The sequence below is a fragment of the Sphingomonas glacialis genome (assembly GCF_014653575.1).
Taxonomy (GTDB): domain Bacteria; phylum Pseudomonadota; class Alphaproteobacteria; order Sphingomonadales; family Sphingomonadaceae; genus Sphingomonas; species Sphingomonas glacialis.
The window spans coordinates 793,296-849,190 of the sequence record NZ_BNAQ01000001.1 but is presented as its reverse complement, the minus strand read 5'-3'; the positions used below and the strand labels follow the sequence as shown (position 1 = coordinate 849,190).

Below are 55,895 nucleotides of genomic sequence, written 5' to 3'. Positions count from 1 at the left end.
CGCCGTCCATCAGGCGGGCGATCACGCGGCGTTCGCCGTCGCGGAAATGCGCTTCGCCGAATCGCTCGAAGATTTCGGACACCGCCATGCCGGCGGCGATCTCGATCTCGCTATCGGCGTCGACGAAGGGCAGGCCGAGGCGCGTGGCGAGCCTGCGCCCGACGGTCGATTTGCCGGCCCCCATCAATCCCACCAGCACGATCGGCTGGCCGGTCCAGATGGGCGGTTCGGGCGGGGAGGGGGCGGGGCTTTGCAACATCGAAGCGAGCGCTATACAGCGCACCTGCGTCTCGGGCAAAAGCTTGGTCGTTGCCCATTTTCAGTTTGTTGCAGGTTGTGAGCCCATGCCCCGTTCGATCGTCGCTCTCATCGTCGTCCTCGTGGTGGTGGTCGCTTTGCTGTTCGGCCTGTCGCGTCTGTCGCACGAAAAGCCGATGAAGCATGTCGAGAAGGCCGTCCCGCTTGCGAATCTCCAGAAGTAAGGTCGCGATCGCCGCGCTGGCCGCGGCGCTGGCGATTCCGGCGCTAGGCCAGGACAAGCCCGAATCGATCCTGCCGCCCGGCTTCGGTGATCCCACGCCGCCGCCGAGCGCACCGCGTCCGCGCGCTGCCCAGCCGAATCGGCCCGACGCCGCGCCGACTGCGGCGCGGCCGGCAGCCCCTGCGGCGGCTCCGCTCGTTCCCGCCCCGCTCGGTCTCACACCGATCGGTCCCGGAGGCCCAGATGCCGCGCCGACGCCGCTCGCAACGCCGGTGTCGACCGTCGCGCCCCCTGCGGCGACCGATTTCGCGGCGTTCGTTCGCGCCGATATGCCGGCGTACGCCCGCCGCTCGCTGGCGCAGGTCGGCGTCGTCGGCCCGGCACAGGGCGCGATGGCGACCGACGCGTTCGGTCGCGCCAATGGCCGCTATCTCGAAACGCTGATGCGGCGGCTGAACCCGCCGGTCGCGTCGCGCTGGGTGTCGATCGTGCTGCGGCGCGCCTTGCTCGCGCGCGTCGATACGCCGCGCGGCGTCAACGGCGCGGATTTTGCCGCCGAGCGCGCGTGGCTGCTGGTGCGGATGGGCGAATCGGTCGCGGCGCGGGCGATGGTGCAAGCGGTCGATACCGAAGATTATACGCCCAAGATGTTTGTCGCAGCGATGCAGGCGGCGCTGGCTGCGGGCGACCCCGCGGCGTTGTGCCCGGCGGTCGAGGCGGGTGCGACGCTCGGCGCCGAGCGGGGGTGGATCCTCGCGCGGGCGATGTGTGCGGGCCTGTCGGGAATGCCCGCGAAGGTACAGCCGTTGCTCACCCAGGCGCGGCGGACGCGGCTGGCCGGGGGTGTCGACCTGTTGCTTGCGCAGAAGGTTGCCGGCACCGGGCAAAGCGGCCGCCAGGCGGTGACGATCGAGTGGGACGATGTCTCGCAACTGACCGCATGGCGCTACGGCCTCGCCACGGCCGCTGGGGTCGAGATCCCGGCAACGCTGCTGGCGACGGGAACGCCTGCGGTCGACGGCTGGCGCGCGCTTGCGCCGACGCTCGCGCCGAACGTCCGCGCGGCGGCGGCCGAGCTTGCGGCGGCACGCGGGATCCTGTCGAGCGCGGCGCTGATCGACCTCTACAGCGCGATCGATGCCGGGGACGACCAGTCGGTCGCCGAAGCCGGCATCGCCCGCGACTTGCGCGCGTCGTATGACGCGAGCAGCGTTGCGGGGCGCGCCGATGCGCTCAAGCGGCTGTGGGACGAACCCAAGACCGATGAAGGCCGCTATGCGCGGCTCGTGCTCACCGCGGGCGCGGCGGCGCGGTTGCCGCAATCGCTCGAAAAGCCCGATATCGACCGCATCGTCGCGTCGATCCTGAGTGCGGGGCTCGATCCGCGCGCGATGCGTTGGCGCGAGAAGGCCGAGCGCGGCAGCACCGCCTGGGCGATGCTTACGCTGGTCGACCCGGCCGAGCCGGTGGCGAGCTATGACGAGGTCAGCGCCTATGCCGGCGCCAACGATTCGGACGGGCTCAAGCGGCGGATGTTCTTCGCTGGCCTGGCCGGCCTCGGCCGGATGTCGGCGAGCGAGATCGAGCGCGGCGCGCGGACGCTCGGCGTGCGCGTCGGGCGCGAGGACAGCTGGACACGCGCGCTCAAGACAGCGGTCGTCGACCGCGAGCCCGGCACGGTGGCGTTGCTGTCGGCGGTGGGGATGCAGACGCGTGCGTGGCGCGGCGTGTCGCCCGAGGCGCTCTATCATATCGTGACCGCGCTGCGTGCGGTCGGCTTGCCGGGCGAGGCCAAGATGGTCGCGGTCGAGGCGATGAGCCGGCTGTGACCGAGCCGTCGGCCGCGGGCGGTGACCGCGCGCTGATCGATCGCTTTCTCGAGATGATGGCCGCCGAATCGGGGGCGGCGAAGAATACCGTGCTCGCCTATCGCAGCGATCTCGAGCTGGCTTCGGGGTTTCTCGAGGGGCGGTTGAGTGCTGCGGGTGCCGACGAGCTCGCGCGGCTCGGTGGCGAATGGCTCGCGCTGTCGAAGGCGAGCGTGGCGCGCAAATCGGCGGCGTTGCGGCGCTTTTTCGCGTTTCTGGTCGATGAGGGGTTTCGCAGCGACGATCCGGGTGCCGCGCTGCCTCGGCCGGGCGCGACGCGCGGGCTGCCCAAGGTGCTCGACCATGCCGATATCGACCGGCTGTTTGCCGCGATCGCCGCGCGAATCGCACGCGACCCGCCCGATCCCAACGACCTGCGGCTCGCCGCGTTGGTCGAGCTGCTGTACGGATCGGGGCTGCGCGCGACCGAGCTGATGTCGCTGCCGCGCCGCGCGGTGGCGCCCGATCGGCCGTATCTCATCCTGCGCGGCAAGGGCGGCAAGGAGCGGCTCGTCCCGCTGTCCGATCGCGCGCGCGCGGCGGTGGCGGTGTGGCGGTTGCATGTTCCCGAGGAGAGCCCGTGGCTGTTCCCCTCGGGCAAGAGCCATCTCAGCCGGATTCGGCTGTACCAGTTGCTCAAGGGCCTGGCGGGCGAGGCGGGGATTCCGCCCGATCGCGTCAGTCCGCACGTGCTGCGGCATGCCTTTGCGACGCATCTGCTCGCAGGCGGGGCCGATCTGCGCGCGCTGCAATCGATGCTCGGCCATGCCGATATCGCGACGACCGAAATCTACACGCATGTCGAGGCGAGCCGGCTCGTGGAGCTCGTCAATACGCGCCATCCGCTGGCCGAGGCGACAGCGCGCGTTGACGCAAAGCGCGGCGGGCCTTAACCGCCGCTGGCTATGGCAAGTTTCCTCGATTTCGAAAAACCGATCGCTGAGCTTCAGAGCCGGATCGACGAGCTGCGCGAGACCGCGTCCGAAGGGACGGTCGATATCGGCGCGGAAGTCGGCAGGCTGCAGGCAAAGTCCGACAAGCTGCTGCGCGACACCTATTCCAGGCTAACCCCGTGGCAGAAGGCGCAAGTCGCGCGCCACGGCGAGCGGCCGCACTTCAAGAACTATGTCGCTGGCCTGTTCGAGGATTTCATGCTGCTCGCGGGCGACCGCGCGTTCGGTGACGATCAGGCGATCCTCGGCGGCTTTGCGACGTTTCGCGGGCGCCGTATCCTGGTGATCGGTCATGAGCGCGGCGACGATACCGCGAGCCGGCTCAAGCACAATTTCGGGATGGGCAAGCCTGAGGGCTATCGCAAGGCGATTCGCCTGATGCAGCTCGCCGACCGCTTCGGCCTGCCCGTCGTGACGCTGGTCGACACCAACGGCGCGTTTCCCGGCATCCAGGCCGAGGAGCGCGGGCAAGCCGAGGCGATCGCGCGCTCGACCGAGGCGTGCCTTGCGCTCGGCGTGCCGATGGTCGCGGCGGTGGTCGGCGAGGGCGGTTCGGGCGGCGCGATCGCGCTGGCGGCCGGCAATATCGTGATGATGTTCGAACATGCGATCTACGCGGTGATTACGCCCGAGGGCTGCGCGTCGATCCTGTGGCGTACCGCCGACAAGGCGCCGGAAGCGGCCGAGGCGATGAAGATCACGGCGCAGGACCTCAAGGGTCTGGGCGTCATCGACACGATCGTTCCCGAGCCGCTTGGCGGTGCGCAGCGCGATCCGGCCACGGCGATCGCTGCGCTCGGCGATGCGATCGAGGCGGCGTTGATCAAGCTCGACGGCAAGAGTCCGGCCGAACTGCGCCGCAGCCGGCGCGAGAAGTTCCTGGCGATGGGGCGGCTCTAAGCCGCTCCGCCGCTTGCCGGATCAAGCGGACTTCGCAATTCCGAAATCTTGGTGAAGGTCGTCACGCGCTGATGGCTGAACTCCTTGCATCACGGCGACGGCTATCCGCGCCGCGATGCGTGCGGATTCGGTCGCAGACGCGGCGTTTGCAGGGCGCGCACGCGAAAACGGGCGGCAAGACCATCGTCTTGCCGCCCGTCTGTCGTCACGTAAGCGCTAAAGCTTACTTGGCAGCCGAACCCAGCGTACCCGACACGTTGGTGAACGTGGTCTTGAGCGAGTTGCCCAGGCCCTGCATCGCGGCGATGGCAGCGACGGCGATCAGCGCGGCGATCAGGCCGTATTCGATTGCGGTGGCGCCCTTGGAGTTCTTGATGAAATTGCGGATCGTCTTCATGATTTCGGTCTCCGTGGATAAGTGCTTCAGTACCCGGTCGGACCGGAGTGCCGGGCCAACACAGCTTGTGTAGAAGGCCAGAGTTGATAAAAGTTTAAGGCGACCGGTGGCGTTTGCGGGTCAGTTCGCTGGGGTCGCGGCGCCCGCGCTGCTGACCTTGGTGTTGACGTTGGCCCACATGCCGATGGTGGTATTGGCGAGCTGCGTGAACGACGCGATCAGCGCGATCACGACGAGCGCGGCGATCAGCCCATATTCGATAGCGGTGCCACCCCGGCGGTCGCCAAGCAGAGATTTCAGCAGTCGGATGATCATGGCGATACTCTCCGAGCCAGGTTCCGGCGTTTTGATACCTAAGGATGATTAACGAATGTCTAAACCTTTGGGCGCGGGCGAGACGGCCCCGCTGATGCCGGTGGTTGCGGCAGCGTTGATCGATCGCGACGGGCGCGTGCTGGTGCAGCTGCGGCCGCCCGGCAAGGCGATGGCGGGGCTGTGGGAGTTTCCCGGCGGGAAGGTCGAGCCGGGCGAGACACCCGAGGCGGCGCTGGTGCGCGAGCTCGAGGAGGAATTGGGGATCGTCGTTGCGCAAGACGCGCTGGCGCCGCTGACCTTTGCCAGCGCGGCGTTGCCCGGACGCCATTTGCTGCTGCTGCTCTATGTCTGCCGCGTATGGGGCGGGGTGCCGCAAGCGCTCGATGCGACCGCGCTCGCGTGGCACGCACCAGCGGCACTGCGCGACCTGGCGATGCCGCCGGCCGACCTGCCGTTCATCGCTGCGCTCGAGGATATCGGGGACGACCGCTAGGATCGTCGCGCCTGCCGCGCCGCGGGGCAGGAAAGAATATGGAGGCCCGACCGGGAATCGAACCCGGGTGCGAGGATTTGCAGTCCTCTACGTCACCACTCCGCCATCGGGCCACGAGACGCTGTGGGGCGTTTCGGGGAGGCGCGCTGATGCAGGGGCGCACGCGCGCTGTCAACCGCGGGCGTGCAAAAATGCCGCTACGCGTCGCTTGGCGTAGCCTTTCCATCACGATAGAAGCGAGCGCAGCAAACGAGTGTATTGCACAGCTACAACAGTTGTGCAAAGCTGGTATCCGACAAGGGTGTGGTTCGATGACAGTGACGACGCAGGATTCCGAGATGGTGGCGATGCGCCACGCAATGGTGGCCAGCCAGCTGCGCACCAATGCGGTGAGCGATGCGCGCGTGGTGGCAGCGATGGACAGCGTCCCGCGCGAAGCCTTCGTCCCCGCCGACGCGCAGGCGATCGCGTATCGCGATACCGCGGTGCCGCTCGGCCATGGCCGAGCGCAGAACGTGCCGATCGCGACCGGGCGCCTGCTGACCCAGGCCGAACTGCGCGCGACCGACCGCGTGCTGCTCGTCGGCGCGGCGGGCGGCTATACCGCGGCGGTGCTGTCGCATCTCGTGGATTCGGTCGTCGCGCTCGAATGCGAGCCGGCGCTGGCGGCAGCGGCGCGCACGGCCCTGGGCGATATCACCAACGTGACCGTGGTCGAGGGTCCGCTCGAGGCGGGCCACGCTGCCGGCGCGCCGTACGACGTGCTCGTCATCGACGGCGCGGTCGAGGCAGTGTCCGACGCTTTGGTTGCGCAAGTCGCGATCGGCGGGCGGGTCGTCACGGGGATCGCCGATCGCGGCGTGACGCGGCTGACCTCGGGCCGCAAGACCGCAGGCGGCTTTGCGCTGCTCGACTTTGCCGACATCGATTGCGTTCCGCTGCCGGGCTTCTCGCGGCCGCGCTCCTTCACGTTCTGATCAGAAAGACACGCCGAGCCATGCGCGCACTCTTTTTCGTCACCGGTACAGCGCTGCTCGCTCTGGTCGCAGCACCGCTGTCGGCGGAAACGCTGCGCGAGGCCTTGGTCAAGGCGTACAACACCAACCCGACGCTCGCCGCGCAACGCGCGAGCCAGCGCGGGGTGGACGAAAACGTGCCGATCATCCGGTCGCAGGGGCTGCCCGGCGTCCAGCTGCAAAGCACCTACACCGAGAATGTCGTGAAGGCGGCGAACAGCTTCGTCTCGCCCGATCGCCAGGCCGGGGCGAGCGTGACGCTCGCGGTACCGATCTACAGCGGCGGCGCGGTCCGCAACGGCATTCGCGCCGCACAGACGCGAGTCGAGAGCGGGCAGCTGAGCTTGCGCGGGACCGAGGCGAGCTTGTTCACCACCGTGGTCGGCGCGTATATGGACGTGATCCGCGACGAGGCGATCGTCGGACTCAACACGCAGAACGTCCGTGTGCTCGAGGTCAACCTTCAAGCCAGCCGCGATCGGTTCCAGGTCGGCGACCTGACCCGCACCGACGTCGCGCAATCCGAGGCGCGTCTCGCGGTCGCCCGCAGCCAGCTGCAATCGTCGCAAGCGCAGCTGATCACCAGCCGCGAGAGCTATATCCGCTTCGTCGGCACCGAGCCTGGCCGGCTCGACACGCCGCCCGACCTGCCCAATCTGCCGGCCGAACCCGATGTCGCAGTCGATGTCGCGTTGAAGAACAATCCGACCTTGCTCGCGGCGGCCAAGGCGCGCGATGCGGCGGGCTATGACATTGGCGTTGCACGCGCCAACCGCTTGCCGACGGTCGCGGTCAATGTTGGCGGCAACTATTATAATTATCTCGGCTCGCTCGGTTCGGGCACGGGGGTTGCGGTCCGACAGAGCGGGAAGGCGGCCACCGTCGGGCTCGGGCTGACGATGCCCTTATATCAGGGCGGCCGCCCCGCCGCGCAGATTCGCCAGGCGCAAGACGCGCGCGTGCGCGCGATCGAGCAAGTGACCGAGACCGAGCGCGGCGTCATCGCGCAGGCGCGGTCGGCCTATGCGGTGTGGAAATCCTCGCTCGAGACGATCGCGTCGAGCGAAGTCGCGGTCAACGCCAACAAGCTCTCGCTCGAGGGCGTCCGCGCCGAGAACAGCGTCGGCAACCGCACGATTCTCGACATCCTCAACGCCGAGCAGGAATTGCTCAACTCGCAGGTCACGCTCGTTACGGCGCAGCGCGACGCCTATGTCGCGGGCTTCGCCTTGCTCGCGGCGATGGGGGAGGCGGAAGCGCGCAATCTCGGGCTCGACGGCGGTCCGCTCTACGATCCGGTCGCACACTATACCAGCGTGCGGCACCGGATCTGGGACTGGTCGTCGGATCCGGACCCGGCGGTCACCGGCACGCGGACCAACGCGACGCGTCCGCAGACCGCGAAGATGACGCAACCGCTCGACCCAATTCTCGAAGCGCCGGTTGACAGAAGCGCGCCGATCACTGCAGGTAATGCGACGAAGAACCGTTAACCATCGGATCTACGCACAAACTAGGAATGCGGTAATGGGTGATCTGAGCGCGGAGCCATCGATGGAAGACATCCTTTCGTCGATCAAGCGCATCATCGCCGAGGAAAACGACGCGACGCCGGGCCGCAGCAAGCGCCCGCCGCGTGCGCTGCCGCCGCGCTCCGAAGCGGAACCCTTCGATCACGACATCCTCGAGCTGAGCGAGCCCGTCCATGAGCCGGAATATGCACGCGAGCCTGCCCCCCGTCCGGCGGCGGAGCCTGTAGCGGTGGCCGCCAAGCCTGCGCCGGCGTCGGTCGCGCCCGAACCGAGCCCCGAATCGCTGCTGTCGGCGCGCACCGCCGAAGCCTCGCGCAGCCCGCTCGACGCGCTGTCGCGGCTCGTCGTCAAGCCCGAGGTGACCGGATCGGACACGCTCGAGGGCGTGGTGCGCGAGATGTTGCGACCGATGCTGCGCGACTGGCTCGACGCCAATCTCCCGACGATGGTCGAGGCGATGGTTGCGCGCGAGATCGATCGGATCACGGGGAAGTAAGACCTGTCCGCTTAGACCCGATTGCGGCGGCAGCTGCGTTCTGCTGTAACCTGCCGCCATGAAGATGCTTCTTGCCGCGACCGCCTTGAGCGCCGCTTTCGTCGCTGCTCCCGCAGCTGCCCGCCAACTCACGATCGACGACGTCGTCGCGCTGTCGCGCGTTTCGGCGCCTGCGGTTTCGCCCGACGGGCGCTGGCTCGTATGGCAGCAGCGCGAGACCGACCTGTCGATCGACGGCGGGCGCTTCGACCTGTGGCGGCTCGATCTCGCGCGTAAGGGCGCTGCGCCCGAGCGGCTTGCCGCCGAGGCCGAGGTCAATGAGACCGCACCGCAATTCTCGCACGACGGGCGGACGGTCTATTTCCAGTCGGACAAGGGCGGCGATGACGCGGTCTGGTCGATCGGCATCGCGGGCGGCACGGCGACGCGGCTGACGCAATTCAAGGGCGGGATGGGCGGCTTCAAGGTCTCGCCGCAGGACGACAAACTGCTCGTCTGGGCGGATCGCCGTCCCGGCGCGCCGAGCCTCGAGCCGGCGATGGTCAAGAAGGACGCCAACGCCGGCAACGGTCGCGTGTACGACCAGATGTTCGTGCGGCATTGGGCGAGCTGGTCAGACGGGACGCGCTCGCAGCTGTTCGTCCTGCCGCTTACGCCGAGCGGCGCTACGGGGAACGGCGTTCCGATCGAGGGCGCGCTCGTCGGCGATGCACCGTCCAAGCCGTTCGGCGGCGGCGAGGAAGTGTCGTGGAGCGCCGACGGCAAGACCGTCTTCTTCGCGCTGCGCGAGGCGGGGCGGATCGAGCCGCTGTCGACCAATCTCGATATCTTCGCGGCGCCCGCGGATGGGTCGGCCGCGCCGACCAACCTGACTGCGGCGAACACGGGGACCGACACCTTTCCGACGGTGTCGCCCGATGGCAAATCGCTCGCCTGGGTCGCGATGAAGCGCGCGGGCTATGAAGCGGACCGGCAAGTGCTGATGCTGCGCGATCTGGCGAGCGGGCAGGTCCGCGCGCTGACGCAGGATTGGGATCGCTCGATCGGGTCGATCGCGTGGTCGCCCGACAGCAAGACGATCCTCGTCACCGCCGAGGACACGCAGGAGAATCCGATCTGGTCGGTCTCGCCGGTCAGCGGCAAGGTCAAGCGGCTGACGCAGGCAGGCAACGTCACGGCGGTGCTGCCGACCGCGAGCGGCGTGGTGTTCGCGATGAATTCGCTGACCTCGCCTGATGATTTCTACCGGCTCACGGGCACCAAGGCCGCGCGGCTGACCGGGGTCAACGCGACCAAGCTCGCCGGCATCGACATGCCGAGCGTGACCAAGTTCAGCTTCACTGGTGCGAACGCCGACACGGTATGGGGCTATGCGGTCAAGCCTGCGGGCAGCACCGGGAAGGTCCCCGTCGCGTACATGGTGCATGGCGGCCCGCAGGGGTCGAGCAACAACAGCTGGTCGTATCGCTGGAACCCGGCGGTGTTCGCGGGCGCTGGCTATGGCCTCGTCGCGGTCGATTTCCATGGGTCGACTGGGTACGGCCAGGCCTTCACCGATGCGATCCGGGGAAATTGGGGCGGGTGGCCGCTCGAGGATCTGCAGAAGGGCCTTGCCGCAGCAACGTCCAAGTTCTCCTGGCTCGACGGCGACAATGCCTGCGCGCTCGGCGCCTCCTATGGCGGCTATATGATGAACTGGATCGAGGGCAATTGGCCCGATCGCTTCAAGTGCATCGTCCAGCATGACGGCGTGTTCGACGCGCGCGCGATGGCGTACGAGACCGAGGAGCTGTGGTTCGACGAGTGGGAGCATGGCGGCAAGGCCTATTACGAAGACCCCGCCGCGTTCGAGAAATGGAACCCGGTCAACCATGTAACCGCGTGGAAGACGCCGCAGCTCGTCATCACCTCGGAGGGCGATTATCGCATTCCGTACACGCAGGGCATCGCGGCGTTCACCGCGCTCCAGCGGCGCGAGATTCCGTCGCGGCTGGTGGTGTATCCAGGCGGGAGCCACTGGGTGCAGAAGCCCAATGAGAGCCGCCAATGGTATCGCGAAGTGCTGGGCTGGATGGGGAAATACACCGGCGCCGCGATCGCGCCGCGTCCGGCCGGCACATCCGGCGGGAAGGGCGGCTGACCGCCGCGCCGGCCCGGAGCTTTACCCGAAAAGCGGCGCGACGAGGATCGGCCATAGCATCATCAGCAGTCCGACCACGCTCACAAGGAAGATGAGCGTGCGGACATAGGGCGTGCCGGCGGCGTAGATCGGCAGATAGGCGATCCGCGCGCCAAGCCATACGACGGCGCCGATCGCGGTCCAGCGCGTTTCGATCCCGGTGATGCCGAGCAGCGCAATCGCTGCAACGACGAGCGGGAAGGTTTCGAAGAAATTGCGCTGCGCGCGATCGAGCCGGGCGATGAGCGGCGGCGGTGGTGGCATCGCCGCGTCGCGTGCTCCGGCGTTCCAGGCGGTGCCGTAGAGCTGCGTCTTGAGGACGACCGCGGCGAAGATGTGGACCAGCGCCAGGATACACCCCCAGGCAAGCACGGTGAGTTCGATGCGCATGGCGGCTCCTCGGTTCAATGATGCCGTCACAATGCCGCGTGGCAGCGGATTGTTTCATCTGGCGTTCAGGTTGGTGGAATAGACTTTCCGCCGTCTTCAACCAACCGAGGAAACCATCCGATGACTCCGTTTTCGAAGATCCTTCTCGCCGGGCTGGGCACGTGCGCGCTGGCCGGGAGCGCGATTGCCGCCGAGCGCGCGACGCACGTGATGAACGTCAATCTTCCCGACGGCAGCGTGGCGCAGGTCCGCTATGCCGGGGATACGCCGCCGAAGATCGCGCTGGTGCCGGTCGAGCGCGCGATCCCGGTCGCGCTGATCGAATCGCCGTTCGTCGGGTTCGACCAGATCTTCGCCGACATGGATCGCCAGGCTGCGGCGATGCTGCAGCAAGCGGCCGCGCTGCAGGCGGCGGCACCCACGGGCGGCAAGATCGACCAAGCGGCGCTCAGGGCGATGCCGACAGGGGCGAGCTATTCGTTCACCGCGTACAGCTCGAGCAATGGCGGCTGCACGCAGAGCTATCAAATGACCGCCTACGGCACTGCCGAGCCCAAGGTCGTCTCGCAGAGCAGTGGCGATTGCAGCAAGGCTGGGCAGCTGCAAGCGGCACCCAAGCCGGCCAAGGCGATCGAAGCCCCGAAGACAGTGCCTCACGACGCAGTCTGACCGGGCTGCGCTACCTTCCCCCTCCGTTCGCCCTGAGCGTGTCGACGGGCACCTCTCCACCCGGAACGCCGGACGTCGGGAGGGCAGCGCTTCGACAAGCTCAGCTCGAACGGGGTGGGGGACGACGCGGGAATCTTGTAGGGCGGTCCGTACGGGCCGCCCTTTTCTTTTGCGGCATCGCGGCTAAAGCCTGCAGGCTATGACCGAGCTCTCCAAAACCTTCGACCCCGCCGAACTCGAGCAACGCTGGTACGCGCATTGGGAAACGAACGGGCTGTTCCGCCCCGACCGCCCCGGCGCCGAGCCGTGGACGATCGTCAACCCGCCGCCCAACGTCACGGGCTCGCTGCATATCGGCCATGCGCTCGACAATACGCTGCAGGATATTCTCGCGCGGCATGCGCGGCTGCAGGGCAAGGACGCGCTGTGGGTGGTCGGCACCGACCATGCCGGCATCGCGACGCAGATGGTGGTCGAGCGCCAGATGGCCTCCGCCCAACAGAAGCGCACCGACTTCACTCGCGAAGAGTTTGTCGCGAAGGTGTGGGAATGGAAGGAAGAGAGCGGCGGCGAGATCACGCAGCAGCTCCGCCGGCTCGGCTGCTCGATGGACTGGGCGAACGAGCGCTTCACGATGGACGAGGGCTTCTCCAAGGCCGTGCTGAAGGTGTTCGTCGACCTGCATAAGGAAGGTCTGTTGTATCGCGACAAACGGCTGGTGAACTGGGATCCGGCGTTTCGCACCGCGATCAGTGACCTAGAGGTCGAAACGCGCGAAGTCGCCGGTCATATGTGGCACTTCAAATACCCGCTCGCGGGCGGGGAGACCTATACCTATGTCGAGCGCGATGCCGATGGGCAGGTGGTGGTCGAGGAAGAGCGCGACTATATCGCGATCGCCACCACGCGACCCGAGACGATGCTGGGCGACGGCGCGGTCGCAGTGAATCCGAAGGACGAGCGCTATCGTGCCATCGTCGGCAAACTGTGCGAAATCCCGGTCGGTCCCAAGGAGCATCGCCGCCTGATCCCGATCATCGCCGACGAGTATCCGGACCCTGATTTCGGTTCGGGTGCGGTCAAGATCACAGGCGCGCACGATGCCAATGACTATGGCGTTGCCCAACGCAATGGCATCCCAATGTACCGGCTGATGGACGAGATGGCGGCGATGCGCACCGACGGCGCGCCCTACGAGGAGGCCGCAGCGCGTGCGCGCGAAGTGGCCAGCGGTGCGACCGCCAGCGCAGCCGAGATCGACGCATTGAATTTGGTCCCCGACACCTATCGCGGGCTCGACCGCTATGCGGCGCGCAAGCAGGTGGTGGCGGATATCGACGCCGATGGCCTGATGCTGATGGTCGAGAACAAAACTATTATGCAGCCCTTCGGTGATCGCAGCGGTGTCGTGATCGAGCCGATGCTCACCGACCAATGGTATGTCGATGCGGCGACGCTCGCCAAGCCGGCGATCGAGGCGGTGCGCTCGGGCGCGATCCAAATCGTGCCCAAGACGTGGGAGAAGACCTTCTTCAACTGGATGGAGAACATCCAGCCGTGGTGTGTGTCGCGGCAGCTTTGGTGGGGGCATCGGATCCCGGCGTGGTTCGCCGAGGACGGGTCGATCTACGTCGCGCTGACCGAGGCCGAAGCGCAGGCGCAGGCCGGCGAGGGCGTTGCGCTGCGCCAGGATAGCGACGTGCTCGACACGTGGTTCTCTTCCGCGCTGTGGCCGTTCGCGACGATGGGGTGGCCCGAGGAAACCTCGCCAACGCTGCACGGCCGCTACCCGAACGACGTGCTCATCTCGGGCTTCGACATCCTGTTCTTCTGGGACGCCCGGATGATGATGCAGGGCATCCACTTCATGGGCGATGTGCCGTTCAAGAAGCTCTACCTCCACGGCCTAGTTCGCGCCGCCGACGGCGCGAAGATGTCCAAGTCGAAGGGCAATGTCGTCAACCCGCTCGGGCTGATCGACCAATATGGCGCCGACGCGCTGCGTTTCTTCATGGCGGCGATGGAGAGCCAGGGCCGCGACATCAAGATGGATGAGAAGCGCGTCGAGGGCTATCGCAACTTCGCGACCAAGCTGTGGAACGCGTGCCGCTTCGCGCAGTCGAACGGCATCGTCGCGAGTACGCACATGGAAGCGCCCGCGGCCGAGCTCGCGGTCAACAAGTGGATCATCGCCGAGACGATCGGTTGCGTCCAGGCGGTCGACCTCGCGCTGGCCGATCTGCGCTTCGATGGCGCGGCGAACGCGGTCTATCAGTTCGTGTGGAGCCGCTTCTGCGACTGGTATCTCGAGCTGATCAAGCCGGTGTTCGATGGTGACGAGAAGGGCAGCATCGATCCCGAGAGCAAGCTGGTCGCGGGCTGGGTGATCGACCAGATCCTCGTGCTGCTCCACCCGTTCATGCCGTTCATCACCGAGGAATTGTGGCACGCGATGGGCCCGCGCGAGAACGATCTGATCGTCGCGAAATGGCCGATGGCGGATGCGCGCTCGCTCGATCCGGCGGCGAGCAAGGAGATCGACTGGCTGATCCGATTGGTGTCCGAAATCCGCGCCGCGCGGACCGAGGTCAACATTGCGCCGGGCACGCGGATGCAGATGCATGTGCGGGATGCCGATGCGGAAACGCTCGCGCGGCTCGAGCGGCAGGCGACGGTGATCGCTCGCCTCGCGCGGGCGAGCGTGGTGCAGGATGCGCCCGGTGGTGGCGCGCTGCAGGTGGTGGTCGATGGCGCGACCTTCGTGCTGCCGCTCGAGGGGATCATCGACCTCGCCGTCGAGCGCGAACGGCTGACCAAGGGCATTGCCGCCGCCGCCAAGGAGCGCGATGCGCTCGCCGGACGGCTTGGGAATGCGAGCTTCGTGGAACGCGCGAAGCCCGAGGCGGTTGAGAAGGCGCGCGCCGATCACGCCGAGAAGTCCGCCGAGGCCGAGCGGTTGACGGCGGCGCTCGAGCGGCTGGGCTGAAATCGGATAGTCGTCACCCCGGCCTTGTGCCGGGGTCCACCGTGACACACGAGCGGGCAGCGTTGCTCTCGCGGCACGGTGGACCCCGGCACAAGGCCGGGGTGACGAAGGGGAGTAGAGACGACGATGGCAAGCTCCCCGACGCGCCGCGGTCAGCGCGACCTGACGACCGGGCCGATCGCGCTGACGTTGCTCGCGTTTGCGCTCCCCACGCTCGGATCGAACATCCTCCAGTCGCTCAACGGCTCGATCAACACGATCTGGGTCGGGCGCTTCCTCGGCGAGGGCGCGGTCGCGGCGACCGCCAATGCCAATACGATCATGTTCCTGATGTTCGCGCTCGTGTTCGGCTTCGGCATGGCCTCGACCATCCTGATCGGCCAGAGCATGGGGCGGCGCGATGTCGAGGCGGCGCGCCGCGCGTTCGGCGCGTCGATCGGGCTGGTGATGGGCGGCGCGGTGGTGGTCGCGGCGCTCGGCTGGATCTTCACCCCCGATATCCTGCGCGTGCTGGCGACGCCGCCGAGCGCGATGCCGCTCGCGCTCGCCTATCTGCGCGTGATCTTTCTCGGGCTGCCGGCGTCGATGCTGCTCGTGCTGCTCAGCATGGCGCTGCGCGGGATCGGCGATTCGATCACGCCGCTGTGGTTCACGATGCTCAGCGTGCTGCTCGATAGCGGGTTGAACCCGGTGTTCATCCGCGGCTGGTTCGGAATGCCGGCGATGGGGATTGCCGGCTCGGCGACCGCGACGCTGATCGCGTCGCACGTCGCGGCGTTCGGGCTGCTTGCCTACGTTTATGCGCGCGACCTGCCGATCCGGCTGCGTGGGCACGAGCTGTCCTACCTCATCCCGAGCCTAGCGCTGACTCGAACGATCCTGTCGAAGGGCTTGCCGATGGGCGCGCAGATGCTCGTCATGTCGGTCGCCGCGCTGACGATGACCGGGCTCGTCAACCGCTACGGGATCGAGACGACCGCGGCCTATGCCGTGTCGCTCCAGCTCTGGGGCTATATCCAGATGCCCGCGCTGGCGGTCGGCGCGGCGGTGAGCAGCATGGCGGCGCAGAATATCGGTGCGGGCTTCTGGGACCGGGTCGACCGGATCACACGCGCCGGGCTGATCTTCAGCGCGGTGCTGACCTCGACCATGGTGCTCGCGATCATCGCGTTCGACCGGCCGGTGATGGGGCTGTTCCTCGGCGGCGAGAGCCCGGCGATTGCGATCGCGCGGCATATCCAGGTGCTGGCGAGCTGGAACTTCATCATCTTCGGCATGACGATGGTGCTGTTCTCGACCGTCCGCGCCAACGGGGCGGTGTGGGCGCCGCTGATCATGCTGTTCGTCGCGATGTATCCGGTGCGGATCGGCTTTGCGCTGTTGTGCCAGCCGACGATGGGGGCGGATGCGCTGTGGTGGAGCTTCCCGCTCGGCTCGTGCGCCAATTTCGTGATGGCGCTGTGCTATTATCGCTATGGCGGCTGGCGCAACCAGCGGCTCGTCGTGCCGGCGGAGCGCGCGCAGGAACAGGTGCCGAGCTCGGCCGAACCCGCGGGGCGGCTGCACCCGTCGAGCTAACGCGCAAGACCGCTTGCGCCCGCCCGCGCGAGGTTCCAGAACGCGCAACATGACCGCCCAATATCCAGCGCTTCGCCTTCGTCGTACTCGCGCCTCGGCCTGGAGCCGGCGGCTCTATGCCGAGACGGTGCTGACCCCCGCCGATCTGATCTGGCCGCTGTTCATCGCCGAAGGCACCGGCGTCGAGGAGCCGATCGCATCGCTGCCCGGCGTGTCGCGCTGGTCGGTCGACGGGATTGTCGCCCGCGGGCGTGAAGCGCGCGATCTGGGGATTCCGTGCGTCGCGCTGTTCCCGAATACGCCGGGGCATCTGCGCAGCGCGACGGGCGAGGAAGCGATCAATCCCGACAATTTGATGTGCCGCGCGGTGAAGGCGCTCAAGGATGCGGTCCCCGAAGTGGGCGTGCTGACAGATGTCGCGCTCGATCCCTATACCAGCCACGGGCATGACGGGTTGCTCGACGCGGCAGGTTATGTGCTCAACGACGCGACCTCGGATGCGCTGGTCGCGCAGGCGCTCAACCAGGCGGCGGCGGGGTCGGACATCATTGCCCCTTCGGACATGATGGACGGCCGCATCGGCGCGATCCGTGAGGCGCTCGAGGCTGATGCGCACCACAACGTCCAGATCATGTCCTATGCGGCCAAGTATGCGAGCGCGTTCTACGGCCCGTTCCGCGACGCGGTGGGCTCGCGCGGGCTGCTGAAGGGCGACAAGAAGACCTATCAGATGGACTCGGCCAATGCCGAGGAAGCGCTGCGCGAAGTCGCGCTCGACCTCGCCGAGGGTGCCGACAGCGTGATGGTCAAGCCCGGACTGCCGTATCTCGACATCGTCGCGCGCGTGAAAGCGGCGTTCGAGGTGCCGGTGTTCGCGTATCAGGTGAGCGGCGAATATGCGATGATCGAGGCGGCGGTCGCGGCGGGCGCCGCCGAGCGCGACCCGATGGTGCTCGAGACGCTGATGGCGTTCAAGCGCGCGGGCTGCTCGGGCGTGCTGACCTATCACGCGGCGCACGCGGCGCGCTTGCTGGGCGCGTGAGCGACGCGGTCGTCGAGACCGAGCGGTTGCGGTTGCGCGTCCCCGGACCGGGCGACCGCGCGACGCTGCACGGCTGGTTCGGCGATCCGCAGGTGATGGCCGATCTCGCGCCGGCGATGGATGCAGCGGCGGCCGATGCCGCGATCGCACGGCACGACGGGTATCGTAGCGAAGGCCTCGGCTTCTGGATGGTCGAGCGCAGGCTGGACGGTGTGCCGCTCGGCTTTTGCGGGCTGAAGCGCGGCAACCCCGAAACACCGCTGGCGGGCGCGCTCGAGATTGGCTGGATGTTCGGGCCCGCGCATTGGGGGCAGGGCTATGCACGCGAGGCTGCGGCGGGGGTACTCGCCTGGGCGTGGCCGAACTGCCGCGACGCGCAAATCGGCGCGATTACCGCCCGCGTGAATGTCGCGAGCCAGCGGCTGATGGAGCGGATCGGCATGCACGCCGCGCCCGCGCTCGATTTCGAGCATCCCGCCTTTGCCGAAGGGCACCGGCTGCGCGACAGCGTGGTCTACGTGATCGACCGTCCACGCGCATGATCGAGACGCAGCGCTTGATCCTGCGCGGCTGGCGCGAGCGCGATATCGCGCCGTTGCACGCGATGGGGCAGGACCCCGAGGTGATGCGCTATCTCGGCCCGCCGCTGAGCATCGACGCCGCGCGTGAGGGGCATGACCGGATGGTGGCGTGCCAGGAGGCGCATGGCTACTGCTTCTGGGCGGTCGAACGTCGTGCCGACGGTGCGTTCATCGGATTCTGCGGGATCAAGCCGGGCGACAGCTTCCTCGAGGGCGAAACCGAGATTGCGTGGCGGCTCGCGCGCGATGCGTGGGGGCAGGGCTATGCGCGCGAGGCGGCCGAGGCGAGCCTCGTCTGGGGCTGGGCGAACCTCGCCATTCCACGTGTCACCGCGATCACCGTCCCCGCCAATACGCGCAGCTGGGGGCTGATGGAGCGGCTCGGCATGACACGCGTCGTGGGTGGCGACTTCGACCGTCCTGATCTTGCCGTGGGCGATCCGCTCCGGCGCCACATCCTCTATCGAATCGATCGGCCGACCGCATGACGACCCTCCGAGCTCCCGTGCGCCTTGCCCGGCCGCTGTTCGTGCTGACGATCCTGGCGAGCTCGTTCCTGCTCTTCCTCGTCCAGCCGATGGTCGCGCGGATGGCGCTGCCGCGGCTTGGCGGCGCGCCGGCGGTGTGGAACTCGGCGATGCTCGTCTATCAGGCGCTGCTGCTCGCCGGGTACGGCTATGCGCACTGGCTCGGGCGGATGAACCCACGCGCGCAGGCGATGACGCATCTCGGTGTCTTGCTCGTCGCGGGGTTGTGGCTGCCGATCGGGCTCACCGCGCTCCAGCCGAGCCCGACCGCGCAGCCCGCGATCTGGGTGCCGTGGCTGCTCGGTCTGTCGATCGGGCCGCTGTTCTTCGCGATCTCGGCGCAGGCACCGCTGCTGCAGCGCTGGTTCAGCCTGACGCGGCACGGCGACAATCCGTATGCGCTCTACGCCGCGTCGAACTTCGGGAGCTTTGCCGGGCTGCTGGCCTATCCGCTGTTCGTCGAGCCCGGGCTCGCTCTGTACGGGCAGCGCGTGGTGTGGAGCAGCGGCTATATCCTGGTCGGGCTGCTGGTGGCGCTGTGCGCGGCGACGCTGCCGCGCGGCGGGCCGGTGGCCGATGCTGCACCGCGCGCCACGTCTCCCGCGCCGGGTCGACGACGCGTTGCGCACTGGATCCTGCTGGCGTTCGTGCCGTCGGGGCTGATGCTCGCGACCTCGACGCTGATCACCACCGATATCGTCGCGATGCCGCTGCTGTGGGTGCTCCCGCTCGGGCTGTATCTGCTGAGCTTCACGATCGCGTTTGCGAGCGACCGCACCACTGCCGATATCCAGACGCGAATCGCGCCGATCGCGATGCTGCTGTTCGGCGGATTGCTCGTCGGTGGGATGGCCGGGATGCCGATGCTCGGCGCGATCATGGCGCTGGCGGTGCTGTTCCTCGTCTCGGTCGCGCTCCATACCGCGATGTACCGGCTGCGGCCCGAGCCCGACCGGCTGACCGGGTTCTACCTCGCGATGTCGGTCGGCGGGGCGCTCGGCGGGGTGTTCTCGGCGCTGCTCGCGCCGCTGCTGTTCGACTGGACCTACGAATATCCGATCCTCATCCTCGCCGCGGCGGTGCTGACGCCGCAACGCGCCTTGCTCGGTGTGGTCGCGCGGTTGTGGGACGGCAATGCGCAGCGGCAGCGGATCCTGCTCTATGTTGTGGCGATCGCGGTGGTCGGGCTCGTGGCGCTCGTGCTCACCTATCCCGGCCCGATCGGTCGCCCCGGACCGACGCAGCACATCACGCTGATGGTGATGGTGGCGCTCGGCTTGCTGACGATCGGATCGCGTCGTGCTTTCGCGATTGCCATGTTCGGATCGCTGATCGCATTCGGTGGCTATCACGCGGTGATGATCTCGCTCGAGCCCGATGCGCGGACGCGCAGCTATTTCGGCATCTACACCGTCCGCGGAAACCCGCGCGAACGCGAACTCGCGCACGGCACGACGGTGCACGGCCTGCAGCTGCTCGGCACGCCCGCACGCGAGCGGACCGCGACGACCTATTACGTCCCTGGTGCCGGGATCGGACAGGCGTTGCAGGCGGTCCCGGCGCTGTACGGGCCGGCGGCACGCGTCGGCATCGTGGGTCTGGGGGCAGGGACGGTGGCTTGCTATGCCAAGCCCGGACAGGACTGGCGGTTCTACGAGATCGATCCGGCGATCGTCCGAATCGCGCGGACGCGCTTCAGCTTCCTGTCGCGCTGCCTGCCCGATGCCCCGGTGGTGCTCGGCGATGCGCGGCTCAACCTTGCGCACGCGGCGAGCGGATCGCTCGATTTCCTCGCGCTCGATGCCTTCTCGTCCGATTCGGTGCCGATGCACCTGATGACGCGCGAGGCGTTCGCGAGCTATGCGCGCGTGCTCACGCCGCGCGGGCTGTTGCTGGTGCACATCTCGAACCGCTTCCTCGATCTCGAACCCGTCGTTGCGGGCGCTGCCGAGGTTGGGGGGTGGCACGCCGTCCAGCTCTTCTATCGTCCGCCGCAGGCCAACGCGGCAGGCGCGACCAAGTCGCAATGGGTGGCCTTGTCGCACGACTCCAAGATCATCGCGGCGTTGCAGCGCGGCAACGCGGCATGGGGGGCGGTCCCGGTCCGCGCGGGCTTCACGCCGTGGACCGACGATTATTCGACGATCCTGCCGCTGCTCAAAGGCGTCCGCTAGGCGCTACGCAGCTTTGCCGAGATTGCGGTGATGCGTGTGCTCTGCGCCTCGAGCGCGGCCTGTGCCGCGGTCTGGAGGGTCGCGATCGCGGGATATTCGGGTTTGCCGCCGGTGATGCGGTCCGACGCCATCGTATCGACCGCGGAGAGCGTGGCCGACGTCGTTGCGCGATAACCGTCGAGTTCGGCCAGCGCGGTCTGCGCCGCGATCCAGCGTTCGCCACCGGGCGCGTCACCGCGGGCGGCGTCGGCGAGCCGCTCGGCGCGCGTCGCAGCGGGCGCGAAGTCGGCGCTCGTGCGGTCGAGCGTCTTGCGCAGGTCGGCCAGCGCCGAATCGGTCGAAGGCTCGGGTTCGGCAAGCACGACGGGGGATTCGGGCTCGGCATCGCTGCGCGATTCGATCGCGCGCGGCAGCAGCGAGGGATAGCGCGTCGACGTCTGCGCGGCACATCCTCCGAGAATGAGGGTCACGGCCAGCGCGAAAGCGGCGGGGCGGGCGGGCAAAAGCGGCTGGTTCATCGATAAATTCTCTATGCTGGCAAGAAAGGTGACGCAACGCCCTTGCGTCCCCCGAAAGACGCCGCTAACAGCGCCACTCCACTGCACCCATAGCTCAGCTGGATAGAGCATCAGACTACGAATCTGAGGGTCGGGCGTTCGAATCGCTCTGGGTGCACCACCTATTTCCGCCGAATGGCGGGCGATGAGCCGGGACAGAACTGTCCCGGCTTTTCTGCGTTCTGGGGGTGTCGGTGGGGGCACATCCTCAGCGTCCGACGTCACCCCGGCCTCGTGCCGGGGCCGACCGTGCCACGCGCGCTTGGCGGGCATGCTGTGCGGCACGGTGGACCCCGGGACGAGCCCGGGGTGACGAAGATGAGTGAGGTGTCGCGCTACGAAAGCAAGGGCGTCGCTGGCTCGCCGTGCGGCCCGGAGGACACCGGGATTAGCCCGGGGTGACGTATGGATGGTTAGGGCAGCAGGTGCGTCGCTGCGGCAACCGCCGCGAGCACGTGCTCGGCATATTCGCGGCGGCAGATCAGCAGATCGGGGAGCAGCGGGTTGCGGCAGTTATAGACCAGAGTGCTGCCATCGATTCGCGACGCGAACAGGCCGGCCGCCAGCGCGACTGCGACGGGGGCGCAATTGTCCCATTCATATTGCCCGCCGGCGTGGAGGTAGATCTCGGCATCGCCTTGCACCACCGCCATCGCCTTGGCGCCGGCCGACCCCATCGGCACGAGCTCGGCGCCGATCGCCTCGGCGACCGCGAGCACGACCGGGTGCGCGCGCGAGCGGCTGACGACCATGCGCGGGCGCTGTGGGGCCGCGGCGAACGGCTGGCGTGGATCGTCGGTCGCGAAGACGCGCTGGACCGCTGGCAGCGCGACAGCGCCCGTGACGGGCACGCCGTCGATTGCGAGGCCGATGTGGACCGCCCAATCCTCGCGCCGCTCGCGGAATTCGCGCGTGCCGTCGAGCGGATCGACCACCCAGACGCGTCGCGCGGCGCAGCGCAGGCCGTCGTCGGCGGCTTCTTCGGACAGGACGTAATCGTCGGGCCGCGCTTCGTGGAGCAGGCGGAGGATCAGCGTATTGGCATCCGTGTCACCGCGGTCGCCCAGCTCGGCATCGGGGCAGGCGCCAGCGACGCAGAGATCGCGCAGGACGTCGCCCGCGGCGAGCGCCACCGTGCGGGCGAGTTGGGCGTCGGTCTGATCGATCACAGGTCGTGACTCCATACGCCCATGATATGCTCGACGATCCGCTCGGCCGCCGCCTCGGGGCTCTCGCGCGTCGTGTCGACGCGGATGTCGGGATGCTCGGGCGCCTCGTACGGGCTCGAGATGCCGGTGAAGTTGGCGATCTGGCCGGCGCGGGCCTTGGCGTAGAGGCCCTTCACGTCGCGCGCCTCGGCCTCTGCCAGCGGCGTGTCGACGAAGATCTCGACGAACGCCCCCGGCAGCATCGCGCGCACCATGTCGCGCTCGGCGCGGAACGGCGAGATGAAGGCGGTGAGGACGATCAGCCCCGCATCGGTCATCAATTTGGCGACCTCGCCGATGCGGCGGATGTTCTCGACGCGGTCGGCATCGGTGAAGCCCAGATCCTTGTTGAGCCCGTGCCGCACATTGTCGCCATCGAGCAGGAAGCTGTGGCGGCCGAGCGCGAACAGCTTCTTCTCGACGAGATTGGCGATCGTCGATTTGCCCGAGCCCGACAGGCCGGTGAACCACAAAAGCCGCGGGGTCTGACCCTTCTGGTCGGCATGCGCGGCGTTGGTGATGTCGATCGCCTGCCAATGGACGTTCTGCGCGCGGCGCAGCGCGAAATCGAGCATCCCGGCGGCGACCGTCGCGTTGGTCGCGCGGTCGATCAGGATGAAGCCGCCGAGATCGGCGCCATCGGCAAAGGGTTCGAAGACGATGTCGCGGTCGGTATAGACCTCGGCCACGCCGATATCGTTGAGCCCGAGCGTCTTGACCGAGAGCTCGGCGAGCGTGTTGACGTCGATCGCGTGGCGCGGCTCCTGGACGGTCGCTCCAACCGTCTGCGTACCGAGCTTGAGCCAGTAGCTGCGCCCGGGCAGCAGCGGCGTTTCGGACATCCAGACGAGCGTCGCGCGGAACTGGTCGGCGACTTGGGGCGGCGCGTCGGCGAGCGCGATGACGTCGCCGCGCGAGCAATCGACCTCGTCGGCGAGCGTGAGCGTGACCGACTGGCCGGCAACCGCCTCGGGCAGATCGCCGTCCATCGTCACGATCCGCGCGACGGTCGTGGTGCGGCCCGAAGGCAGGATGCGGACCGCATCGCCGGGGCGAACGCTGCCGCTCGCGATCAGGCCGGAAAAACCGCGGAAATCGAGGTCGGGGCGGTTGACCCATTGCACCGGCAGCCGGAACGGGCGCGCTTGCGCGGCATCAGCCTCGACGTCGATCGTTTCGAGATGTTCGATCAGGGTCGGGCCATCGTACCACGGCATCTCGGTGGACGCGCTCGCGACATTGTCGCCGGCGAAGCCCGAGATCGGGATCGCGGTGAAGCGCTCGATCCCGATCGCGCTGGCGAAGGCGCGATAGTCGGCGACGATCGTGTCGAACACCGACTGGTCGTACTCGACCAGGTCCATCTTGTTCACCGCGAGCACGACATGGCGCAGCCGGAGCAGCTTGACGAGGAAGCTGTGGCGGCGGGTTTGGGGCAGCACGCCCTTGCGCGCGTCGATCAGGATCACCGCGGCGTCGGCGGTCGAGGCGCCGGTCACCATGTTGCGCGTGTATTGCTCGTGGCCAGGCGTGTCGGCGACGATGAACTTGCGCTTCTCGGTCGCGAAGAAGCGATAGGCGACGTCGATCGTGATGCCTTGCTCGCGCTCGGCGGCGAGGCCGTCGACGAGTAGCGCGAAGTCGATGTTCTGGCCTTGGGTGCCGACGCGCTTGCTGTCGGCCTCGAGCGCGGAGAGTTGATCGGCGAAGATCGCGCGGCTGTCATAGAGGAGGCGGCCGATCAGCGTCGATTTGCCGTCGTCGACCGAGCCGCAGGTGATGAAGCGGAGCAGCGACTTGTGCTGGTGCTGGAGGAGGTACGCGTCGATGTCCGACGCGATGAGGGAGTCGGGGGTATATTCGTCACCCCGGCGAAGGCCGGGGTCGCCGGATGGCGGCGGGGTGGCCGGCGTTTCGCGCTCCAACGCGGTGGCTCCGGCCTTCGCCGGGGCGACGAGGTCTGGCTTGGCGCCCATCAGAAATACCCCTCGGCTTTTTTCTTCTCCATGCTGGCGCTCTGATCGTGATCGATCGCGCGGCCCTGCCGTTCGGAGGTGGTGGTAAGCAGCATTTCCTGGATCACTTCAGGCAGCGTCGTCGCTTGGCTCTCGACCGCGCCGGTCAGCGGATAGCAGCCGAGCGTGCGGAAGCGGATCGAGCGATCGACCGGGACTTCGCCGGGTTCGAGCCGGAAGCGGTCGTCATCGACCATCAGCAGCATCCCGTCGCGCTCGACCGTCGGGCGCGGCGCGGCGAGGTACAGCGGGACGATCTCGATCTGCTCGGCGAGGATATATTGCCAGATGTCGAGCTCGGTCCAATTCGACAGCGGGAAGACGCGGATGCTCTCTCCCTTGGCCTTCTTGGCATTGTAGAGGTGCCACAGCTCGGGGCGCTGCGCCTTGGGATCCCAGCGCTGGCTGGCCGAACGGAAGCTGAAGATCCGCTCCTTGGCGCGGCTCTTCTCCTCGTCCCGCCGCGCGCCGCCGAACGCGACGTCGAAGCCGCCAGCCGTCAGTGCCTGCTTGAGCCCTTCGGTCTTCCAGATGTCGGTGTGGCGGCTGCCATGGTCGAACGGATTGATCCCCTGCGCGACCGCGTCGGGGTTCTGGTGGACGATCAACTCCATCCCCGCCGCAACCGCTGCGCGTTCGCGCAATTCGTACATCGCGCGGAATTTCCAGGTCGTGTCGACATGGAGCAGCGGGAAGGGTGGCTTGCCCGGAAAAAACGCTTTCCGGGCAAGATGCAGCATCACCGCCGAATCCTTGCCGACCGAATAGAGCATCACCGGGCGCTCGGCCTCGGCGACGACTTCGCGCAGGATGTGGATGCTTTCGGCCTCGAGCCGCTGGAGGTGGGTGAGGGTCGTCATGCTGCGTTGCAGATAGTGCAGAAACGCCGCCGCGCGATCAACTTATCCTGTTGGCGTCTAAAGCGCGCTCACGCCTCGGCGTTGCGCTCGACCGAATCGAGGATGCGGGCTCCCGCCATGAACACTGCGATCGGGCAGACCGCGAACAGCAGCCAGCCACCGATGCCGGGATATTGCGAAAGATAGTGCACCCCGCGCTCGACCGCGCCGAGCGCCAGCGCGTAGATCACCGCAAAGGCTTCGAACTTGGTCTTGATGACGAACAGGCTGGAGATCTTGGTCCACATGCAACATTGATAAGCAAAGAGCGGGCCAAGCGCTGTTTCGCGTGGGTTTTCGTGTACGAAGATGGTTACCTGTCAGTTAACCCGACACCCGGGGTCAGGTGCGGGCGACGTGGCTCACGACGAAATCCTCGCTCACGCGCAACGCATCGGCGGTGGCGTGATCGAGCACCACGCCGCCGTCGCACGGACGGACATTGCCATAGGCGCAGCGGAACTCGGCGAGTCGGCCGTGCGCGACAAGCGCGGGATCGCCGCCATCGCCGTCGAGCGCGATGATCCGCGACGACCGCGCATCGCGCACGGTGCGGACCTGGTCGGTCTTGGCGATCATCGTCGGGCCGCCGTCAAAAATATCGACATAGTTCTCGTAGGCGAAGCCTTCGTTCTCGAGCATCCGCATCGCCGCGCGGCCCGAGGGATGCGGCAGGCCGATCACCGCACGCGCGCTCTCGGGGAGCATCGCGATATAGACCGGGTGTTTGGGGAACAGATCGGCGATGAATTGGTGGCCGCGCACCGCGTTGAATTGATCGGCGTCCTGGAAGTTCATCCCGAAGAAGCGCCCCGCGAGCCCGTCCCAGAAGGGCGATCCGCCCGCTTCGTCGATGATCCCGCGCAGCTCCGCCAGCACGCGATCGGCAAAGCGCGCGCGATGTGCCGCGATGAACAGGTAGCGGCTGCGCGCGAGCAGCATGCCGAGCCCGCCGGCGCGCTCGCCGGGATGGAGGAACAAGCCGCCGACTTCGCTGCAGCCCTCGAGATCGGTGGTCAGCCCGAGCATGTCGGCGCGGAAGGTGCGGCCGAGCTCCTTGCTGTGCTGCGTCAGCGTGCCGAGGCGATAGCTGTAGAACGGATAGCTCTGCCCAACATGCGTGAAGATCTGGCAGGTGCCGCGCACCTCGCCGGTTGCGACGTTTTCGAGCACGAGCACGAACAGGTCGTCGGCCTTGCCATCGTCGCTGCGGGCGAAGGCGGCGGCGCTGCGATCGAGCTTGGCCTTGAGCGCGGTGCGATCGGGCGGAAGGTTGGTGAAGCCGCCGCCGGTGAGCTTGGCCATTTCGTAGAGCGGCTGGAGATCGCTGTCGCGCGCGGCGCGGATCACGTGGGTCACAATAAGCCCTTTTCGGCAAGGCGCAGGATCGTCAGCGCCGAGAGCGCGGCGCGTTCGGGGAGCGAATCGACGATGAGGAATTCGTCGGTCGAATGGATCGCGCCGCCCCGCGCACCCATCGTGTCGACGACGGGGACGCCGCAGGCGGCGATGGTGTTGCCGTCGCACACCCCGCCGGTCGCGCGCCACGCGATATGGAGGCCGAGCGCGGCGCCGCATTCCTTGACGAGCGCGAAAAGCTTGGCGGCGCCGGGGTCGATCGGCTTGGGTGGGCGGTTGAAGCTGCCGTGGACCGCGATCGTCACGTCGTGCGCGGCGGCGACTTCGGCCACCAGCGTGTCGATGGCCGCCTGCGCGCGCGCGATTTCGGTATGGTCGGCCGGGCGGAAATTGATCCGCAGCACGGCGTGGTCGGGCACGACGTTGTTCGGCCCGCCGCCCTCGATCCGCGCGGGATTGACCGCGAGCGCGGGCGAGCGGACGGCGAACAGCCGCACCGCGAGGTCCGACGCCGCGACGATCGCGTTGCGGCCTTCGTCCGGGTTGCGGCCGGCATGCGCGCTCTTGCCGGTGACGACGATCGAGAAATTCCCAGTGCCGCCGCGCGCGCCCGCCAGCGTGCCGTCGGGCAAGGCTGGTTCGTAGGTCAGCGCGGCGAGTTTGCCGCGTGCCGCGCGCGCGATCAGAGCCGAGGAGGAGAAGGAGCCGGTTTCCTCATCGGAATTGATGACGACTTCATAGCCGATCCGCGCTGCGAGCGGGCTCACCTCGACCGCCTTCAACGCCGCGAGCATCACCGCGAGCCCGGCCTTCATGTCGGCGACGCCCGGGCCGTTGAGCGTGCCGTCGTCGCGGAAGGTCAGCGTCTGGAAAGCGTGGTCGACCGGATAGACCGTGTCCATGTGGCCGGTCAGCAGCAGCTGCACCGGCGCATCGGGGCGGACGACGAGATGCAAATGCTTGCCGTGATCGAGCGTGGTGACGGTCCCGTCGGCGGCGACGCTCTCGGCGGTGTCCCCCGTGACGAGCGCGAGCTCCCCCGGCAGCGCGCCGAACGCCGCCGCGAGCTTATCCGCCACCGCCGCCAGCCCGGCCAGATTGCGCGTGCCGCTGTTGATCGCCGACCAGGCCTCGACCTGTGCCAGCATCGGCTGCGTCGCGACATAGGCGACGGCCGCGCGGTCTGTTTCTGTCATCCCCACCATAGGCTCGGTCTAGCCGGTCTGCGCGGTACGCTCCACCCCTGGCACCGCGTCAGGACAGATGCGGCGCGAAGGCAGCGAGGACGTCCTCGTACAGCGTCTTCTTGAACGGGACGATCACGTCGGGGAGCGTCTCGGGGCGGATCCATTGCCAGGATTTGAACTCGGGATGCTCGGTCGCGATGTCGATATCGGCGTCGCTGCCAAGGAAACGGTAGAGGAACCAGCGCTGCCGCTGCCCGCGCCACTTGCCTTTCCAGACGCGGCCAACGAGCTCTTCGGGCAGATCGTAGAACAATTCGTGCGGCGCGGCGGCGATCAGTTCGACATGCTTAGGCGCGATGCCGGTTTCCTCGCCGAGTTCGCGCAAAGCCGTGGCCTCGGGGTCCTCGCCATCGTCGATCCCGCCTTGCGGCATTTGCCACGCTTCGACTTCGGCATCGATCCGCTGGCCGACGAAGACGAGGCCGTCGGCGTTGAGCAGCATGATTCCGGCGCATGGGCGATAAGGCAAGGTGGTGGGGTCGGTCATTGGGGACTTTCGTTAGGAAATCCTCCCGCGCGGAACGGGGGAGGGGGACCCTGAGCATTCAGCGAGGGGTGGAGGCGGGCTATCCGCGAGCGGTACGCGTGTGGCGGCCCCCCTTCACCACCAGCCTGAAGGAGGCTGGCTGTCCGCCTCCCCGGTTCCCGGGGGGGGGGATTAAAGGGCTTCGGCGATCAGCGTTTTTGCGGCGGCCAGCGCACCAGCGACATCCTCCGCCGAAGACGGGATCGCTTTGCGCAGCGTGATGAAACCGTGGATGTTGCCGACCGCCTCGCGGAAGACGACCGGAACGCCCGCCTCCGCCAATGCCGCGGCATAGGCACGGCCCTGGTCGCGGATCGGGTCGAGGCTCGCGGTCACCACGACCGCGGGCGGCATGCCCGCAAGGTCGCCCTTGAGCGGCGACGTGCGGATATGCTCGGCTTCGGCCTGATAGGCGGCGTTGAACCATTCCATGCTGTCGCGCGTCAGCAGGAAGCCGTCGGCGAACTGCGTGTAGGAGGGATACTCGCGGCTCGTGTCGGTCGCGGGATAGAAAGGCAGTTGCGCAATCACCGGCACCGCCGCGGGCGCATCGCGCAGCGCCACCGCGGTGACGATCGCGAGATTGCCGCCGGCGCTGTCGCCGCAGACGATCAGGCCGGTGACAGACCGACCGAGCGCCTCAGGGCTCGCCGCCGCCCAGCGTGCCGCCGCCTCGCAATCGTCTGGTGCGGCGGGCCAGGGGCTTTCGGGCGCGAGGCGATAATCGACCGCGAGCACGGGCAAGTCGAGGCTGCGCGAGACTTCGGCGCAGAAGCTCGCATGCGTGTCGAGATCGCCGATCACGAAGCCGCCGCCGTGGAAGAACAGGACGAGCGGCCCCGCCGCGCGCGTCGCAGCGGTGTCGAACAGCCGCGCGGGAATGTCGCCGGCAGGGCCGGGGATCTTCACGTCGGTGATCGTCGCGAGCTCGCCGACCGGCGGATCGGCAATGTCCTTCATCGCGGCATAGGTCGCGCGCGCGGCGGGTGCCTCGAGCTGGTGCATCTTGGGGCCGGGAATATTATTGAGGAAAGCGAGGAAGCCCGCGACATCGGGGCGCACATACGGATCGGTCACGCTGCTCTCCATCTGGTCTATGCCGTGTTTGCTCCTACCTAGGGGGGATGATCGCGGTCGTCCATCACCCAGCCTATGTTGCGAACGGCCAGGCGGCCAACCCGAGCCAGCTCAGCAAGAATGCCGCGATTCGGGATCTGCTGCGTACGCATGGGAGCGCGATCGACTGGCACGAACCCGAGCCGATGCCGCTCCACTGGCTCGAGGCGACGCACGATCCCGCCTATGTCGCCGAAGTGCTCGAAGCCCGCGTCCCGCGCGAGAAGGAGCGGCGGATCGGCTTTGCGGTGACGCCGAGCGTCGCGGCGCGCGCGCAGGTCGTGCCGGCAGGGACGTGGCTCGCGGCGCGGCTCGCGCTCGAGCGTGGGTTCGCCGCCAATAGTGCGGGCGGGAGCCATCATGCGCTCGCCGAGACCGGGGCTGGGTATTGCGTGTTCAACGATCTCGCGATCGCGGCGGTGCGGCTGATCGAGGAAGGCGATGTCGCGCGCGTGCTGATCGTCGATTGCGACGTGCATCAAGGTGATGGCACGGCGGCGCTCACCGCCGGGCGGCCGGGAATCGCGACCTATTCGATCCATGCCGAGAAGAACTTCCCGGCGCGGAAAGCCCGTTCGAGCCTCGACGTGCCGCTTGCCGACGGGATCGGCGATGCCGTGTATCTCGCGACGCTCGAAGCGACGCTGCTGCCGCTGATTCGCGACTATCGGCCAGACCTGATCCTTTACCAGGCGGGGATCGATCCGCTCGCGGGCGACCGGCTCGGTCGGCTCGCGCTGACACCCGAGGGGCTTGTTGCGCGCGACCGCTTCATCGCCGAAGCCGCCGCAACGCGCGGCATCGCGCTCGCGAGCACGGTCGGGGGCGGGTATGGCGACGACGTCCGCGCGCTCGCCGCGACGCATGTCGCGGTGATCCTGACCTTGGGGCGGGCATATCACGCGGCGCGGGCCACTCCGGGAACGATGGCGCTCCCGTCAAGTTGAGCATGACGGAAGCGGGGCAGGGTGCCTAAAGAGGTGCCGCTCCCGTTCGTTTGTGAGGCAACGCTTGACCGATTCCGTTCTTCTCTGGCTGCGCCGCGACTTGCGACTGGCCGACCAGCCCGCCTTGCTCGCTGCGATCGAGGATGGGGCGGTGATCCCGGTCTACATCCTCGATGACGACACGCCGAAACACTATGCGATGGGCGGCGCGTCGCGCTGGTGGCTGCATCACAGCCTCGAAAGCCTCGATGCCGCTTTGCGCGCGAAGGGATCGCGGCTGATCCTGCGGCGCGGGGTGTGCGATGTCGAACTGGCCAAGCTCGCAGAGGAAACCGGGGCGAAACGCGTCCATGCGATCCGCCATTTCGAGCCGTGGTGGCGAAATGCCGAGCGCGCGGTGGCGAAGCGGCTCGATCTGGCGTGCCACGACGGCAATTATCTCGCGCCGCCGGGCTCGGTGACGACGGGCTCGGGCGGGCAGTACAAGATTTTCACGCCGTTCTGGCGCGCGCTCAAGGCGACACTGCCGCCGCCCGAACCGAGCCACGTGCCCGCGCATATTTCCGCGCCGACGCACTGGCCGAAGAGCGATTCGCTGGCCGACTGGGACCTGCTGCCGACCAAGCCCGACTGGTCGACCGGGTTCGGCAAGGAATGGACGCCCGGCGAAAAGGGCGCGCACAAACGCATGAAGGCGTTCGCGGATCATGCCGACCGCTATGACGAGACGCGCAACCTGCCCTCGGTCGAGGGCAGCTCGCGACTGTCGCCGCATCTGCATTTCGGCGAAGTGTCGGCGGCGCAAGTGTGGCACGCGGTCGCCGATGCGGGGGGCTCGGTCGATGTCTTCCTGAGCGAGATTGGGTGGCGCGATTATGCGCAGACCGTCATCCAGCAATATCCCGATTATGGTACCAAGAACGGTCGCGACACGCTCGACGACCTCGGCTGGCGGACGGGCAAGTCCGCCGATGCCGATCTCGAGGCGTGGCAGCAGGGCCGCACCGGCTATCCGATCGTCGATGCCGGGATGCGTCAGCTGTGGACGACGGGCTGGATGCACAACCGCGTGCGGATGATCACCGCGAGCTTCCTTATCAAGCATCTGCTGATCGACTGGCGCAAGGGCGAGCGCTGGTTCTGGGATTGCCTGGTCGATGCCGATTACGGATCGAACGCGGTCAACTGGCAATGGACCGCAGGCACCGGGATCGATTCGAACATGTTCGTGCGGATCATGGCGCCGCTCGTCCAGTCGCCGAAATTCGATGCCGGGGACTATATCCGCGAGTGGGTGCCCGAGCTTGCCGGCATCAAGGGCGATGCCGTCCACGATCCCGAAGAGGCCGGCTGTCGCCCGCGTGGCTACCCCGCAAAAATCATCGGGCATCGCGAGGCACGCGAGCGGGCGCTCGAGGCGGCACGCCAGGCGCGCTGAAAATCCCGTTGCGGTACGCGGGCATGGATGCGAGGGGGCGCGCGATGCTTGGGGCCTTCTCGAAATTGTTTCACCGCCTGCTCGACCGGATCGACGCGGGTCTGGTCGCGGGATCGCTTGCCGCGCACTTGCCCGACGGGCGCGACCGGTTGCTGGGCGGCCGTGCGCCGGGGCCGGCGGCGGTGGTCGATCTGCGCAGCTGGCGCGCGCTGCTGCGGCTGGCGACGGGGGGATCGGCGGGCTGGTACGTCGCCTGGTCCAAGGGCGAATGGGCGAGCCCCGATCCGACCGTGCTGTTCGAGCTGTTCATGCGCAACCGCGTGACGCTCGGCGGCACCGCGCGCTCGGGCGGGGTGATCCGCACGCTGCGGCGTATCGCGAACAGCCGGCGGCGCAACTCGCGCGTCGGCGCGCGGCGTAACATCGAGTTCCACTATGATCTCGGCAACGATTTCTACCGCGTCTGGCTCGACCCGAGCCTGACCTATTCGAGCGCCTTGTTCGCCGAGCCGGTGTCGGCGGCGGAAAGTCTAGAGGTTGCGCAGGCGACGAAGATCGACGCGATCCTCGACCGGCTGGCGGTGGCGCCGGGGGACCGCGTGCTCGAGATCGGGTGTGGCTGGGGCGCGTTTGCGGAAGCCGCGGCGCGGCGCGGGCTCAGCGTCGATGCGATCACGCTGTCGGCCGAGCAGGAGCTGGCGGTGCAGCAGCGGATCGCCGCGGCCGGCTTGAGCGACGTGACGGTCTCGCGGATCGACTATCGCGACGTTACCGGCGAATACGATGCGGTCGCTTCGATCGAAATGGTCGAAGCGGTCGGGCAGGAATATTGGCCGGCCTATCTCGCCGCGGTCGCGCGCGCGCTCAAGCCCGGCGGCCGCGCGGCGCTGCAGTACATCACGATCGATGACGCGATCTTCCCGGCCTATGCCGAGAATGTCGATTTCATTCAGCGCTACATCTTTCCCGGCGGAATGCTGCTCTCGGAGAGCCGCTTTCGGGCGCTTGCCGAGGCGGAAGGGCTCGAGTGGCAGGACAATCGCACCTTCGGGCTGCATTATGCCGAGACGCTGCGGCGCTGGCGTGTGGCGTTCGATGATGCGGTCGCGGCCGGGCGGTTGCCGGACAAGTTCGACCGGTCGTTCATCGACTTGTGGCGCTATTATCTGATGTATTGCGAAGGCGGTTTTCGCGGCGGCGGGATCGATGTCGCACATGTCACGCTGGTGAAGATTTCCCCTCCCGCTTGCGAGTTTGAGGTCGGTCATGCCCCCGGCATGACCTGAACGATGCGGGGCATCGTTCACCTCAAACTGGGTTAGGGGAGGGGCGTGCCTCGCGCGCCGCGCCCTCCGGCATTTCCCTCCCCCAGCCCCTCCGGCAAGCGGGAGGGGAGTTTTGAGGGCTTCCCTCCCGGAAGCGTGAGGGGAACTCTATTCGACGCGTTCGAAATGTCCGGTCGCGAAATCCTCGGTCAGCAAAGCGACGATCCGGTCCGCCACCACCGACGGATCCTTGACCGACTTGGGGTCTTCGCCCGGATAGGCCTTGTGGCGCATCGCGGTGCGCGTCGCGCCGGGGTCGATGATCGCGGTGCGGACCTTGCTGATCAGCTCCATCTCGTCGCCATACGCCGAAAGCAGCGTCTCGAACGCCGCCTTCGATGCGCCATACATTCCCCAATAGGCGCGCGGCTTGCGCCCGACGCTGGATGTGAGGCCGATCACCCGGCCGTGCGCCGATTTGCGCAGCATCGGGTCGAACGCCGCAATCAGCGCGGCCTGCGCGCTGACGTTGAGCGTAAGCACCTGCGCCATCTCCTTGGCGTCGATCGCTGGGACGGCGGACAATTGCCCGAGCATCGCGGCGTTGAGCACCAGGATGTCGAGCGCGGGCCAGCGCTCGCCGATAGCGGTGCCGAGGCGCGCGATGCTGTCGGTCTCGGTCAGGTTGAGCGGTGCGATCGTCGCCGATCCGCCCGCGTCGAAGATCGCGTTTTCGACGGTCTCGAGGCCCGCCGCGGTGCGCGCGGTGATCACGACATGTGCGCCCGCCGCGCCGAGCGCGAGTGCGGTTGCAGCGCCGATCCCGCGGCTTGCGCCAGTGACGAGGGCAACTTGATTGGCGAGTGGCTTGTCGGTCATTCGGGGCTCTCTCCCTTTGAGCCCCTCCCCTTCAGGGGAGGGGTTTGGGGGTGGGGACGTGCCTCGCAGAGCGCCAGCGCCCGTTACTTCCCCACCCCAACCCCTCCCCTGAAGGGGAGGGGCTATATGTCGCTTAAATGACGCGTTCCGCGAGCAGCGCGAACTGGTCGACCGAGGACACGTCATCCTGGTCGGTCAGGCTGGTCGGGTAATCGCCGGTGAAGCAGGCGTCGCAATGGCTCGGCCGGATCGCGTTGCGCTGCGGCTCGCCGAGCGCCTTGTACAAGCCATCGATCGAGACGAAGGCGAGGCTGTCGGCCTTGATATACGCTGCCATTTCCTCGAGATTCTTCGTCGCGGCGAGCAGCTTGGCGCGCTCGGGCGTGTCGACGCCGTAGAAGCACGAATGCCGCGTCGGCGGGCTGGCGATGCGCATATGCACCTCGGCCGCGCCGGCTTCGCGCATCATCTCGACGATCTTGAGGCTGGTCGTCCCGCGCACGATCGAATCGTCGATCAGCACGATCTTCTTGCCCGCGATCAGCGCGCGATTGGCATTGTGCTTCAGTTTCACGCCGAGGTGGCGGACCTTGTCGCTCGGCTGGATGAAGGTGCGCCCGACATAATGCGAGCGGATGATGCCGAGCTCGAAGGGAATGCCCGATTCCTGCGCGTAGCCCAGCGCCGCCGGCGTGCCCGAATCGGGGACCGGGATGACGAGGTCGGCCTCGACCGGGCTCTCGATCGCCAGCTGCGCGCCGATCGCCTTGCGCACGGTGTAGACGCTGCGATCCTCCGAGATCGAATCGGGGCGCGAGAAATAGACATATTCGAAGATGCACGGCCGCGCCGCGACGGGCGCGAAGGGGCGGTGCGAGGTGATCTCGGTGCCCTTGACCATCACCAGTTCGCCCGGATCGATCGAACGGACGAAGGTCGCACCCACGACGTCGAGCGCGACAGTCTCCGACGCGAAGATGATCGACCCGCCATCGGGGCCATCGATCTTGCCCATCACGAGCGGACGGATGCCGAGCGGATCGCGGCAGGCGATCATGCCCTCGGGCGTCATAACGATCAGCGAATAGGCGCCTTCGACGCGCTTGAGCGCATCGATGAACTTGTCGACGGTGGTGCGATAGTTCGAGGTCGCGACGAGATGGATGATCGTCTCGGTGTCGCTGGTCGACTGGAAGATCGATCCGCGCCGCACCAGATCGCGCCGCAGCCGCAACGCGTTAGAGATGTTGCCGTTGTGCGCGATCGCGAAACCGCCCGAGGCGAGATCGGCGTAGAGCGGCTGCACGTTGCGCAACGCCGTCTCGCCGGTCGTCGAGTAGCGGACATGGCCGCAAGCGACCGAGCCGCGCAACGGGACCATGATGTCCTCGCGGTCGAAATTGCCCGCGACATGCCCCATCGCGCGATGGGTGTGGAACTCCACCCCGTCGAAGCTGGTGATGCCGGCCGCCTCCTGGCCGCGGTGCTGCAGCGCGTGCAGCCCGAGCGCAACCAGCCGGGCCGCGTCGGTCGCGCCGGAAATGCCGAAAATGCCGCACTCTTCGTGCAGCGTGTCGTCTTCATGTGGGTTCGTGGTCAGCATATCGCCCTTCGGGGGTAGCGCTCGCGGTGGCATATAGGGAGGGCTCCGGGGTTTGTCGCGCTTTTGTAACAACGCGCGGAGCGTTTGGTCGCATCGCGGGTTTTTTGGCGTTGAATAGCAGGAGGTTGCGGTGGCGAAGGATCATGGACCGAGCGTCAAGGACGATACGCTCTACGAGGATCTGCGCCGCGACGGCGCGTCGAAGGAAAAAGCCGCGCGAATCGCGAATGCCAAGGCGGCGGGGACGATCGACCATCGCGCGACTGCGCTCGAGGATCGAACGAAGGACGATCTGATGAGGGAAGCGCGCGAGATAGGCATTCCCGGCCGATCGAAGATGACCAAGGCGGAATTGGTGAAGGCGATTCGCAAGGCGTGAGTATCCCGCCCGTCACCCCGGCCTTTTGGCGGGGGCCACCGTGCAACGCGCGCGGCCGCTTGAACCCAAACGCGGGATTGCCGCCCGGTGGACCTCGGCACAGGGCCGGGGTGACGGAAGGGGGGAGCGGCGCTATTGGCAAGATATGTCAGATCCCCGCGAAACCGGCCTCGTGCTGGACCCGAAATACGATGCCGCCGGCTTGATCACTGCGGTCGCAACCGATCGCGTGACCGGCGACGTCCTGATGCTCGCCCATATGAATGCCGAAGCGCTGGCGCTGACGGTGGAAACCGGGGTCGCGCACTTCTGGTCGCGAAGTCGGGCTGCGCTGTGGAAGAAAGGCGAGACCTCGGGGCACGTGCTCCAGGTCCGCGACATGCGGATCGATTGCGATCAGGATGCCGTGTGGCTGATCGTCGATCCCGCTGGCCCTGCGTGCCACACCGGCGCGCGCAGCTGTTTCTACCGCCGCATAGAGGGCGATCGGCTGGCATTGGCGGAATGATGCCGAGGCGGCGCACGCGCGCATGGGGGAGGGCGCAGGTCGCGCTTGTCCTACTGAACCTGCTGCTGGCCGGATGCCATCGTGGCGCATCGGATCCGGCCGCGTCGCCGACCCCGCAGGGGCTCGAAGCCGCCGCGATCCAGGCGGGCGTCATTCCCGACCCGGCAAGCACCGATCTCACCGGCGTCTATGCGACCGGGAACGACCGGATCTGCATCGTGCCAAGCGCGAAGGCGTATCGGATCGGCGTCTTCGTCGATTATGACGAGACGCAGAATTGCGGCGGATCGGGCGTCGTCACGCGCGACGGCGACACGCTGCACGTGACACTCGGCGCGAGCGGCGATGGCTGCACAATGGATGCGCGGTTCGAGGGCGATCGCATCGTTTTCCCGCCGCGCGTTCCCGACGCGTGCCAGAAGGCGTGCCGCGGTCGCGCGTCGATCGCCGCGCTCGATGTGACGCGGCTGAGTGAATCGGCGTCGGAAGCTGCAACGCTGCGCGACGCGCGGGGGCGTTTGCTGTGTGGGGATGGCGGGTAGCCTAGCCGCGGGTTCGCGACGGACTGGTCAGCCCGACCCACGAAACGATCCCGCACCGGCGCATTCCGGGTTGACGTTCACGTAAGCGGCAACTATTTAGCGGGCATGTCCAGCGATCCCGCCTATGCCTTGATCGAGCGTCATCCCGATCGCGATCATTTCTCGATTTCCGATCTCTCGGCAGAGTTCGACGTCACCGCGCGTGCGTTGCGCTTTTACGAGGATGAGGGGCTGATCGCCCCCGAACGCCGCGGCACCGCGCGGATCTATTCGCAGCGGGATCGTGCGCGGCTCGCCTGGATCCTGCGCGGCAAGCGCGTCGGTTTCTCGCTGTCCGAGATCCGCGAGATGATCGACCTCTACGATATCGGCGACGGACGCCGCGCGCAGCGTGCCGTCACGATCGAGCGCTGCCGTAGTCGCGTCGCCCTGCTCGATGCGCAGAAGCGCGACATCGACGCCGCCATCGCCGAATTGACCGAGTTCATCGAGCTCGTCGAACATAATCATCCGAAGGAAGCCTGATGCCCCAATATACGCCCCCCGTTCGCGACGTCCGCTTCGTGCTCGAGCATGTCGTCGGCCTCGAAAACTATTCGAACCACGCCGGCTTCCAGAACGCGACCCCCGACGTGGTCGATGCCGTGCTCGACGAAGGTGGCAAGTTCGTCGCCGAAGTGCTGTTCCCGCTCAATGCTTCGGGTGACCAGGAAGGCTGCACGCGTCACGAGGACGGTTCGGTCACCACGCCGAAGGGCTTCAAGGAAGCCTATGACGCGTTCGTCGAATCGGGCTGGGGCACGCTCAGCGCGCCGGAAGAATTCGGTGGCCAGGCGATGCCGCACGTCGTCTCGACCGCGTTCCAGGAGTTCATGATCTCGTCGAACATGGCGTTCGCGATGTATCCCGGCCTGTCGCACGGCGCGATCGCCGCGCTGCTGGCAAAGGGCTCGGACGAGCAGAAGGCCAAGTACGTCCCCAACATGGTCAGCGGCAAGTGGGGCGGCACGATGAACCTGACCGAGCCGCAGTGCGGCACCGATCTCGGCCTCATCCGCACCCGCGCCGAGCCGCAGGCCGACGGCTCCTATGCGATCACCGGCACCAAGATCTTCATCTCGTCGGGCGAGCATGACCTGACCGAGAACATCATCCACCTCGTGCTGGCGAAAACGCCGGGCGCGCCGGAAAGCTCGAAGGGCATTTCGCTGTTCGTGGTGCCGAAGGTCCTCGTCAACGACGACGGCTCGCTCGGCGCGCGCAACCCCGTCACCTGCGGCTCGATCGAGCACAAGATGGGGATCCACGCCAATTCGACCTGCGTGATGAACTATGACGGCGCGATCGGCTGGCTGGTTGGCGAGGAGATGAAGGGTCTCGCCGCGATGTTCATCATGATGAACGCGGCGCGCCTCGGCGTCGGCCTGCAGGGCCTCGGCGTCGCCGAAGTCGCCTATCAGAATGCCGTCCAGTACGCCCACGACCGCCGCCAGGGCCGCGCGCTGACCGGCCCCAAGGAGCCCAACGAAAAGGCCGACACGCTCTTCGTCCATCCCGACGTCCGCCGCATGCTGATGGAAGCCAAGGCGCTGACCGAGGGCCTTCGCGCGCTGTGTCTGTGGGGCGCACTCCAGGTCGATCTCGAACATGCCGGCGCGACCGAGGAAGAGCGCCTGCTCGCCTCCGACCTGATCGGCCTGCTTACGCCCGTCATCAAGGGCTACGGCACCGACAAGGGCTATGACGTCGCGACCAACGCGCAGCAGGTCTATGGCGGCCACGGCTACATCGCCGAATGGGGCATGGAGCAGTATGTCCGCGATGCGCGTATCGCGATGATCTACGAGGGCACCAACGGCGTCCAGGCGATGGATCTGGTCGGGCGCAAGCTCGCACAGAACGGTGGCCGCGCGGTGCAGGCGTTCTTCAAGGTCGTCGCCGACGACGTCGCGGCAGGCAGGGCCGATCCGGCGACCGCCGACTTCGCCAGCCGCCTCGAAAAAGCCAATGGCGACCTCCAGGCGGCGACGATGTGGTTCATGCAGAACGGCATGCAGAACCCCGACAATGTCGGCGCGGGCGCGCACCCCTACATGCACATCATGGGCATCGTGGCGCTCGGCGTGATGTGGCTGCGCATGGCGACCGCCGCGACCAAGCTTAAGGCGGCGGATGAGGGCGATCAGGCGTTCCTCGACGCCAAGCTGGTTACTGCGCGCTATTTCGCCGAGCGCGTGATGCCCGAGACGGGCGCGCTGCGTCGCAAGATCGAGGCGGGCAGCGAAGCGATGATGGCGCTCCCGCCCGAAATGTTCGCCGCCGCGTAAGGCGCACGAAACATCCTCCCCCGCGGTGGCGGGGGAGGAATCCCCCGGTCACCTGGATTCGCGCTGCGAGCAGGCGCGGTAAACGACCACGGATTTAAGACTCGCCGTTTGTCACCGTGAGCATTTCCCGCCCTACGTCGGTCATGGTCCTATTCGTCGCCCCCCGGTATCTGACGCTCAACCGCGAGCTCGAACCCGCGGATTCCCCGGTGATCTCCAGCCGATACCGGATGACGCGTAGACCGAGGCGTTCGGCCTCCTCCAGCGAGATGATACGCGCATCATTGACCCACCCGTTGTGCGGCATCACGGCGATGGCCGGCAATTCGGCGCCCCTGAGATCGACGCCACGCCGGCTCGCCGCGAGGTCCTTCCACTGCCCGACCCAACCCGCGTCCGCCGTCCAGTTGGGCAGCCCGAAGTGCGTCTTGATGAGGTCGATCTGGGTCGAGGCCGGCGTCGTTTCTCCCGGCTTCGAGAGCAGGAACAGGAAGTCGCGGTCGCCAACGGTGGTGCGAAGGGCGTCCCCCGTGAGCCTGCAGGTAATTGCGCCCCAGCCTGGACCGCCAAACGCCTGGTTCCAATGCTGGTACCCGTCGAGGCGGAGGACGGTGTCGAAGGTCCGCTCGCCAGCGGCGGTTGCCACGACGACGACGTGCCGGAGACGCAGCGCGCCGCCTGAGCGCGTCGATCCACAGCTCCCTAGCGAGAGTGCTGCGATCATCACTGCCGCGGTCCTGAGTAGACGTCCCATGCGGCTTCGATCCTATCCCTGCGATCAAGACGCTAGAACGAAAGAATTAAAGTTCGATCACCTGGTGCAGTTGAACTAAAAAATCTCCAAAGCGTGGTCGTGTCGGAGTTCGTGGAAGATCGTTCTCGGGAACGGCGGCCGGCCATCGGTAGGGCTCGCCCTTCCGGCGTCGATTGTGCGCGTGGATCGCCTGAAAGCCGAGTGGCAGCTGTCGGGCGAAACAGCGCGCCGTCGTGCATCGACCAAATTGCGGACATTGCGGCGCGAACAGAAAGGCGTAACGTTGCCTCTATGGTCTTGTCGCTAAACCCGTGGACGTTGTTCGCGGCCACTTTCATCGCTGGCTTGCTGGTGCAGATGATCTTTCCCCGGCAGCGATGGATCGCGGCAGCGGTGATTGCCGTGGGCCCCCTCGCTGCTCTCACGCGCCACTGTCTGGTGGGGTGTTTGGGACCGTGATCCGCTCTACGCAGTCGCGTATTTCACGGCGCTGCTGATCTGCTGCGCAGCATCGATCTCGAGCTTGCTGATGGTGGATGTTGGAAGACGGACGTTGCGAAGGTAGCGCCGAGGGAGGCTGCTGGGCCTTTCGCGATCATCGCGCGCCGCCTGCCAGCGTTCAGCGTCCCTCGGCGACCGCGCCCGGCTTGGCGACCGGCGTCGCCTTGGCCGCCGGCGCGACCTCGGCCTTGCGCCGCACGCCGACCAAGCCGTCGGCCGCCGCCGGAACCCCCGGCGCGCGCTCCGCGACGGGCAGGGTCTCGAGCCGGAAGCCATCCGCGCTGCGCGGCGCGGGCACATAGATCTGCTGCTTCATGCACTGCGCCATGTCGGCGCGCTTGAACTCGCTGCAATTCCACAGCGCCTTGTCGTAATCATGCGCTCGGTCGCGCAGATAGCTGAACGACAGCGCCGCGATCTGCACTGGCTGGAGGGGCAGTGCGCTCGGCAGCTTGGTCTTGTCGGTCCAGCCCATCACCTTGCAATACGGCCGGTCGCCGCAGGTGCGCGTGGCGAGCTGGGCGAAGCCGTCGGCTGTCATCTTCTTCGCGTCGAGCACCAGCAGGAAGCTGTTCTCCTCGCCCGGCAGCGCGCCCGGCAGCGGCGTCGCCGCGGCGACCGGGTCGACATAGAGCGCTTCGTTCACCTTCAACTCTGCGGCGTCCTTGTGCGCGTCGGAATAGGGCGCGAGCGCGCTGATCAGCGGCTCGTCGTTCGACACGTGGCGGTTGAAGGCGGGCGGGGTGCCCCACCAGCCGGTCCAGCGGAAGAACAGATGCGTGTTGACCGCGGCGATCTTGTCGAGGCTCGACTGCCAATAGGGCACGACCCAGTCGGTATGGTAATGCGTTGCGTAGCCGACGGGCTTGAACACCGCGCCAGTCAGCGCCGCGGTCGCGGTTTCGCGCGCGCGCGCCCATTGCACGTCGAGCCAGCCACGGCGGGCCAGCGCGCCGTCGCAGGTGAAGGTGAACTGGCAGCCGGTCGAGCGCTCGGCGCCCTGGAACACCACGCCGCAGATCGTCTTGGGGAAGGCGGGATGGCGGACGCGGTTGATCACCACCTGCGCGACGGCGCGTTGCCCGACCGGATCGTCGCCCGCCTCGTACAGCACGGCCGCTGCCATGCAGTCGATCGCGCGTGCGCGCTGGATCGGGTCGCCGGCGAGCTTGAACGGACGCGCGGCGGGGTTGGGGCCATCGACGAACGGTACGCTCGCGTTGAACGCGCGGGCGTCGTCGGGGTCGAGATCCTGGAACGCGACGGGCTCGACCGGCGGCAGCTCGGCGGCGGGAACGACGCGCTGCGCTGCGCTGCGCGCGACATGGTGGCGCACCAGTGGCGGGGCGAAGCGGATCAGCAGGACCGGGACGAGGATCGAGAGCGTCGCGATCGCCACGACGATCGCACGCAACGCGGGGCTGGGAGGGCGGACGAGGGTCATGCGATCAAGACCGGGAATTAAGAGGCAACGGGGGCACGAACGGCTCCTGACCGAATTGGGCCAGCGCCTTTAGCGCATTCCCGCGCGGATACGAAATGGGCGCGATGTCAGCGCGATCCGCGGTCCGGTTCGGTTCGGAAGGGTACATCGATCCCCCAACCGTCACCCCGGCCTCGTGCCGGGGTCCACCGTGCCGCGTAAGCAACGACGGGGTGCGTCCATCCCGGTGGACCCCGGGACAAGCCCGGGGTGACGTTCGGTGGGAAGCGCCCGGCCCGCGTATCGCGACCGCGCTCAGCTCTCCGGCAGGAAGTCCGGCACCGACAGATAGCGCTCGCCCGTATCGTAATTGAAGCCGAGCACGCGCACACCCTCGGGCAGATCGGGCAGCTTCTGCAGGATCGCGGCGAGCGTCGCGCCCGAGCTGATCCCGACGAGCATCCCTTCCTCGGCCGCCGAGCGGCGCGCCATGTCCTTGGCGACGCTCGCATCGACCTTGATCGCGCCGTCGATCGCCTGGGTGTGGAGGTTGGCCGGCACGAAGCCCGCGCCGATCCCCTGGATCGGATGCGGGCCGGGCGACCCGCCCGAGATCACCGGCGAGGCGGCGGGCTCGACCGCATAGACCTTGAGGTGGGGCCAATCCTGCTTGAGCCGTTCGGCGACGCCGGTGATGTGCCCGCCGGTGCCGACGCCGGTGATGATCACGTCGATCGGCGAATCGCGGAAGTCGTTGAGGATCTCGAGCGCGGTGGTGTGGACATGGACGTCGATGTTCGCCGGGTTCTCGAACTGCTGCGGCATCCACGCGCCCGGCGTCTGCTCGACGAGCTCGAGCGCACGCTCGATCGCGCCCTTCATGCCCTTCTCGCGCGGGGTGAGGTCGAAGGTCGCGCCATATGCCAGCATCAGCCGGCGGCGTTCGAGGCTCATGCTCTCGGGCATGACGAGCACGAGCTTGTAGCCCTTGACCGCGGCGACCATCGCCAGGCCGACGCCGGTGTTACCGCTGGTCGGCTCGATGATCGTGCCGCCGGGCTGGAGATGGCCGTCACGCTCGGCCGCCTCGATCATCGCCAGCGCGATGCGGTCCTTGATCGAGCCGCCGGGGTTCGAGCGTTCGGACTTGATCCACACTTCGGCGCCGGGGAACAGCTTCTGGACGCGGACGTGCGGCGTGTTGCCGATCGTGTCGAGGATCGTGTTGGCTTTCATGGCGTGGCCTCCAGTTCGAGATCGCGGGAATCTTGGGCGCTTTTGGGCAGATCGAAAGTCTTGGCGTTGCGAATGCTGGGGAACAGATACGTCCACAGGATGGTAACGACAATCGCCCCGCCGCCGCCGACCAGCACCGCGCCGACCGGCCCGAGGGCTGCCGCAAGGAAGCCCGACTCGGCCTCGCCCAGCTCGTTCGACGCCGAAATGGTGAGCTGCGATACCGCGCCCACACGCCCGCGCTTGTCGTCGGGGGTGTGCAGCGTGATCAGCGACTGGCGGATATAGACCGAGAACATGTCGGCCGCGCCCGCAACCGCCAGCGCGGCGAGACTCAGCGCCATGATCTGCGACAGCCCGAACACCAACGTGGCCACGCCGTAGACGAGCACCGCGCCGAGCATCTTGGGGCCGACATTGGTCTTGATCGGGCGGAACGAGAAGAACAGCGCGACGACCGAGGCACCGGCAGCGGGCGCGGCGGCGAGCAGGCTCAATCCCTGCGGGCCGACCTTCAAAATATCGTGCGCGTAGATCGGCAGCAAGGCGCTCGTCCCTGCCAGGAACACGGCGAACAGATCGAGCGTGATCGCGCCGAGCACCAGCTTGTTCTGCCCGACATAGGCCAGGCCGTCGACGATCTGGCGCAGCGGGTTGCCCTTGTTCGGGGTGATCGTGCGCGGCACCGGCGGGATCGTCAGCATGCACGCCAACGCGACGGCGAACAGCACCGTGGCGAGCGCATAGGCGCCCCACGGCGCGGCGGCATAGGCAAAGCCGCCGAGCGCCGGCCCGACGATCGTGCCGACTTGCCACGAGATCGAGCTCAGCGCGATCGCGGTCGGGAGGACTTCGCGGGGGACGAGATTGGGCGCGAGCGCGCCGAACGCGGGACCCGCAAACGCGCGCCCGAGCCCGAGCAGCACCGCGACCGAGAACAGGACCGGCAACGTCATGCCGCCCGAATAGGTGACGAGCGCGAGAATCAGCGCGCACGCCACTTGCAAGGCGAGCGTGCAGCGCGTGATCAGCCGCCGGTCGAATCGGTCGGCGACCCAGCCGGTGAGCGGCGTCGTCACGAACAGCGGCACGAATTGCAGCAGCCCGATCAGCCCGAGCTGCGCGGCGGCGCCGGCGGGGGACATCGTCGTCCGCGCGATCGTGTAGGTCTGCCACCCGATCACGATGATCATCGCATTTTGCGCGATCGTCATCGCGAAGCGCGCCGCCCAATACGAACGGAACTGTGCGATGCGGAGCGGGTGGCGAGCGGCGGTCATCTTGCCCTGCCTTAAGCGGTGCGATGCGGGAGGGGCAATCGAGGATGTGCTTGGCCTGTGGAAACTTGCGCTGTTCGCACGTCATCCGGGACTTGATCCGCGATCGACGCGTGCCACGCGCTTTCGCTACCCCGGTGGCGGTTCGGCGGAAAACATCGGCGATGCGCATCGTTTTGACAGGGGCGATTGATATCGGCGCAACATCGCGCCTATAGGCTCGGCGTCCCTCTCCCCAGGTCATGAGGTCTTCCAGACGTGGCAAAAGCCCCCGCTGCCGTAAAGGCACTACCCCCCGTGCCCAACCGCGAGCGCCCCGACGAGCCCAAAGCGTACGAGGCCTCGAAGGAAGAGCTGCTCGAATTCTACAAGCAGATGCTGCTGATCCGCCGCTTCGAAGAGAAAGCCGGACAGCTGTACGGCCTCGGCCTGATCGGCGGTTTCTGCCACCTCTATATCGGTCAGGAAGCCGTCGCGGTCGGCCTGCAGTCGGGCCTCGATGGCGACAAGGACTCGGTCATCACCGGGTATCGCGATCACGGCCACATGCTCGCTTACGGCATTGATCCAAAGGTCATCATGGCCGAGCTGACCGGGCGCGGCGCGGGCATCAGCCGCGGCAAGGGCGGATCGATGCACATGTTCTCGACCGAGAAGAAGTTCTACGGCGGCCACGGCATCGTCGGCGCGCAGGTGTCGCTCGGCACCGGCCTCGCGTTCGCGCACAAGTATAACGAGGATGGCGGCGTCGCCATGGCCTATTTCGGCGACGGTGCGTCGAACCAGGGCCAGGTGTACGAGAGCTTCAACATGGCCGAGCTGTGGAAGCTGCCGATCATCTATGTGATCGAGAACAATGAGTACGCCATGGGCACGAGCGTCAACCGCTCGTCGGCCGAGGACCAGCTGTTCCGCCGCGGCGAATCGTTCCGCATCCCCGGCATCCAGGTCGACGGCATGGACGTGCTGGCGTGCCGCGGTGCGGCCGAGGAAGCACTCGCCTGGGTCCGCGCCGGCAAGGGGCCGATCATCCTCGAGATGAAGACCTATCGCTATCGCGGCCATTCGATGTCCGATCCGGCCAAGTACCGCTCGCGCGACGAAGTCCAGGCGGTGCGCGACAAGTCGGACCCGATCGACCACGTCAAGAAGCTGCTCGACGCGCAGGGCGTGACCGAGGCGGAGCTCAAGACGGTGGATCAGGAGATCCGCAAGATCGTCAATGAAGCCGCCGACTTTGCCGAGCAGGCGCCCGAACCCGAGGCTGCCGAACTCTACACCGACATTCTGGTGGAAACGTACTGATGCCCATCGAAATCAAGATGCCCGCGCTTTCCCCGACGATGGAGGAGGGCACGCTCGCCAAATGGCTCGTCAAGGAAGGCGATGTCGTCAAGTCGGGCGACATCATGGCCGAGATCGAGACCGACAAGGCGACGATGGAATTCGAAGCCGTCGACGAAGGGACGATCGGCAAGATCCTCGTCGCCGAGGGCACCGATAACGTGAAGGTCGGCACCGTCATCGCGACGCTGACCGCCGAGGGCGAAGAGCCCGACGCTGGCGGCGAAGCCAAGCCGGCCGCTGCTGCGCCTGCACCCGAGCAAAAGCTCGAGGCGACGCCTGCGCCCAAGCAGGCCGAAACGGGCACGCAGCAACTGGCCGATGCCGCCAAGCACAAGGCCGAAGTCAGCGACCCCGCGATCCCCGAGGGGACCGAGATGGTCACGCTGACGTTGCGCGAAGCTTTGCGCGACGCGATGGCTGAGGAAATGCGCGCCGATAAGCGCATTTTCGTGATGGGCGAGGAAGTCGCGCAGTATCAGGGCGCGTATAAGGTCACGCAAGGCTTGCTCGAAGAATTCGGCGACAAGCGCGTGATCGACACGCCGATCACCGAATATGGCTTTGCCGGCATCGGGACGGGCGCGGCGATGGGCGGGCTTCGCCCGATCGTCGAGTTCATGACTTTCAATTTCGCGATGCAGGCGATCGATCACATCGTGAATTCGGCCGCCAAGACCAACTACATGTCGGGGGGCCAGATGCGCTGCCCGATCGTGTTCCGCGGGCCGAACGCCGCGGCGAGCCGGGTCGGCGCGCAGCATTCGCAGAACTATGCGCCGTGGTATGCGAGCGTCCCCGGCCTGATCGTGATCGCGCCGTATGACGCGGCCGACGCCAAGGGGCTGCTCAAGGCGGCGATCCGCACCGAGGATCCCGTCGTGTTCCTCGAGAACGAGCTGCTCTATGGCCGCACGTTCGAGGTGCCCAAGCTCGATGACTATGTCCTGCCGATCGGCAAGGCGCGGATCATGCGCGAGGGCAAGGACGTGACGATCGTCAGCTATTCGATCGGCGTGGGCTTGGCACTCGAAGCCGCCGAGAAGTTGGCCGCAGAGGGCATCGACGCCGAAGTGCTCGACTTGCGCACGCTGCGTCCGCTCGACACCGAGTCGGTGCTCAAGAGCCTCAAGAAGACCAACCGCCTCGTCGTCGCCGAGGAGGGTTGGCCCACTTGCTCGATCGCGTCCGAAATCCAGGCGCTGTGCATGGAGCAGGGCTTCGACGACCTCGACGCACCCGTGCTGCGCGTAACCAACGAGGACGTGCCGATGCCGTATGCGGCGAACCTCGAAAAGCTGATGCTGGTCAACGCCGACAAGATCGTCGCGGCGGTGAAGCAGGTGACGTACCGGGGCTGATCAGCCCCGGATACGGATCAGCTCGTATATTTGTCGCAGGTGGAGGCGGTCGCGGCTGGAGTTGGATTGTAGATCTGACGATAGTCGCGATTGTCTCTGACGAGCAGCGATCCGGTATAGCGAATGACTTGCGGGGCGACGAACATCGAGCCGAACAGCGGTTTGTAATTGTAGTTGATCTCGACGAACATCACCGCATTGTCTTGCGGAGCGCTGACCTTGCCGCCGACTGGCCCCATGCCCGCGGACGTCACGGTTCCGGCGTTGGCTGCGGTGTTGCTCGTCCCATCGGTGGCCTTGGTCGTGCCATAGGATGAGTCGTAATTGACGCCGCTCATCTTTCCGAAACACCGCTGCCAATGGATCCGCTGAACATAGGCGGTGTCGTAGGTCTGCTTCGTGTTCTCGAGGCTCGACAGCGTGACACGCCCGTTCGTGGCCAGATCGAGCGCGGTGCTGGCGAGGCGAATGCCCTGGAACGCATCGTTTACGTCCGCCTCGCGCAATTGGATCACGCCCCCGCCGGCGTCTAGCCCGAGACGCGACGTCGTGTCGGCGAGATTGAGCGCATATTGGCTGATGCGCATGTTCGTCAGCGCGACCGACGACAATTCGATGCCATATCCGCCGACCGTCAGCACGAGCGGCAGCGTGAGGGCAAACTCCATCAGGGCAAGCCCGCTCTTGGCAGAGACGAGCCGGCGCGAACAGTCGCGCAGCGCGGCGATAGGATTGGGATGGATCACGGGCACACCAAAGTGGGAGTGTAGGAGACCTGCCCGGCATAAGGCTGGTTCTTCAGATAGGTCGTGGATGAATTCGTGACCGTTTGCGAAAGGCCGGCAAGGCCGGCCATGGGAAACAGCCGGGGGTAGGTGATCGTCATCTTGTAGACGACCACGTCGCTCGCGCCGCCCTGACCCGACGCGCCGGGATCGGCGTCCCACGTCTTGTTGCCGTTGACGTCGGTGAAGCATTCGGTCGCGGCGTCGTACACCTTGTTGCCGTTATCGTCGCGGAACGATTCGGGCGCGATGTTGCCGAACTGCGAATAGCTCTTGCGCGACGAGACATAGGTCGCGCTCTTCATCACCAGCCAGACCGACGCCATCACCTTTTGGTCGATCGCGGCGCCGCTCGGGGTCGTATCGTTGCCCTGGATCGTCGAATCGCGTCCGGCCTTCTGCATCGCCCCGTCGAGGATCGACATGATGTACCCCTGATAGGCCAGGTCGGACAAACCCATGATCAACAAGATCATCACGGGGGCGACGACCGCGAATTCGATGATCGTCGCGCCGCGCGTGTCGCGGACGATCCGCACGACGCGCCGCGCTTCACGCACGATCCTCATTGCGTGATCCGAAGCTGCGCGATGCGTTGCGCGATGCTCTTGAAGGCCTTGGTCAGATCATCCTTGCTCGATGCCTGGAACGTCTGCCCCGGCGAGGCGCAATAGGTCAGGTCGGTCGTAACTCCGGTGCCGACTGCCACGACATAGATGGTGATGCCGCGCTTCTTGGCGGCATCGCATTCCACGCGGAAGCGCGCGGTATGATTGTTGTAGTCGGTGGTCGAATTGCCCGCTCCGCCGGTACGATTGTCCCACTGTTCGACGCCATATTGTCCGTAGGACGTCTGGCTCGGCGACATCGTGCCGTCGGTCATGAACACGATATTGCGCGTGGGATCCTTGCGGCCCGGCCATGCTGCCGTGTCACTGGCGAAGACGCCGGCGGGTGCCAGCATGCGCGTTCCCCAGATCATCCCGACATCGTGATACGTTCCGCCGAACGGCTTGAAATCGACATTGTAGACATAGTCGTTGACCTGTTGTGCGGTCCACACCTTCAGCCGCTGGGCTGGCATACCGCATGCCGACGAGCCCAATTTGTCCATATAACCGCCCGGGCGATAGTTGAGGTTGTAGTACGCGTTGGTACTGTCCTCGACGATCGCATCGTCCTTGACGTCTTGCGCTCCAATCGTGTTTCGCAACCATTCCGCTTCGGGCCAGCGCGGACGCCATTTGTTGGCGGTTGCGTTGGGAATGATATCCGGGTCGAGATCATCGGGCAGATTGGCGACATTGAACGACGACCCCGTCGTGGTATCGAGTTCCTCGATGCAGCCGCGCCAGGTCGACGTCGATCCGTCGAGCTTGGTCGGATTGGTGACGGGGGTGCCGGTGCTGAGGCTGGACACAAGCCCGCTCGTATTGAGCGTGGTCGGCTCATAGCGCCACAACGGGCGCAACGGTTGCTGCATGCCGGAACACGTTCCGCCATTCGCCGAAGTCCACGAAAGGTTGTAGTAATTCCGCGCCTGGTAATAGCCTTGATCGGTCCAGGTAAGCCCGGTCCGCGAATAGCCGGTCGCCGGCATTCGCTGCGGCCCCACGCAAGAGGCGCTTGGAACACCGGTATAGCTGGCCGACGTGGCCGCACCGTAATTGTAATCTCCCTGAACGTGCCGGCTCTGATACGTCCAGTTTGTGTTCTGAAGGTAGCTCGGCGGAATGACCCCGCCGACATTGACCGCGGACGAATAAGTCACGAAGCCATAGCGAAAATGCGTCGTCACGTCGGCGCTGGACCGCATCGTCGTATCGAACAGCACGACCGCCTGCCGCAGCGCCTCGATCTTCGAATTGCTGCTTTCCTGGTTGTAATAGCCGGTCGTCTGGTCGCCGCGCGTGTACGACACCACGCCGTTCGCGCAGCTCGCCGGATCGCTCGGCTGACATGACATCGAACCGGTCGTGTCGAGCACGAACATCACATCGGTATCCGCGAGGTCGAACACCGCCTGGCACGCAACGGTCAGCTTTATCGCCGGCTGGCCGAAAAAGGTCATCAACGTCATCGGTACCGTCGCAGTGGCGCTGCCGGTCACCGCGTTGGCGACGGTCGAGTTCGTTCCGTTGACCGCTTTGGTCGGCGTGAACGCCACCGCCGTACTCGAATAGAAACCCGATTTGAAATTGTTGGCGAAAAAGCTCTGCGCTTGCGCGGATGCCGTGGAATCGAGCGCTGTGGTCGTCGATGTATCGGTCATCGTCTTGCGCCCGGCCAGAACGCCCGCATCGCACGCTTGCTGCAGCCGGACCTTGACGACGTAGAGCCGCCCCATGTCGATCGCCGAGCCGGCGAACCCGATCAGCGGGACCATCGCGGCCGCCATGATCGCCAGGGCGTTGCCGCGCACATCGTGTCGCAGGCGGCTCAAAAATGGTCGTACGTCGTCTTTGGGTTTCGCGATACGCCGGAACATGGTTACGCCTTGAACAAAAGATCGGGCCGCCTTGAACAACAGGCGGCTAAATTGGGTACAAGATCGATGGTAAAAGGTGCGTTAACCGCGGGGCGGGCCAGGTCGGCCGAGCGGGCCCTGGCGCTTTCCTATGCGGCCGAGACCGCGCGGCCGGGGCTAGCCGCGCTTTTCTCGCTCGACGATACGCTGGGGCAGATCCTGCGGACGACGCGCGAGCCGTTGGTGGGACAGATGCGGCTGACATGGTGGCACGAGGCGCTGCGCGCGCTCGACAGCGCGCCGCCCCCCGCGCAGCCTGTTTTACAGGCGCTCGCCGAACATGTCGTGGCGCAGGGCGTTAGCGGCGCGCAGCTCGCCGCGATGATCGATGGGTGGGAAGCGCTGCTCGAAGCCGAGGCGATCGACGGACCCGCGCTGCAGCTCCATGCCGAAGCGCGGGGGCGCGGTTTGTTCGTCGCGGCGCGGACCGTGCTCGGCGGCGCGCCAGCCGACCCCGTCGAGGCGGCAGGGGAGGGATGGGTGCTGGCCGACCTCGCGCGCCACGTACGCGACCCGGCGGTCGCGCATCGCGCCGCGACTTCCGCCTCACAGGCGATCGCAGCGGCAACGGCGGTGCGCTGGAGCCGCGCCGGGCGCTCGCTCGGCGCGCTCGCGCAGCTTGCACGGATGGACCTGGCGGTCCCGCTCGATACCGCCGTGCCGCATGGCGCACCGCGACGGGTCGCGCGACTGGCGTTGCACCGCATTACCGGACGATAGACTTTCGCAAGGCGCCAGAAAGGGTTATCCTGCCGCGACGATCGTGGGGGGACGATATGTGGCGCTATCTGGTGGGCGGGCTGGCGGCTTTGGCGCTGGCGGCGGCGGGGATGCTGGTGTTCAATCGCAACGCGCGCTCGGTCGCCGCGTTGCCGCTGGCGCCGGTCGGGCAGGGACAGGCGACGGGCGCGGCGGCGGCGCTCCCCGATACCGTTCCCGAGGCGAGCGACAGGACGCGCGAGCAGAAGCGCTTCGACCGCTACGACAAGGACCGCGACGGCAAGGTGACGCGCGAGGAATATCTCGCCGCGCGGCGCAAGGCGTTCGCCAAGCTCGACGTCAACCATGACGGCCTGCTGGCGTTCGACGAGTGGGCGGTGAAGGCGGAAGGCAAGTTCGCCGCGGCCGATGGCGACAAATCGGGCGCGATGACCCCGGTCGAATTCGCCAGGACCGCGGTCAAGCGCAAGCCGCCGCGCGTGCGGCGCGATTGTCCGCCGGCGGCCAAGGACGACGCGCCGGCGAACGCCGAAGAGAGTTGAGCGGCGGCGTTACGCTGCCATCCACGCCCCAAGCGCGTCGCGGGCACGGTCGGTGTACATTTTCTTGCGATCGGCCTTTTTGGTGCGGCCCTCGATCGGTGGGAACAGCCCGAAATTGACGTTCATCGGCTGATACGTCTCGGCGACAGCGGCGCCGGTGATGTGGTGGAGCAGCGCGCCGAGCGCGGTTTCGACCGGCGGCGGCGTCATCGCGGCCCCGCCGAGCTCGGCCGCGGCGAAGCGCCCCGCAAGCAATCCGATCGCCGAGCTTTCGACATAGCCTTCGCAGCCGGTGATCTGTCCAGCGAAGCGGATATTCGGGCGCGCCTTGAGCCGCAGCGTCGGATCGAGCAGTTCGGGCGAGCGGATGAAGGTGTTGCGGTGCAAGCCGCCCAATCGCGCGAACTCGGCATTCTGCAATCCGGGGATCGTGCGGAACAGCCGGACCTGCTCGCTATGCTTCAATTTGGTCTGAAAGCCGACGATGTTCCACAGCGTGGCCGAGGCATTGTCCTGCCGCAACTGCACCACCGCATAGGGCCAGCGCCCGGTCCGAGGATCGTCGAGCCCGACCGGCTTCATCGGTCCGTAGCGCAAGGTGTCGACGCCGCGCGACGCCGCGACCTCGATCGGCATGCAGCCCTCGAAATAGGGGACGTTCTCCCATTCCTTGAACTCGGTCTTTTCGCCTTCCATGAGCCCGGTGTGGAAGGCGAGATACTCGTCCTTCGTCATTGGGCAGTTGATGTAATCCTTCGTATCGCCCTTGTCCCACCGCGACGCCATCCAGGCGGTCTCCATGTCGATGCTGTCGAAATGGACGATCGGCGCGATCGCGTCGAAGAAAGCGAGCGCATCCTTGCCGGTCGCGCCGCCGATATTGTCGGCCAGCGCTGGCTCGGTGAGCGGACCCGTCGCGACGATCGTGAGCCCCTCGGCGGGCAGGACGTCGACGCGTTCGCGGACGATCGTGATATTGGGGTGCGCGCTGAGCGCTGCGGTGACGCCGTCGGAAAAGCGATCGCGATCGACCGCGAGCGCCGAGCCTGCGGGCACCTTGTGGACGTCCGCCTCGCGCAGGATCAGCGAGCCGAGCGTGCGCATTTCCTGGTGGATCAGCCCGACCGCATTGCTCGTCGCATCGTCCGAGCGGAAGCTGTTCGAGCAGACGAGTTCGGCGAGCCCATCGGTCTGGTGCGCCGGGGTCATCTCGCCCGATCCGCGCATTTCGGAGAGCTTCACCTTGAAGCCGGCCTCGGCGAGCTGCCAGGCGGCTTCGGAGCCCGCAAGGCCTCCGCCGATAATGTGTACGTCGTGTGTCATGCGCTGGCTGATAGCGGGCGCGGGGCGGGGTGGCAAAGGCCGTGCGTGCGGAGCGCTTGGCGGCCCCGCGTCGACAGCAATGCGTTCGCGAGATGACAGAAACTTCACGCATGAAATTCGGGACTTAGCGCGCTCTGCCTCTACCGCTCGCCTCCGCCGCGCGATATGGTTGCGCTCGGAGAATGTTCCTCGCGGTCGAAAGCCGCCCCCTACGGAGTCGTGTCATGGCGATCGGCCGGTATCTTGCTGCAGCGGTGATATGGTGGGGCGTCGCGGCACCCGGCGCGGCACAACAGCCGCCGGTCCAGGCCAAGACCGGGCCCGACATCGTCGTCCAAGGGCTGTCGGATACGCCGAGCGCATGGCGTCGCGCCGAGTCGGCGCATGTCATCGTCACGAGCAAGGGGAGCGAGGCAGAACTCAAGCGCGTCACCAACACGCTCGAGCGGCTCTATGCGTTGATGGCGCGGCTCTATCACCGGACCAACGCCGCCGACGACACGGTGAAGCTGCAAGTGACGCTCGTCGACTCGGCCGATTTCTTCAAGGCGATGAAGCTTCGCAACCTGCGCTCCGAAGAAGGCCCGTATGCGACGACCTTTGCGGGCGAGCGCTATTACGATCCGCGTGAGGACGGTCCGGTCCTCGCCGTCGCGCGGACCGATCAAGTGATCAAGCTTTCCACCGCGCTCGCCGAGGATCGCGATCTCGAAGATGGGTCGACGTCGACCAATGACGAGGCGAGCGGCGGGACGAGCATGATGGGCGCGATGGCGCGCGCGCCGATTGCGCGGCGATGGGAGGCGGTGCTCTATTCGGCGTTCGCGCAGCATTTCCTGCTGACCTACGTGCCAGCCGCCTATCCGCGCTGGTATCTCGACGGGGTCGGCGCGTTGTTCTCGACGCTCGAAGTGCGGCGGGACGGCAAGGTCGACTATGCGCGCGATCCGCTCGATTACCGCCAGGTGTTCAATGCCTATGGGCCGCTGCGCGTGAAGCCGATCATAACCGGGGAATATCTCCAGGGGGATACGGGCAAGATGCGCTGGACGCCGTATCATGCCTGGCTGTTGACGCATTTCTTCCTGTTCTCGCAGCTTAAGCCCGAGCGTAGCGCGCAATTTCAACGCTATATGGCAGCGATCGGGCAGGGCGTGCCGATGGCCGAGGCGGCCAAGGTGTTCGGCGATCTCAGCCGCCTCCAGCACGATCTCGACATCTATCAGGAGCGTGGCACCGAATATGCCCGCGCCGACGCCGTGCCACCACCGGGCGGCGATCCGTCGATCAACGTCGTGCCGCGCAGCAGCGCCGCCGTGATCGAGGCGCGGCTCGAACTAGGGACCCGGCTTGCCGCCGCGCCGGCCGACAGCGGATGGGTGGCACGGCTGCACGATACGGTGGCCGATCTGCCGTATAATCCCGAGGCATTGCTGACCCAAGCCGAGGTCGAGTGCCGCGCTGGTCAGAATGCCGCCTGTCTCGAGTCGGCCGAGCGCGTGCTTGCCAGGGCTCCCGACAACATCCGCGCGCTCGCGTGGAAGGGAATCGCGCTGACGCATCAGGCGCTGGCAGGCCCGACGGCCGATCGCGTGGCCGCGCTCAAAGCGGCGCGCGTGCCGATCGTCCGCGCGCTGCGGATCGACAACGATACGCCGCTCCCGTTGCTCGCCTTCTTCAACAGCTATGCCGAGGCGGGCGAGCCTGTGCCCGACCAGGCGATGCTAGGGCTCGTCAAGGTGACGCAGGAAGTCCCCGCCGCGCCCGGGCCGCGGCTGCTGCTCGCGCAGGAGCTGGTGCGGCAGGGGCATGCCGATCTCGCCCGGCAAGTGCTGATCCCAGTGCTCTATGGCGGGTACGATTCACCCGAAAAGACCCGGGCACAGGCGCTGCTTGCGGCGTCGGGGGCCGCGCAACACGCCGCGCGCTGAGCCGCGGCATCGCGGCGGACGCATTGATCGCGCGGCGCTTCGTCCCGACATAGCGGACGAGGAGTTGCGATGAAGATCTATACGATCGGGTATGAAGCCACGACGATGGCGGCGTTTATCGATGCGCTGACTCGTGCGGGCGTCGCCCGCGTGATCGACGTCCGCGCGCTGCCTTTGTCGCGCCGGCCGGGATTTTCGAAGACGTCGCTTGCGGCGTCGCTCGCCGAAGCAGGGATCGACTATGTCCATTTGAGAGCGCTCGGCACCCCCAAACGTGGGCGCGATGCTGCCAAGAAGGGCGATGTCGCGACGCTCGAGGCGGTCTATGCCGAACAGCTCGTCCTGCCCGAAGCGCAGGCGCAAACCGCGCAGATGCTGGAACTCGCGGCGGAAAAGCCGAGCGCCCTGTTGTGCTTCGAGCGCGACCCGCGGCATTGCCATCGCACGCTGCTGCTCGAGGCCGAAGCGGCGGATGCCGAAGTCATCGATCTGTTCGCTTAAAGTGTCGTCATACTTTGCTAAGCATCAATCTTAGGAACAGAGCTGCGTAGCGTCTGTTATCGGTCGAGGGCCAATACCCGAGTAGACAGGATTATGGGCGTGCGCAGCATCAAGGAGCTTCAGACGGCGCGGCGTGAGCAGCGGTACCCGACTCGCTTTGCCGGTACAGTGATCGTCGATCGCCAGCGACTTGCGATCGAGATCGCTGATATTTCCTGCGTCGGCGCGTGCGTTCGCGGGCACGATTTGCCGCAGCGCGGCCAGGAAGTCCTGTTGCT

The 55,895-nt window shown here is 66.9% G+C and carries 54 protein-coding genes and 2 tRNA genes (2 of these 56 cut by a window edge); 32 read left to right on the top strand and 24 right to left on the bottom strand.

Features of this window, described 5'->3' with window-relative positions; genetic code table 11:
• On the bottom strand, positions 1–259 hold the beginning of the coding sequence (locus IE187_RS04030) for a shikimate kinase (RefSeq protein ID WP_133192011.1). Its footprint begins 296 nt before the window's first position; the window shows 259 of its 555 coding nt (coding positions 1–259); the start codon lies at positions 257–259; its stop codon lies off the left edge, out of view.
• Positions 260–344: 85 nt separating this feature from the next.
• On the opposite strand from IE187_RS04030, the gene IE187_RS04025 reads away from it, so the two are divergent.
• The 4 genes from IE187_RS04025 to IE187_RS04010 are packed head-to-tail and all read left to right on the top strand — an operon-like array spanning position 345 to position 4,202.
• Positions 345–482: a hypothetical protein gene (locus tag IE187_RS04025; protein ID WP_189675189.1), complete on the top strand. Its 138-nt coding sequence runs from the start codon at positions 345–347 to the stop codon at positions 480–482.
• Positions 463–2,310, top strand: coding sequence for a hypothetical protein (locus IE187_RS04020; protein ID WP_189675188.1), 1,848 nt, complete (start codon positions 463–465; stop codon positions 2,308–2,310). Before IE187_RS04025 ends, IE187_RS04020 begins: the two co-directional genes overlap by 20 nt.
• Positions 2,307–3,242 carry a tyrosine-type recombinase/integrase gene (locus IE187_RS04015; RefSeq protein ID WP_189675187.1) on the top strand — a complete coding sequence of 312 codons (936 nt, stop codon included), beginning with the start codon at positions 2,307–2,309 and terminating at the stop codon, positions 3,240–3,242. The genes IE187_RS04020 and IE187_RS04015 overlap by 4 nt, the downstream gene beginning before the upstream one ends.
• Before the next feature lie 12 nt (positions 3,243–3,254).
• Positions 3,255–4,202: an acetyl-CoA carboxylase carboxyltransferase subunit alpha gene (locus tag IE187_RS04010; protein ID WP_189675186.1), complete on the top strand. Its 948-nt coding sequence runs from the start codon at positions 3,255–3,257 to the stop codon at positions 4,200–4,202.
• Positions 4,203–4,425: 223 nt separating this feature from the next.
• On the opposite strand, the gene IE187_RS04005 is transcribed toward IE187_RS04010, so the two are convergent.
• Both IE187_RS04005 and IE187_RS04000 read right to left on the bottom strand, forming a co-directional pair.
• The gene (locus IE187_RS04005; RefSeq protein ID WP_133189146.1) at positions 4,426–4,599 is read right to left on the bottom strand and encodes a Flp family type IVb pilin; all 174 of its coding nucleotides are present in this window, start codon (positions 4,597–4,599) and stop codon (positions 4,426–4,428) included.
• 120 nt (positions 4,600–4,719) lie between these two features.
• Positions 4,720–4,914, bottom strand: coding sequence for a Flp family type IVb pilin (locus IE187_RS04000; RefSeq protein ID WP_189675185.1), 195 nt, complete (start codon positions 4,912–4,914; stop codon positions 4,720–4,722).
• 55 nt (positions 4,915–4,969) lie between these two features.
• On the opposite strand from IE187_RS04000, the gene IE187_RS03995 reads away from it, so the two are divergent.
• Positions 4,970–5,407, top strand: a complete 438-nt coding sequence (locus IE187_RS03995) for a (deoxy)nucleoside triphosphate pyrophosphohydrolase (protein ID WP_189675184.1) — start codon at positions 4,970–4,972, stop codon at positions 5,405–5,407.
• Positions 5,408–5,446: 39 nt separating this feature from the next.
• Here the strand turns inward: IE187_RS03995 and IE187_RS03990 are convergent.
• Positions 5,447–5,520 (bottom strand) — tRNA-Cys (locus IE187_RS03990).
• Between the two features lie 198 nt (positions 5,521–5,718).
• Here IE187_RS03990 and IE187_RS03985 point away from each other — a divergent pair.
• The 4 genes from IE187_RS03985 to IE187_RS03970 all read left to right on the top strand — a co-directional run bounded on the left by IE187_RS03985 (position 5,719) and on the right by IE187_RS03970 (position 10,591).
• Entirely contained in the window at positions 5,719–6,384 is a 666-nt protein-coding gene (locus IE187_RS03985; protein ID WP_189675183.1) for a protein-L-isoaspartate O-methyltransferase family protein, read from the top strand.
• Between the two features lie 20 nt (positions 6,385–6,404).
• A complete protein-coding gene (locus IE187_RS03980; protein WP_165954490.1) occupies positions 6,405–7,916 on the top strand; it encodes a TolC family outer membrane protein in 1,512 nt (503 codons plus the stop codon).
• A gap of 61 nt (positions 7,917–7,977) precedes the next feature.
• Positions 7,978–8,451, top strand: a complete 474-nt coding sequence (locus tag IE187_RS03975; RefSeq protein WP_229839215.1) for a DUF2497 domain-containing protein — start codon at positions 7,978–7,980, stop codon at positions 8,449–8,451.
• A 58-nt stretch (positions 8,452–8,509) separates the two neighbouring features.
• Entirely contained in the window at positions 8,510–10,591 is a 2,082-nt protein-coding gene (locus IE187_RS03970) for a S9 family peptidase (RefSeq protein WP_189675181.1), read from the top strand.
• A 21-nt stretch (positions 10,592–10,612) separates the two neighbouring features.
• On the opposite strand, the gene IE187_RS03965 is transcribed toward IE187_RS03970, so the two are convergent.
• Complete coding sequence (locus tag IE187_RS03965; RefSeq protein WP_133189141.1) at positions 10,613–11,020, bottom strand: MAPEG family protein; 408 nt, start codon at positions 11,018–11,020, stop codon at positions 10,613–10,615.
• A 120-nt stretch (positions 11,021–11,140) separates the two neighbouring features.
• Between IE187_RS03965 and IE187_RS03960 the strand changes: the two genes are divergently transcribed.
• From IE187_RS03960 to IE187_RS03930, 7 genes are all read left to right on the top strand, one after another.
• The gene (locus IE187_RS03960; RefSeq protein ID WP_133189140.1) at positions 11,141–11,689 is read left to right on the top strand and encodes a hypothetical protein; all 549 of its coding nucleotides are present in this window, start codon (positions 11,141–11,143) and stop codon (positions 11,687–11,689) included.
• Positions 11,690–11,888: 199 nt separating this feature from the next.
• Positions 11,889–14,675, top strand: a complete 2,787-nt coding sequence (locus IE187_RS03955) for a valine--tRNA ligase (protein ID WP_189675180.1) — start codon at positions 11,889–11,891, stop codon at positions 14,673–14,675.
• Positions 14,676–14,801: 126 nt separating this feature from the next.
• Positions 14,802–16,253 carry an MATE family efflux transporter gene (locus IE187_RS03950; RefSeq protein WP_189675179.1) on the top strand — a complete coding sequence of 484 codons (1,452 nt, stop codon included), beginning with the start codon at positions 14,802–14,804 and terminating at the stop codon, positions 16,251–16,253.
• Between the two features lie 49 nt (positions 16,254–16,302).
• Positions 16,303–17,295, top strand: a complete 993-nt coding sequence (gene hemB, locus IE187_RS03945; RefSeq protein WP_189675178.1) for a porphobilinogen synthase — start codon at positions 16,303–16,305, stop codon at positions 17,293–17,295.
• Positions 17,292–17,837 carry a GNAT family N-acetyltransferase gene (locus IE187_RS03940; RefSeq protein WP_189675177.1) on the top strand — a complete coding sequence of 182 codons (546 nt, stop codon included), beginning with the start codon at positions 17,292–17,294 and terminating at the stop codon, positions 17,835–17,837. The genes hemB and IE187_RS03940 overlap by 4 nt, the downstream gene beginning before the upstream one ends.
• On the top strand, positions 17,834–18,364 hold the full coding sequence (locus tag IE187_RS03935; RefSeq protein ID WP_189675176.1) for a GNAT family N-acetyltransferase: 531 nt from the start codon (positions 17,834–17,836) through the stop codon (positions 18,362–18,364). The genes IE187_RS03940 and IE187_RS03935 overlap by 4 nt, the downstream gene beginning before the upstream one ends.
• Positions 18,361–20,577: a spermidine synthase gene (locus IE187_RS03930; protein ID WP_189675175.1), complete on the top strand. Its 2,217-nt coding sequence runs from the start codon at positions 18,361–18,363 to the stop codon at positions 20,575–20,577. The genes IE187_RS03935 and IE187_RS03930 overlap by 4 nt, the downstream gene beginning before the upstream one ends.
• On the opposite strand, the gene IE187_RS03925 is transcribed toward IE187_RS03930, so the two are convergent.
• Positions 20,574–21,095, bottom strand: a complete 522-nt coding sequence (locus IE187_RS03925) for a hypothetical protein (protein ID WP_189675174.1) — start codon at positions 21,093–21,095, stop codon at positions 20,574–20,576. The genes IE187_RS03930 and IE187_RS03925 overlap by 4 nt on opposite strands.
• A gap of 83 nt (positions 21,096–21,178) precedes the next feature.
• Here IE187_RS03925 and IE187_RS03920 point away from each other — a divergent pair.
• A tRNA-Arg gene (locus tag IE187_RS03920) sits at positions 21,179–21,255 on the top strand.
• Positions 21,256–21,547: 292 nt separating this feature from the next.
• Here IE187_RS03920 and IE187_RS03915 read toward each other — a convergent pair.
• From IE187_RS03915 to IE187_RS03880, 8 genes are all read right to left on the bottom strand, one after another.
• Entirely contained in the window at positions 21,548–22,303 is a 756-nt protein-coding gene (locus IE187_RS03915) for a 3'(2'),5'-bisphosphate nucleotidase CysQ (RefSeq protein WP_308435269.1), read from the bottom strand.
• Positions 22,300–24,318, bottom strand: a complete 2,019-nt coding sequence (cysN, locus tag IE187_RS03910) for a sulfate adenylyltransferase subunit CysN (protein ID WP_229839214.1) — start codon at positions 24,316–24,318, stop codon at positions 22,300–22,302. The genes IE187_RS03915 and cysN overlap by 4 nt, the downstream gene beginning before the upstream one ends.
• Positions 24,318–25,217, bottom strand: coding sequence for a sulfate adenylyltransferase subunit CysD (gene cysD, locus IE187_RS03905; protein WP_189675172.1), 900 nt, complete (start codon positions 25,215–25,217; stop codon positions 24,318–24,320). The genes cysN and cysD overlap by 1 nt, the downstream gene beginning before the upstream one ends.
• A 68-nt stretch (positions 25,218–25,285) precedes the next feature.
• Positions 25,286–25,504: a hypothetical protein gene (locus IE187_RS03900; RefSeq protein WP_133189103.1), complete on the bottom strand. Its 219-nt coding sequence runs from the start codon at positions 25,502–25,504 to the stop codon at positions 25,286–25,288.
• A gap of 94 nt (positions 25,505–25,598) precedes the next feature.
• Complete coding sequence (locus tag IE187_RS03895) at positions 25,599–26,615, bottom strand: arginine N-succinyltransferase (RefSeq protein ID WP_189675171.1); 1,017 nt, start codon at positions 26,613–26,615, stop codon at positions 25,599–25,601.
• Positions 26,612–27,820 carry a hydrolase gene (locus tag IE187_RS03890; RefSeq protein WP_189675170.1) on the bottom strand — a complete coding sequence of 403 codons (1,209 nt, stop codon included), beginning with the start codon at positions 27,818–27,820 and terminating at the stop codon, positions 26,612–26,614. The genes IE187_RS03895 and IE187_RS03890 overlap by 4 nt, the downstream gene beginning before the upstream one ends.
• Positions 27,821–27,869: 49 nt before the next feature.
• Positions 27,870–28,349: an RNA pyrophosphohydrolase gene (locus IE187_RS03885; protein WP_189675169.1), complete on the bottom strand. Its 480-nt coding sequence runs from the start codon at positions 28,347–28,349 to the stop codon at positions 27,870–27,872.
• A gap of 171 nt (positions 28,350–28,520) precedes the next feature.
• Positions 28,521–29,477: an alpha/beta hydrolase gene (locus IE187_RS03880; RefSeq protein ID WP_189675168.1), complete on the bottom strand. Its 957-nt coding sequence runs from the start codon at positions 29,475–29,477 to the stop codon at positions 28,521–28,523.
• A gap of 35 nt (positions 29,478–29,512) precedes the next feature.
• Here IE187_RS03880 and IE187_RS03875 point away from each other — a divergent pair, with 35 nt between their 5' ends.
• The 3 genes from IE187_RS03875 (at position 29,513) to IE187_RS03865 (ending at position 33,175) form a co-directional block, all read left to right on the top strand.
• Positions 29,513–30,451, top strand: coding sequence for a histone deacetylase family protein (locus tag IE187_RS03875; RefSeq protein ID WP_189675167.1), 939 nt, complete (start codon positions 29,513–29,515; stop codon positions 30,449–30,451).
• A gap of 64 nt (positions 30,452–30,515) precedes the next feature.
• Positions 30,516–31,889: a cryptochrome/photolyase family protein gene (locus tag IE187_RS03870; RefSeq protein ID WP_189675166.1), complete on the top strand. Its 1,374-nt coding sequence runs from the start codon at positions 30,516–30,518 to the stop codon at positions 31,887–31,889.
• 44 nt (positions 31,890–31,933) lie between these two features.
• Positions 31,934–33,175 (top strand): SAM-dependent methyltransferase, encoded by a 1,242-nt coding sequence (locus tag IE187_RS03865; RefSeq protein ID WP_189675165.1) that lies wholly within the window; start codon positions 31,934–31,936, stop codon positions 33,173–33,175.
• 147 nt (positions 33,176–33,322) lie between these two features.
• Here the strand turns inward: IE187_RS03865 and IE187_RS03860 are convergent, their stop codons facing one another.
• Both IE187_RS03860 and purF read right to left on the bottom strand, forming a co-directional pair.
• On the bottom strand, positions 33,323–34,033 hold the full coding sequence (locus IE187_RS03860) for an SDR family NAD(P)-dependent oxidoreductase (RefSeq protein WP_189675164.1): 711 nt from the start codon (positions 34,031–34,033) through the stop codon (positions 33,323–33,325).
• Positions 34,034–34,166: 133 nt separating this feature from the next.
• A complete protein-coding gene (gene purF / locus IE187_RS03855) occupies positions 34,167–35,636 on the bottom strand; it encodes an amidophosphoribosyltransferase (RefSeq protein ID WP_133189094.1) in 1,470 nt (489 codons plus the stop codon).
• Positions 35,637–35,766: 130 nt separating this feature from the next.
• On the opposite strand from purF, the gene IE187_RS03850 reads away from it, so the two are divergent.
• From IE187_RS03850 to IE187_RS03830, 5 genes are all read left to right on the top strand, one after another.
• Complete coding sequence (locus IE187_RS03850; RefSeq protein WP_189675163.1) at positions 35,767–36,015, top strand: Rho termination factor N-terminal domain-containing protein; 249 nt, start codon at positions 35,767–35,769, stop codon at positions 36,013–36,015.
• 145 nt (positions 36,016–36,160) lie between these two features.
• On the top strand, positions 36,161–36,523 hold the full coding sequence (hisI, locus tag IE187_RS03845; protein ID WP_189675162.1) for a phosphoribosyl-AMP cyclohydrolase: 363 nt from the start codon (positions 36,161–36,163) through the stop codon (positions 36,521–36,523).
• Positions 36,523–37,065: a hypothetical protein gene (locus IE187_RS03840; protein ID WP_189675161.1), complete on the top strand. Its 543-nt coding sequence runs from the start codon at positions 36,523–36,525 to the stop codon at positions 37,063–37,065. The genes hisI and IE187_RS03840 overlap by 1 nt, the downstream gene beginning before the upstream one ends.
• Positions 37,066–37,170: 105 nt before the next feature.
• Positions 37,171–37,590, top strand: coding sequence for a MerR family transcriptional regulator (locus IE187_RS03835; RefSeq protein ID WP_133189090.1), 420 nt, complete (start codon positions 37,171–37,173; stop codon positions 37,588–37,590).
• Positions 37,590–39,392 carry an acyl-CoA dehydrogenase C-terminal domain-containing protein gene (locus tag IE187_RS03830; protein WP_189675160.1) on the top strand — a complete coding sequence of 601 codons (1,803 nt, stop codon included), beginning with the start codon at positions 37,590–37,592 and terminating at the stop codon, positions 39,390–39,392. The genes IE187_RS03835 and IE187_RS03830 overlap by 1 nt, the downstream gene beginning before the upstream one ends.
• Positions 39,393–39,486: 94 nt before the next feature.
• Here the strand turns inward: IE187_RS03830 and IE187_RS03825 are convergent, their stop codons facing one another.
• The 4 genes from IE187_RS03825 to IE187_RS03810 form a co-directional block, all read right to left on the bottom strand.
• Positions 39,487–40,116 (bottom strand): hypothetical protein, encoded by a 630-nt coding sequence (locus IE187_RS03825; RefSeq protein WP_189675159.1) that lies wholly within the window; start codon positions 40,114–40,116, stop codon positions 39,487–39,489.
• Between the two features lie 649 nt (positions 40,117–40,765).
• The gene (locus IE187_RS03820) at positions 40,766–42,091 is read right to left on the bottom strand and encodes a cell wall hydrolase (protein WP_189675158.1); all 1,326 of its coding nucleotides are present in this window, start codon (positions 42,089–42,091) and stop codon (positions 40,766–40,768) included.
• Between the two features lie 294 nt (positions 42,092–42,385).
• Positions 42,386–43,306, bottom strand: coding sequence for a cysteine synthase A (cysK, locus tag IE187_RS03815; RefSeq protein ID WP_189675157.1), 921 nt, complete (start codon positions 43,304–43,306; stop codon positions 42,386–42,388).
• A complete protein-coding gene (locus IE187_RS03810) occupies positions 43,303–44,586 on the bottom strand; it encodes an MFS transporter (RefSeq protein ID WP_189675156.1) in 1,284 nt (427 codons plus the stop codon). Before IE187_RS03810 ends, cysK begins: the two co-directional genes overlap by 4 nt.
• 255 nt (positions 44,587–44,841) lie before the next feature.
• Here IE187_RS03810 and pdhA point away from each other — a divergent pair, with 255 nt between their 5' ends.
• Positions 44,842–45,888: a pyruvate dehydrogenase (acetyl-transferring) E1 component subunit alpha gene (gene pdhA, locus IE187_RS03805; protein WP_133189084.1), complete on the top strand. Its 1,047-nt coding sequence runs from the start codon at positions 44,842–44,844 to the stop codon at positions 45,886–45,888.
• On the top strand, positions 45,888–47,288 hold the full coding sequence (locus IE187_RS03800) for a pyruvate dehydrogenase complex E1 component subunit beta (protein ID WP_189675155.1): 1,401 nt from the start codon (positions 45,888–45,890) through the stop codon (positions 47,286–47,288). The genes pdhA and IE187_RS03800 overlap by 1 nt, the downstream gene beginning before the upstream one ends.
• A 17-nt stretch (positions 47,289–47,305) precedes the next feature.
• Here the strand turns inward: IE187_RS03800 and IE187_RS03795 are convergent, their stop codons facing one another.
• From IE187_RS03795 to IE187_RS03785, 3 genes are all read right to left on the bottom strand, one after another.
• Positions 47,306–47,956 carry a hypothetical protein gene (locus IE187_RS03795; RefSeq protein ID WP_133192000.1) on the bottom strand — a complete coding sequence of 217 codons (651 nt, stop codon included), beginning with the start codon at positions 47,954–47,956 and terminating at the stop codon, positions 47,306–47,308.
• Positions 47,957–48,030: 74 nt separating this feature from the next.
• On the bottom strand, positions 48,031–48,642 hold the full coding sequence (locus IE187_RS03790; RefSeq protein ID WP_133189082.1) for a TadE/TadG family type IV pilus assembly protein: 612 nt from the start codon (positions 48,640–48,642) through the stop codon (positions 48,031–48,033).
• Complete coding sequence (locus IE187_RS03785; RefSeq protein ID WP_229839213.1) at positions 48,639–50,516, bottom strand: pilus assembly protein TadG-related protein; 1,878 nt, start codon at positions 50,514–50,516, stop codon at positions 48,639–48,641. The genes IE187_RS03790 and IE187_RS03785 overlap by 4 nt, the downstream gene beginning before the upstream one ends.
• A gap of 111 nt (positions 50,517–50,627) precedes the next feature.
• Here IE187_RS03785 and IE187_RS03780 point away from each other — a divergent pair, with 111 nt between their 5' ends.
• Together IE187_RS03780 and IE187_RS03775 are read left to right on the top strand one after the other, a co-directional pair.
• A complete protein-coding gene (locus IE187_RS03780; protein WP_189675153.1) occupies positions 50,628–51,320 on the top strand; it encodes a squalene/phytoene synthase family protein in 693 nt (230 codons plus the stop codon).
• A gap of 56 nt (positions 51,321–51,376) precedes the next feature.
• A complete protein-coding gene (locus IE187_RS03775; RefSeq protein WP_133189079.1) occupies positions 51,377–51,862 on the top strand; it encodes an EF-hand domain-containing protein in 486 nt (161 codons plus the stop codon).
• 9 nt (positions 51,863–51,871) lie between these two features.
• Here the strand turns inward: IE187_RS03775 and trmFO are convergent, their stop codons facing one another.
• On the bottom strand, positions 51,872–53,185 hold the full coding sequence (trmFO, locus tag IE187_RS03770) for a methylenetetrahydrofolate--tRNA-(uracil(54)-C(5))-methyltransferase (FADH(2)-oxidizing) TrmFO (protein WP_189675152.1): 1,314 nt from the start codon (positions 53,183–53,185) through the stop codon (positions 51,872–51,874).
• 224 nt (positions 53,186–53,409) lie between these two features.
• On the opposite strand from trmFO, the gene IE187_RS03765 reads away from it, so the two are divergent.
• The 3 genes from IE187_RS03765 to IE187_RS03755 form a co-directional block, all read left to right on the top strand.
• Complete coding sequence (locus IE187_RS03765; protein WP_189675151.1) at positions 53,410–55,116, top strand: tetratricopeptide repeat protein; 1,707 nt, start codon at positions 53,410–53,412, stop codon at positions 55,114–55,116.
• A 69-nt stretch (positions 55,117–55,185) separates the two neighbouring features.
• Complete coding sequence (locus IE187_RS03760) at positions 55,186–55,617, top strand: DUF488 domain-containing protein (RefSeq protein WP_189675150.1); 432 nt, start codon at positions 55,186–55,188, stop codon at positions 55,615–55,617.
• Between the two features lie 99 nt (positions 55,618–55,716).
• Positions 55,717–55,895: the 5' portion of a PilZ domain-containing protein gene (locus IE187_RS03755; RefSeq protein ID WP_189675149.1), read on the top strand. 160 nt of this gene lie beyond the right edge of the window; 179 of the gene's 339 nt are visible here — the first part of the coding sequence; the start codon lies at positions 55,717–55,719; its stop codon lies off the right edge, out of view.

Excerpts from the sequence above, each read along its gene's own strand:
- IE187_RS04025 (WP_189675189.1), top strand. The coding sequence starts at position 345 with ATGCCCCGTTCGATCGTCGCTCTCATCGTCGTCCTCGTGGTGGTGGTC.
- IE187_RS04010 (WP_189675186.1), top strand. The coding sequence starts at position 3,255 with ATGGCAAGTTTCCTCGATTTCGAAAAACCGATCGCTGAGCTTCAGAGC.
- IE187_RS04005 (WP_133189146.1), bottom strand. The coding sequence starts at position 4,599 with ATGAAGACGATCCGCAATTTCATCAAGAACTCCAAGGGCGCCACCGCA.
- IE187_RS04000 (WP_189675185.1), bottom strand. The coding sequence starts at position 4,914 with ATGATCATCCGACTGCTGAAATCTCTGCTTGGCGACCGCCGGGGTGGC.
- IE187_RS03995 (WP_189675184.1), top strand. The coding sequence starts at position 4,970 with ATGTCTAAACCTTTGGGCGCGGGCGAGACGGCCCCGCTGATGCCGGTG.
- IE187_RS03985 (WP_189675183.1), top strand. The coding sequence starts at position 5,719 with ATGACAGTGACGACGCAGGATTCCGAGATGGTGGCGATGCGCCACGCA.
- IE187_RS03980 (WP_165954490.1), top strand. The coding sequence starts at position 6,405 with ATGCGCGCACTCTTTTTCGTCACCGGTACAGCGCTGCTCGCTCTGGTC.
- IE187_RS03975 (WP_229839215.1), top strand. The coding sequence starts at position 7,978 with ATGGAAGACATCCTTTCGTCGATCAAGCGCATCATCGCCGAGGAAAAC.
- IE187_RS03970 (WP_189675181.1), top strand. The coding sequence starts at position 8,510 with ATGAAGATGCTTCTTGCCGCGACCGCCTTGAGCGCCGCTTTCGTCGCT.
- IE187_RS03965 (WP_133189141.1), bottom strand. The coding sequence starts at position 11,020 with ATGCGCATCGAACTCACCGTGCTTGCCTGGGGGTGTATCCTGGCGCTG.
- IE187_RS03960 (WP_133189140.1), top strand. The coding sequence starts at position 11,141 with ATGACTCCGTTTTCGAAGATCCTTCTCGCCGGGCTGGGCACGTGCGCG.
- IE187_RS03955 (WP_189675180.1), top strand. The coding sequence starts at position 11,889 with ATGACCGAGCTCTCCAAAACCTTCGACCCCGCCGAACTCGAGCAACGC.
- IE187_RS03950 (WP_189675179.1), top strand. The coding sequence starts at position 14,802 with ATGGCAAGCTCCCCGACGCGCCGCGGTCAGCGCGACCTGACGACCGGG.
- hemB (WP_189675178.1), top strand. The coding sequence starts at position 16,303 with ATGACCGCCCAATATCCAGCGCTTCGCCTTCGTCGTACTCGCGCCTCG.
- IE187_RS03935 (WP_189675176.1), top strand. The coding sequence starts at position 17,834 with ATGATCGAGACGCAGCGCTTGATCCTGCGCGGCTGGCGCGAGCGCGAT.
- IE187_RS03930 (WP_189675175.1), top strand. The coding sequence starts at position 18,361 with ATGACGACCCTCCGAGCTCCCGTGCGCCTTGCCCGGCCGCTGTTCGTG.
- IE187_RS03925 (WP_189675174.1), bottom strand. The coding sequence starts at position 21,095 with ATGAACCAGCCGCTTTTGCCCGCCCGCCCCGCCGCTTTCGCGCTGGCC.
- cysN (WP_229839214.1), bottom strand. The coding sequence starts at position 24,318 with ATGGGCGCCAAGCCAGACCTCGTCGCCCCGGCGAAGGCCGGAGCCACC.
- cysD (WP_189675172.1), bottom strand. The coding sequence starts at position 25,217 with ATGACGACCCTCACCCACCTCCAGCGGCTCGAGGCCGAAAGCATCCAC.
- IE187_RS03900 (WP_133189103.1), bottom strand. The coding sequence starts at position 25,504 with ATGTGGACCAAGATCTCCAGCCTGTTCGTCATCAAGACCAAGTTCGAA.
- IE187_RS03890 (WP_189675170.1), bottom strand. The coding sequence starts at position 27,820 with ATGGTGGGGATGACAGAAACAGACCGCGCGGCCGTCGCCTATGTCGCG.
- IE187_RS03885 (WP_189675169.1), bottom strand. The coding sequence starts at position 28,349 with ATGACCGACCCCACCACCTTGCCTTATCGCCCATGCGCCGGAATCATG.
- IE187_RS03880 (WP_189675168.1), bottom strand. The coding sequence starts at position 29,477 with ATGGAGAGCAGCGTGACCGATCCGTATGTGCGCCCCGATGTCGCGGGC.
- IE187_RS03875 (WP_189675167.1), top strand. The coding sequence starts at position 29,513 with ATGATCGCGGTCGTCCATCACCCAGCCTATGTTGCGAACGGCCAGGCG.
- IE187_RS03865 (WP_189675165.1), top strand. The coding sequence starts at position 31,934 with ATGCTTGGGGCCTTCTCGAAATTGTTTCACCGCCTGCTCGACCGGATC.
- IE187_RS03860 (WP_189675164.1), bottom strand. The coding sequence starts at position 34,033 with ATGACCGACAAGCCACTCGCCAATCAAGTTGCCCTCGTCACTGGCGCA.
- purF (WP_133189094.1), bottom strand. The coding sequence starts at position 35,636 with ATGCTGACCACGAACCCACATGAAGACGACACGCTGCACGAAGAGTGC.
- hisI (WP_189675162.1), top strand. The coding sequence starts at position 36,161 with ATGTCAGATCCCCGCGAAACCGGCCTCGTGCTGGACCCGAAATACGAT.
- IE187_RS03840 (WP_189675161.1), top strand. The coding sequence starts at position 36,523 with ATGCCGAGGCGGCGCACGCGCGCATGGGGGAGGGCGCAGGTCGCGCTT.
- IE187_RS03835 (WP_133189090.1), top strand. The coding sequence starts at position 37,171 with ATGTCCAGCGATCCCGCCTATGCCTTGATCGAGCGTCATCCCGATCGC.
- IE187_RS03830 (WP_189675160.1), top strand. The coding sequence starts at position 37,590 with ATGCCCCAATATACGCCCCCCGTTCGCGACGTCCGCTTCGTGCTCGAG.
- IE187_RS03825 (WP_189675159.1), bottom strand. The coding sequence starts at position 40,116 with ATGATCGCAGCACTCTCGCTAGGGAGCTGTGGATCGACGCGCTCAGGC.
- IE187_RS03820 (WP_189675158.1), bottom strand. The coding sequence starts at position 42,091 with ATGACCCTCGTCCGCCCTCCCAGCCCCGCGTTGCGTGCGATCGTCGTG.
- cysK (WP_189675157.1), bottom strand. The coding sequence starts at position 43,306 with ATGAAAGCCAACACGATCCTCGACACGATCGGCAACACGCCGCACGTC.
- IE187_RS03810 (WP_189675156.1), bottom strand. The coding sequence starts at position 44,586 with ATGACCGCCGCTCGCCACCCGCTCCGCATCGCACAGTTCCGTTCGTAT.
- IE187_RS03800 (WP_189675155.1), top strand. The coding sequence starts at position 45,888 with ATGCCCATCGAAATCAAGATGCCCGCGCTTTCCCCGACGATGGAGGAG.
- IE187_RS03795 (WP_133192000.1), bottom strand. The coding sequence starts at position 47,956 with ATGGAGTTTGCCCTCACGCTGCCGCTCGTGCTGACGGTCGGCGGATAT.
- IE187_RS03790 (WP_133189082.1), bottom strand. The coding sequence starts at position 48,642 with ATGAGGATCGTGCGTGAAGCGCGGCGCGTCGTGCGGATCGTCCGCGAC.
- IE187_RS03780 (WP_189675153.1), top strand. The coding sequence starts at position 50,628 with ATGGTAAAAGGTGCGTTAACCGCGGGGCGGGCCAGGTCGGCCGAGCGG.
- IE187_RS03775 (WP_133189079.1), top strand. The coding sequence starts at position 51,377 with ATGTGGCGCTATCTGGTGGGCGGGCTGGCGGCTTTGGCGCTGGCGGCG.
- trmFO (WP_189675152.1), bottom strand. The coding sequence starts at position 53,185 with ATGACACACGACGTACACATTATCGGCGGAGGCCTTGCGGGCTCCGAA.
- IE187_RS03765 (WP_189675151.1), top strand. The coding sequence starts at position 53,410 with ATGGCGATCGGCCGGTATCTTGCTGCAGCGGTGATATGGTGGGGCGTC.
- IE187_RS03760 (WP_189675150.1), top strand. The coding sequence starts at position 55,186 with ATGAAGATCTATACGATCGGGTATGAAGCCACGACGATGGCGGCGTTT.